The organism is Candidatus Beckwithbacteria bacterium (genome assembly GCA_026397255.1).
Taxonomy (GTDB): domain Bacteria; phylum Patescibacteriota; class Microgenomatia; order UBA1400; family CG1-02-47-37; genus JAPLVF01.
In genome coordinates, this window is the sequence record JAPLVF010000013.1 from 56,306 (window position 1) to 113,976 (window position 57,671).

The 57,671-nt window shown below is 41.0% G+C and carries 55 protein-coding genes and 1 tRNA gene (2 of these 56 running past the window's edge); 17 read left to right on the forward strand and 39 right to left on the reverse strand.

The genetic code is table 11. The features are described from left to right. The 24 genes in view from NTZ93_02755 to NTZ93_02870 are tightly spaced (at most 4 nt apart) and all read right to left on the reverse strand, a layout consistent with a single transcriptional unit that may run on beyond the window. On the reverse strand, nt 1–472 hold the start of the coding sequence (locus tag NTZ93_02755) for a hypothetical protein (protein ID MCX6816758.1). 683 nt of this gene lie to the left of the window's left edge; only the first 472 of its 1,155 coding nucleotides appear in the window; the start codon lies at nt 470–472; its stop codon lies off the left edge, out of view. After that, a complete protein-coding gene (locus tag NTZ93_02760) occupies nt 469–2,004 on the reverse strand; it encodes a glycosyltransferase family 39 protein (protein ID MCX6816759.1) in 1,536 nt (511 codons plus the stop codon). The genes NTZ93_02755 and NTZ93_02760 overlap by 4 nt, the downstream gene beginning before the upstream one ends. Nucleotide 2,005: 1 nt before the next feature. Further along, nucleotides 2,006–3,508 (reverse strand): glycosyltransferase family 39 protein, encoded by a 1,503-nt coding sequence (locus NTZ93_02765; protein ID MCX6816760.1) that lies wholly within the window; start codon nt 3,506–3,508, stop codon nt 2,006–2,008. A gap of 4 nt (nt 3,509–3,512) precedes the next feature. Further along, entirely contained in the window at nt 3,513–4,256 is a 744-nt protein-coding gene (locus NTZ93_02770; protein ID MCX6816761.1) for a glycosyltransferase, read from the reverse strand. Beyond that, nucleotides 4,237–4,956: an NDP-sugar synthase gene (locus tag NTZ93_02775; GenBank protein MCX6816762.1), complete on the reverse strand. Its 720-nt coding sequence runs from the start codon at nt 4,954–4,956 to the stop codon at nt 4,237–4,239. Before NTZ93_02775 ends, NTZ93_02770 begins: the two co-directional genes overlap by 20 nt. Then, entirely contained in the window at nt 4,953–6,569 is a 1,617-nt protein-coding gene (locus tag NTZ93_02780) for an HAD-IIIA family hydrolase (protein ID MCX6816763.1), read from the reverse strand. The genes NTZ93_02775 and NTZ93_02780 overlap by 4 nt, the downstream gene beginning before the upstream one ends. Beyond that, entirely contained in the window at nt 6,566–7,171 is a 606-nt protein-coding gene (locus NTZ93_02785; GenBank protein ID MCX6816764.1) for an SIS domain-containing protein, read from the reverse strand. Before NTZ93_02785 ends, NTZ93_02780 begins: the two co-directional genes overlap by 4 nt. Before the next feature lie 3 nt (nt 7,172–7,174). Beyond that, nucleotides 7,175–8,050, reverse strand: a complete 876-nt coding sequence (locus NTZ93_02790; GenBank protein ID MCX6816765.1) for a glycosyltransferase — start codon at nt 8,048–8,050, stop codon at nt 7,175–7,177. Then, entirely contained in the window at nt 8,047–9,144 is a 1,098-nt protein-coding gene (locus NTZ93_02795) for a glycosyltransferase (protein ID MCX6816766.1), read from the reverse strand. The genes NTZ93_02790 and NTZ93_02795 overlap by 4 nt, the downstream gene beginning before the upstream one ends. Next, the gene (locus NTZ93_02800) at nt 9,141–9,926 is read right to left on the reverse strand and encodes a methyltransferase domain-containing protein (protein MCX6816767.1); all 786 of its coding nucleotides are present in this window, start codon (nt 9,924–9,926) and stop codon (nt 9,141–9,143) included. The genes NTZ93_02795 and NTZ93_02800 overlap by 4 nt, the downstream gene beginning before the upstream one ends. Beyond that, nucleotides 9,916–10,701 carry a glycosyltransferase family 2 protein gene (locus NTZ93_02805; protein MCX6816768.1) on the reverse strand — a complete coding sequence of 262 codons (786 nt, stop codon included), beginning with the start codon at nt 10,699–10,701 and terminating at the stop codon, nt 9,916–9,918. Before NTZ93_02805 ends, NTZ93_02800 begins: the two co-directional genes overlap by 11 nt. Then, nucleotides 10,698–11,606 (reverse strand): glycosyltransferase family 2 protein, encoded by a 909-nt coding sequence (locus tag NTZ93_02810; GenBank protein MCX6816769.1) that lies wholly within the window; start codon nt 11,604–11,606, stop codon nt 10,698–10,700. Before NTZ93_02810 ends, NTZ93_02805 begins: the two co-directional genes overlap by 4 nt. Next, nucleotides 11,603–13,060 (reverse strand): lipopolysaccharide biosynthesis protein, encoded by a 1,458-nt coding sequence (locus tag NTZ93_02815; protein MCX6816770.1) that lies wholly within the window; start codon nt 13,058–13,060, stop codon nt 11,603–11,605. Before NTZ93_02815 ends, NTZ93_02810 begins: the two co-directional genes overlap by 4 nt. Next, nucleotides 13,041–14,492 carry a hypothetical protein gene (locus tag NTZ93_02820; GenBank protein MCX6816771.1) on the reverse strand — a complete coding sequence of 484 codons (1,452 nt, stop codon included), beginning with the start codon at nt 14,490–14,492 and terminating at the stop codon, nt 13,041–13,043. Before NTZ93_02820 ends, NTZ93_02815 begins: the two co-directional genes overlap by 20 nt. Further along, the gene (locus NTZ93_02825; GenBank protein ID MCX6816772.1) at nt 14,479–15,897 is read right to left on the reverse strand and encodes a glycosyltransferase family 39 protein; all 1,419 of its coding nucleotides are present in this window, start codon (nt 15,895–15,897) and stop codon (nt 14,479–14,481) included. Before NTZ93_02825 ends, NTZ93_02820 begins: the two co-directional genes overlap by 14 nt. A gap of 4 nt (nt 15,898–15,901) precedes the next feature. Further along, nucleotides 15,902–17,002 carry a hypothetical protein gene (locus tag NTZ93_02830; protein MCX6816773.1) on the reverse strand — a complete coding sequence of 367 codons (1,101 nt, stop codon included), beginning with the start codon at nt 17,000–17,002 and terminating at the stop codon, nt 15,902–15,904. Further along, nucleotides 16,995–17,717: a glycosyltransferase family 2 protein gene (locus NTZ93_02835; protein MCX6816774.1), complete on the reverse strand. Its 723-nt coding sequence runs from the start codon at nt 17,715–17,717 to the stop codon at nt 16,995–16,997. The genes NTZ93_02830 and NTZ93_02835 overlap by 8 nt, the downstream gene beginning before the upstream one ends. Then, nucleotides 17,714–19,177 (reverse strand): glycosyltransferase family 39 protein, encoded by a 1,464-nt coding sequence (locus NTZ93_02840; protein MCX6816775.1) that lies wholly within the window; start codon nt 19,175–19,177, stop codon nt 17,714–17,716. Before NTZ93_02840 ends, NTZ93_02835 begins: the two co-directional genes overlap by 4 nt. Beyond that, the gene (locus NTZ93_02845; protein MCX6816776.1) at nt 19,165–20,283 is read right to left on the reverse strand and encodes a glycosyltransferase family 2 protein; all 1,119 of its coding nucleotides are present in this window, start codon (nt 20,281–20,283) and stop codon (nt 19,165–19,167) included. Before NTZ93_02845 ends, NTZ93_02840 begins: the two co-directional genes overlap by 13 nt. After that, the gene (gene gmd, locus NTZ93_02850; GenBank protein ID MCX6816777.1) at nt 20,280–21,248 is read right to left on the reverse strand and encodes a GDP-mannose 4,6-dehydratase; all 969 of its coding nucleotides are present in this window, start codon (nt 21,246–21,248) and stop codon (nt 20,280–20,282) included. Before gmd ends, NTZ93_02845 begins: the two co-directional genes overlap by 4 nt. Then, entirely contained in the window at nt 21,238–22,215 is a 978-nt protein-coding gene (locus NTZ93_02855; protein ID MCX6816778.1) for a GDP-mannose 4,6-dehydratase, read from the reverse strand. Before NTZ93_02855 ends, gmd begins: the two co-directional genes overlap by 11 nt. Next, a complete protein-coding gene (locus NTZ93_02860) occupies nt 22,212–23,471 on the reverse strand; it encodes a UDP-glucose/GDP-mannose dehydrogenase family protein (protein ID MCX6816779.1) in 1,260 nt (419 codons plus the stop codon). The genes NTZ93_02855 and NTZ93_02860 overlap by 4 nt, the downstream gene beginning before the upstream one ends. Then, on the reverse strand, nt 23,468–24,340 hold the full coding sequence (gene idi, locus NTZ93_02865) for an isopentenyl-diphosphate delta-isomerase (GenBank protein ID MCX6816780.1): 873 nt from the start codon (nt 24,338–24,340) through the stop codon (nt 23,468–23,470). The genes NTZ93_02860 and idi overlap by 4 nt, the downstream gene beginning before the upstream one ends. Further along, nucleotides 24,337–25,239 (reverse strand): DMT family transporter, encoded by a 903-nt coding sequence (locus NTZ93_02870; protein MCX6816781.1) that lies wholly within the window; start codon nt 25,237–25,239, stop codon nt 24,337–24,339. Before NTZ93_02870 ends, idi begins: the two co-directional genes overlap by 4 nt. A gap of 42 nt (nt 25,240–25,281) precedes the next feature. On the opposite strand from NTZ93_02870, the gene trmD reads away from it, so the two are divergent. Next, nucleotides 25,282–25,953, forward strand: a complete 672-nt coding sequence (trmD, locus tag NTZ93_02875) for a tRNA (guanosine(37)-N1)-methyltransferase TrmD (GenBank protein ID MCX6816782.1) — start codon at nt 25,282–25,284, stop codon at nt 25,951–25,953. Here trmD and NTZ93_02880 read toward each other — a convergent pair. The 11 genes from NTZ93_02880 to NTZ93_02930 all read right to left on the reverse strand — a co-directional run bounded on the left by NTZ93_02880 (nt 25,922) and on the right by NTZ93_02930 (nt 38,691). Then, nucleotides 25,922–26,809 (reverse strand): NAD(P)-dependent oxidoreductase, encoded by an 888-nt coding sequence (locus NTZ93_02880; protein ID MCX6816783.1) that lies wholly within the window; start codon nt 26,807–26,809, stop codon nt 25,922–25,924. The two genes, trmD and NTZ93_02880, sit on opposite strands and share 32 nt — an antisense overlap. Further along, nucleotides 26,803–27,780, reverse strand: coding sequence for a dTDP-glucose 4,6-dehydratase (rfbB, locus tag NTZ93_02885; protein ID MCX6816784.1), 978 nt, complete (start codon nt 27,778–27,780; stop codon nt 26,803–26,805). The genes NTZ93_02880 and rfbB overlap by 7 nt, the downstream gene beginning before the upstream one ends. 29 nt (nt 27,781–27,809) lie before the next feature. Then, on the reverse strand, nt 27,810–28,295 hold the full coding sequence (locus NTZ93_02890) for a ribonuclease H-like YkuK family protein (protein MCX6816785.1): 486 nt from the start codon (nt 28,293–28,295) through the stop codon (nt 27,810–27,812). A gap of 15 nt (nt 28,296–28,310) precedes the next feature. Further along, nucleotides 28,311–29,471 (reverse strand): replication-associated recombination protein A, encoded by a 1,161-nt coding sequence (locus NTZ93_02895; GenBank protein MCX6816786.1) that lies wholly within the window; start codon nt 29,469–29,471, stop codon nt 28,311–28,313. A 31-nt stretch (nt 29,472–29,502) separates the two neighbouring features. Next, the gene (locus NTZ93_02900; GenBank protein MCX6816787.1) at nt 29,503–30,267 is read right to left on the reverse strand and encodes a sugar phosphate nucleotidyltransferase; all 765 of its coding nucleotides are present in this window, start codon (nt 30,265–30,267) and stop codon (nt 29,503–29,505) included. A gap of 11 nt (nt 30,268–30,278) precedes the next feature. Further along, nucleotides 30,279–30,506, reverse strand: a complete 228-nt coding sequence (locus NTZ93_02905; GenBank protein ID MCX6816788.1) for a hypothetical protein — start codon at nt 30,504–30,506, stop codon at nt 30,279–30,281. 1 nt (nt 30,507) lies between these two features. Next, nucleotides 30,508–31,344: a CAP domain-containing protein gene (locus NTZ93_02910; GenBank protein ID MCX6816789.1), complete on the reverse strand. Its 837-nt coding sequence runs from the start codon at nt 31,342–31,344 to the stop codon at nt 30,508–30,510. Nucleotides 31,345–31,399: 55 nt separating this feature from the next. Further along, nucleotides 31,400–36,199 carry a hypothetical protein gene (locus NTZ93_02915; GenBank protein ID MCX6816790.1) on the reverse strand — a complete coding sequence of 1,600 codons (4,800 nt, stop codon included), beginning with the start codon at nt 36,197–36,199 and terminating at the stop codon, nt 31,400–31,402. Nucleotides 36,200–36,319: 120 nt separating this feature from the next. Continuing rightward, the gene (locus NTZ93_02920; protein MCX6816791.1) at nt 36,320–37,558 is read right to left on the reverse strand and encodes a DNA polymerase IV; all 1,239 of its coding nucleotides are present in this window, start codon (nt 37,556–37,558) and stop codon (nt 36,320–36,322) included. A gap of 93 nt (nt 37,559–37,651) precedes the next feature. Continuing rightward, the gene (locus tag NTZ93_02925; GenBank protein ID MCX6816792.1) at nt 37,652–37,837 is read right to left on the reverse strand and encodes a hypothetical protein; all 186 of its coding nucleotides are present in this window, start codon (nt 37,835–37,837) and stop codon (nt 37,652–37,654) included. Nucleotides 37,838–37,887: 50 nt separating this feature from the next. Continuing rightward, a complete protein-coding gene (locus NTZ93_02930) occupies nt 37,888–38,691 on the reverse strand; it encodes a restriction endonuclease (GenBank protein ID MCX6816793.1) in 804 nt (267 codons plus the stop codon). Nucleotides 38,692–38,713: 22 nt separating this feature from the next. Between NTZ93_02930 and NTZ93_02935 the strand changes: the two genes are divergently transcribed. The 13 genes from NTZ93_02935 (at nt 38,714) to NTZ93_02995 (ending at nt 51,634) form a co-directional block, all read left to right on the forward strand. Then, nucleotides 38,714–39,331 (forward strand): glycosyltransferase family 2 protein, encoded by a 618-nt coding sequence (locus NTZ93_02935; protein MCX6816794.1) that lies wholly within the window; start codon nt 38,714–38,716, stop codon nt 39,329–39,331. Nucleotides 39,332–39,358: 27 nt separating this feature from the next. Further along, nucleotides 39,359–39,430: transfer RNA gene (locus NTZ93_02940), tRNA-Glu, on the forward strand. Nucleotides 39,431–39,521: 91 nt separating this feature from the next. Then, nucleotides 39,522–40,232 (forward strand): class I SAM-dependent methyltransferase, encoded by a 711-nt coding sequence (locus tag NTZ93_02945; protein ID MCX6816795.1) that lies wholly within the window; start codon nt 39,522–39,524, stop codon nt 40,230–40,232. Nucleotides 40,233–40,434: 202 nt separating this feature from the next. Then, nucleotides 40,435–40,896, forward strand: coding sequence for a transcription elongation factor GreA (gene greA, locus NTZ93_02950; GenBank protein ID MCX6816796.1), 462 nt, complete (start codon nt 40,435–40,437; stop codon nt 40,894–40,896). A 32-nt stretch (nt 40,897–40,928) separates the two neighbouring features. Continuing rightward, the gene (gene lysS / locus NTZ93_02955) at nt 40,929–43,115 is read left to right on the forward strand and encodes a lysine--tRNA ligase (GenBank protein ID MCX6816797.1); all 2,187 of its coding nucleotides are present in this window, start codon (nt 40,929–40,931) and stop codon (nt 43,113–43,115) included. Continuing rightward, on the forward strand, nt 43,099–43,875 hold the full coding sequence (locus NTZ93_02960) for a Nif3-like dinuclear metal center hexameric protein (protein MCX6816798.1): 777 nt from the start codon (nt 43,099–43,101) through the stop codon (nt 43,873–43,875). The genes lysS and NTZ93_02960 overlap by 17 nt, the downstream gene beginning before the upstream one ends. After that, nucleotides 43,872–44,444, forward strand: a complete 573-nt coding sequence (locus tag NTZ93_02965; GenBank protein MCX6816799.1) for an HD domain-containing protein — start codon at nt 43,872–43,874, stop codon at nt 44,442–44,444. Before NTZ93_02960 ends, NTZ93_02965 begins: the two co-directional genes overlap by 4 nt. A 7-nt stretch (nt 44,445–44,451) precedes the next feature. Continuing rightward, nucleotides 44,452–45,696 carry a serine--tRNA ligase gene (gene serS, locus NTZ93_02970; protein MCX6816800.1) on the forward strand — a complete coding sequence of 415 codons (1,245 nt, stop codon included), beginning with the start codon at nt 44,452–44,454 and terminating at the stop codon, nt 45,694–45,696. After that, entirely contained in the window at nt 45,683–46,336 is a 654-nt protein-coding gene (locus NTZ93_02975) for a hypothetical protein (GenBank protein ID MCX6816801.1), read from the forward strand. The genes serS and NTZ93_02975 overlap by 14 nt, the downstream gene beginning before the upstream one ends. A gap of 9 nt (nt 46,337–46,345) precedes the next feature. Further along, entirely contained in the window at nt 46,346–49,075 is a 2,730-nt protein-coding gene (gene secA / locus NTZ93_02980) for a preprotein translocase subunit SecA (protein MCX6816802.1), read from the forward strand. A gap of 49 nt (nt 49,076–49,124) precedes the next feature. After that, complete coding sequence (locus tag NTZ93_02985; protein MCX6816803.1) at nt 49,125–50,069, forward strand: Fic family protein; 945 nt, start codon at nt 49,125–49,127, stop codon at nt 50,067–50,069. Between the two features lie 21 nt (nt 50,070–50,090). Further along, nucleotides 50,091–50,885, forward strand: a complete 795-nt coding sequence (locus NTZ93_02990; GenBank protein MCX6816804.1) for an ATP-binding cassette domain-containing protein — start codon at nt 50,091–50,093, stop codon at nt 50,883–50,885. 2 nt (nt 50,886–50,887) lie between these two features. Then, entirely contained in the window at nt 50,888–51,634 is a 747-nt protein-coding gene (locus NTZ93_02995; protein ID MCX6816805.1) for an ABC transporter permease, read from the forward strand. Between the two features lies 1 nt (nt 51,635). On the opposite strand, the gene NTZ93_03000 is transcribed toward NTZ93_02995, so the two are convergent. Genes NTZ93_03000 through NTZ93_03010 form a run of 3 tightly spaced genes read right to left on the reverse strand, consistent with a single transcriptional unit; the run spans nt 51,636 to nt 54,559 of the window. Beyond that, nucleotides 51,636–52,571 (reverse strand): CapA family protein, encoded by a 936-nt coding sequence (locus NTZ93_03000; protein ID MCX6816806.1) that lies wholly within the window; start codon nt 52,569–52,571, stop codon nt 51,636–51,638. Nucleotides 52,572–52,573: 2 nt separating this feature from the next. Further along, nucleotides 52,574–53,350, reverse strand: coding sequence for a type I methionyl aminopeptidase (map, locus tag NTZ93_03005; GenBank protein MCX6816807.1), 777 nt, complete (start codon nt 53,348–53,350; stop codon nt 52,574–52,576). 3 nt (nt 53,351–53,353) lie between these two features. Next, nucleotides 53,354–54,559, reverse strand: a complete 1,206-nt coding sequence (locus tag NTZ93_03010) for an aminopeptidase (GenBank protein MCX6816808.1) — start codon at nt 54,557–54,559, stop codon at nt 53,354–53,356. Between the two features lie 45 nt (nt 54,560–54,604). Between NTZ93_03010 and NTZ93_03015 the strand changes: the two genes are divergently transcribed. Next, a complete protein-coding gene (locus tag NTZ93_03015) occupies nt 54,605–55,138 on the forward strand; it encodes a 2'-5' RNA ligase family protein (protein ID MCX6816809.1) in 534 nt (177 codons plus the stop codon). Here the strand turns inward: NTZ93_03015 and NTZ93_03020 are convergent. Next, nucleotides 55,128–55,532: a hypothetical protein gene (locus NTZ93_03020; protein ID MCX6816810.1), complete on the reverse strand. Its 405-nt coding sequence runs from the start codon at nt 55,530–55,532 to the stop codon at nt 55,128–55,130. The genes NTZ93_03015 and NTZ93_03020 overlap by 11 nt on opposite strands. Nucleotides 55,533–55,564: 32 nt before the next feature. Between NTZ93_03020 and NTZ93_03025 the strand changes: the two genes are divergently transcribed. Beyond that, the gene (locus tag NTZ93_03025) at nt 55,565–56,164 is read left to right on the forward strand and encodes a PsbP-related protein (protein MCX6816811.1); all 600 of its coding nucleotides are present in this window, start codon (nt 55,565–55,567) and stop codon (nt 56,162–56,164) included. Further along, a protein-coding gene (locus tag NTZ93_03030; GenBank protein ID MCX6816812.1) for an ATP-dependent Clp protease ATP-binding subunit crosses the window boundary here: on the forward strand, nt 56,157–57,671 show its 5' portion. The gene runs 684 nt beyond the window's last position; 1,515 of the gene's 2,199 nt are visible here — the first part of the coding sequence; the start codon lies at nt 56,157–56,159; its stop codon lies beyond the right edge, outside the window. The genes NTZ93_03025 and NTZ93_03030 overlap by 8 nt, the downstream gene beginning before the upstream one ends.

The following is a 57,671-nucleotide window of genomic DNA, read 5'->3' on the forward strand; positions in this document are numbered from 1 at the left end:
AAATCCAAAAGAGTAACCGTTTAGTCATAAAAATTATTGCCAAAGCTAAACTAGCCGTAAATACCCAGTCAATCCCTTCGTAAAAAAAGTCTTTGGCAATCATCGGCGCAATCAGATAAAAACCTATACTTAAGTATTTTGACAAAGGTTTTGTTTTAAGTTTCTGAATCGTTTTAAGAATAAAGAAAAATAAAACCGTATCGAAAAGAAAAATCTGCCAACGGTAATTTTGATAATAATGACCGATGTTTAAACGGTTTAAAATCTGAGGCACATAAAGTAAAGGAATTGTCGCCGGCGGATATTCATAAAGATGCTTGAAGTAAGGAATAATGCCGCTTTGCCACATTTCCGCATAGCGGCGGTAGTCATGAAAAACATCGGAGTAAAATGGCGGCGGAAATTTTAAAATATAAAGCCGGCTTAAAAAGAAAAGGATAAATGCCAAGATTAATAAACGATTTTGTTTCATAATGGCGTTTTAACAATCCGGAAGGCCGGTTGACCATCAGGGAAATTAATTACTTTAATTATACCAACGGCATCAGCGGGAATTTCCTCAGGAGAACCGATAATTAAAACGTTGCTTTTCTGGCTATCCTCTGGCCAATTAATGTTGCGAAAAAGATATTTGCTCATCGCTCCCCAGAAAACACTGGCGGCCTTTCTGTCTTGATAGAAATAGGTAAAAATATACGGTTGTCCATAAGTGCTGGTAATAATAATTTTATTAACCTGATTTTCTTGCTGGCGGGCAAAATCTGCTGCTAACTGATAGCCATATTGCCAAACCGGAGCAGAATAAACCGGATAAACGACAAAATAGTGATAAAGAAAATAAGCTAGATTAACGATAAATAAAATAACCACTAAGGTTCTTAATTGGGATTTTAACAAACGTAAAAAATAAACTAAACCAATAGCGGTAATGATAATTAATGCCGGTAAAACATTGTCAGAACGAAGCGGGTGAGGTACATCCCGACCAATCATGGCCGGAATCGGGCCGACAATTAACCACCAAAAAAGTAATTTTGACCAAGTTGCGGATCTTTTTTTCAGCAAATAAATTAATCCCATCAGTAAAAACGGCGCTTCAATTAATAACAGCGGGCCGACTGTTTTAAGTTGTAACTGAGGCATAAGGCTGCTGCCGGAAAAAAGATAGGCGGGAGAGTAATGAATAATATAGTTTTTAAAGGCTTGGTTAATTAAGGAAAATTTCAACGGTAACGGTTGATCTTTTTCGTAAAAAATCGAAGTACTCTCAAACCGATTGGCCCCTTTTTGGAAAACTATTTCCTTAATTAAGGGGATAAGTAACAATAATCCCAGGGTGACTGAACCAATCAGCCAATAACTATTTTTTTTGACAAAAATCTGCCGCCGGAAAATAAAAATTATTCCCAATAAAAATACCGGCACAAAAATTTTGGGACTGTGATAAGTATAGAAAGACAATACAAAACTTAAAACAGAAAACAGGTAATATTTAGGTTTGGTTAAAGACTTTAAAAACAGATAAGTTCCCGATAAAACAAACATTAAGGCTAAATTAGCTTCAAAGGCCGGCCGGGATAAAATTACCTGCCAGGGAGTAATCGCCATCAGTAAAGCTGCTAATGGTGCGGTGTACGGTGTACGGAGTCCGGAGTTTAACAATAATGCATTAGTAATCAAGTAAATCAAATAAACACTGGCAATGCCGGCGAGAACGGAAACCAGGCGGACAGAAATAGGGTTAGCTCCCAATAAACCAACAAAGGGGGCGGTTAAATAAATATAGACCGGCGCTTTATAATCACCGAAAGATTTAAAACTCCAGGGTAAATGAGTACCATATTCGTCCAGCCGCGTCTCCCAAATAGTTTTAGCATTCCAGCCAATCGCCGCTTCATCCCAGTTTAAAGAGGCTGGATCAGAGCCTAAATGATAAAACCGCAGAACCCCGGCTAATAAAATTATCAGCAGCAATAAAAAATTACGCTTGAATAAAAATCTCATATTAAAATTGGTATTTTTCAACTATGATTATGCCGAAATTAGTTTTATCAATTAATTTTTTCCCTTCAGTAAGAGGGCGATACCAATCTAAAAACCAAGGCTTGAGTTCAGCTTGATTATTTTTCATCCAGGTATCCGGCTCATAAATCACAAAATATTCCTGGGTAAATTCAGTGAAGCGCAAGTTTTTAATACCTTGTTTTTGCGCTTCCCTTTTTAATAAATATTCATAAGTGGCCGGGCGGCCATCCGGAGGCCTTGCCCAGATTGCCTGACCGTTATAATTTTTCAAAACATAGTTAACCGTTTTATTAAGCTGCATTAATGAATATCCGAGACTGTTTGGAAACAAAAATGTATCCGCCTGAGAAACATTGGAAAAAATTATTATTGATAAAACAGCAACTTTTAAAACACGGCCGTGTTTAATAAACTTTGTTAAAGAAACCAATGAATAACTGGCAAGAAGAAGCAAGGGTAAGAATTGAGAAACTATATAATAGTCGAAAAAGAAGCCAAAATTTCCGGTATAAAAAAGATAGCAAACGATCGGGAATAATAACCATAATAACAATAAAATTATTCCTTTTCTATCTTTGACTGAAACTTTTTTAAAGAAGTAAACAGGCAGAAAAATTATACCTAATAATAAGGCTGAGCTGACAAGAGGAAAAAACATTTTGTTTAAAATACTCGGAGTTAAAGAGTTAATAAACCATTGATTAAAAAAACCCGGCCGGGAGTGCCAAACAACTGCAAGGCTGGTTTTATTAACGTCACTGATAAAGTTTCCCAGCAAAGACTTTGAGAGAAGATGCTCATGACGAAAATTGAAAAGTAGCTGCGGGAAAAAGGTGCTTAAAAATAACCCCAGACCTAAGAATAAATTAATCAATCCGATTTTCTTCCAAGACGGCAGCAAATAAAGAAAAATCGCTAAGGTTAAAAAGAAAGCATTGGCTAACTGCGTTTGAAGACTGAGACCCATAACTAAACCTAAAAGCGGAAAGTATTTCTTGTTGTCTTGTTTGATTTTGTAGGCTAACCAAAACATTAATAAAGAAATAAACATCAGCGGGGAGGGATTTGACAACATTCTGGAAAAGTAAATGCCCTGACTGGAAAAACATAATAAAGCGGCAGCGAGTAAACCAACTTTTTTACCAAATAGGTCTTTCCCCAGTAAATAAATTAAATAAATACTTAATGTTCCCAATAAAACCATTTCTGTTGCCGGCCAAACAGGATTCCCCTGTCCTAAAAAATAAAAAGGTAAAATTAAATAATAAAAAAACGGCCCGAGAAAGACTCCTTCAATACCGGTAGTCGGGCCAATTAGTACGGGTTTATGATTTTTAATTATTGACTCAACTACCAGAGCATCACGACCTTGATCGTAACCAAAATGAAGATTTAGATGTAAATTCCAAATCCGCAAAAGAAAACCAATACTTAACAAAAATATTAAAATTGAATTTTTCTTTACGAAAATCTTAAAAGGCATAATACTAATTATATCTTCCTAAAGAAGATACCAATTTAAAACAAATAAAAACAGGCTCAAAAAAATCTGTCCAGGAAAGTTTAGACACACCTGCCCGGCGGTCTTTAAAAACAATCGGAATTTCTTTAACTTTATAACCATTTTTTAAAACCCGAAAGACCGCTTCCATAGAAATAGCCAGGCCTTTTCGGGAAAAAAGGCTAGCTGGGTTAATTGATTCCAGGGCTTTTCTCTTATATGCCTTAAAACCTGAACCCATGTCTGTTAAATGAATTCCCAAAATGAAGCGGAAAATAATTCCGGAAAGCCGACTAATTAAGGTGCGGAAAGGAGAACGATTGACCTCACTTCCACCTGGTAAAAACCGAGAACCCAAAACTACATCGATTTCTGGTTTTGATAGCTGCCGAAGCATTAGAGGAATATATTGCGGATCATGAGAAAAATCCGCATCCATTTCTATAATGGCATCTGCCTTTTGTTTTAAACAATACCTGAAGGCATCTTTGCCGGCCAAAGCCCGGCCACGCGGCGGTTGGCGGTGTAAAACACTAATTTCCTTGGGAAATTTGACGGTTAATTTATCGGCAATTTCTCCGGTTCTGTCAGTGGAATTATCATCGATAATCGCAATATGTAAATTGGGAATTTTAAGCTGAAGAATAGTGGCAACTAAATCGGCAAGATTCCCTTCTTCATTATGGCAGGGTAAAAACAACCAAATGTTTTTAAAAAGAAATTTTGCCATTTTGATAGTCCTTGGTAACTTGCGTTAATCTTTCCGGCGTACCCATATCCTTAGAATAACAGTCGGAATAATAGGCGTAAAGTCTTTGACCGCGGGCTAACAAACCGGGAATTAACTGCTCTTCTAAAGAAAATTCAGTTTTTCCGGGAATAAAGTCCAAAACTTGCGGTGTAAAGATATGAGTGCCGGTTTTAGCCAGCGGCTTAAATTTATCTCCCTGGTGGGGCCGGAAAAAACGTTTAATCAAAAAATTGTGATCAGACTCAACCAAATCTGAGTCAAACGGATGATCGGTCGGGTGCACTAAAAAAGTTCCCAAACCCGCCTTTAACTGATGAAATTTAGCCATAGCGGTTAAATCAACATTGGTCATGACGTCACCGTTAAGAACAAAAAAACTGTCGTTTTTCAATAATTTTTCCGCCAGTTTTAAGGCACCGGCGCCGCCCATGATTTGGTTAATTTCACGCGAGTAATTAATGTGAACACCAAACTTATTTCCATCTTGAAAATAATCAGTAATGACTTTTGGAAAATAATGAAGATTAATAATAATGTCTTTAAAGCCGTGAAAAGAACAAAGATTAATTAAGTGTTCGAGAATTGGTTTGTCTCCGATTTTAACCATTACCTTGGGCTGATGGTTAGTTAAGGGTTTTAATCTGGTCCCCAAGCCGGCGGCTAAAATAAAAACTTTCATTTATGTTTGAGAATAAACTTCACCGCCGCCAATAAATCCTGACAAGTTTCATCGGGGTGGCCGGGATAAAGAGGATCCTTGCCGGCATGACCGGTTTTAACTAAAATTGTAAAAACATTTTCTTTTTTACCCATGAGAATATCCCGGCCATTATCGCCGACCACATAAGATTTGTTTAAATCTAAATTAAACATTTCTGAAGCTCTGACAATCATACCCGAATCCGGCTTTCTCCAGGAGCATTGGCTGATGTAGTCGGGATTAAAGGCCGTCGGATGATGAGGGCAGTAAAAGAGGGCATCAATATAAGCGCTTTTTTCCCCGAGTTTTTCCAGCATATAACGATGCAGTTTCTGGACTTGGTCCTCATCACATAATCCCCGGGCAACAACAGAGGCGTTATGGTAAACAATCACCGGAATATCAGCCATGTTTAATAACTTAATTGCCTGGATTGAACCGGGAATAAACTCAAAATCTTTTAATTGGTAAAGTAAATGAGTTTCCTTATTAATCACTCCATCGCGATCCAAAAAAACAGCCCAATTTTTCTTGGGGGTAAATTTTTCTCTGATGAGAACCGGATGAAAATTATTTTCATGCTCAATTTTGGTGACCTGTAAACCTACTTCATCAAGATTAAAATTAATTATTTGAACCCCTTCGGCTTCCAGAGCGCTGATTAACTGCTTCTGTTTTTCCGGCGGGCAGAAAAAAAACATATGACCTTCACCGCCGGCGCCCATCACCTTGCCGCCGAGCGCCCCCTGTTGGCGGGCCAAATCATAAAGAGAGTCTAACCGGTTATTGGTCGCCGCCGGGTTGGAACGTTTTTTATTCTGCCAAGACTTATTTAAAATCCCACCCAGTTTCAGCCATTTTTTCTGGAGCAAAAAACGGTGAAATTCCGCAGTGGCTGATTTTAGGTCTAATAAGGCTTTAATTTTATTTTTTTCGGACATGCCTTTTTTCAGCTGTTTTTGCATTTCGCTGGAATGACGGGAACCGCCGGTAAAACAAAGCACTAACCAACGGTTTAGCTCGAGTTTGACTTGAGCGTTTAAGTTAATTCCCTTAACCGAAAAATTATTGTTTTTCCCGAAAGTCATCAGATTGACGCCCCCGAAAACAGCGGCAAGCTGATCTTGCTTGCCGGAAATCCATTTCAGCTCTTTTGTTTCCATTTCCCAGGCAAGAAGGGCAATTTCCTTTTTAGTTAAATTTAAAGCTAGCCATTGGTTAAAAGCACCGATAATGGCTACGGCAGCCGCTCCGGAGCTGCCTAAGCCGGCCGAATGGTTGCCCTCAAAACGGTCATAAAGATTAAAGCCGGTCGGGAGATGCTTTTTAAAATTATTTAAAATCGCATAAACTAAATCAAACTTTTTATCCTCGCCGTAACCGGGGAAAGGCTTATCAAGACTAAGTTGGCGGACTTCGCCTAAATTCTCAATAAAAATATTCCGGTCTTCCCGGGGAACTAAGGTTACCCGATGATACAAAGAAATCGCCAGGCTAATCACTTCCCCGCCATATTGGGAAGCAAAGGGATCAACATCGGTCCCTCCCCCGATTAGACCAATCCGGGTAGGGGCCTGGGAGATAATTTTCATAAATTTATTTTGGGAAAAATGGCCTGTTCAACTAAATCACAAATTATATGTAAAGCCAAAAGCTGGCCTTCTTGAATCCGCGGTGTATCCGAAGAAGGAATTTTGACAGCGGCATCGAGCAATGGTAAGGCAATTTTGGTTTTATCACTGACTAAGCCAATTGTTTTTAGGCCGATTTTTCTGGCTGATTCCAGGGCCAAACCTAAGTTTCTCGAGTGAAAATTAGCCTCATTCAGGGAAACATCGCTGGTAGTAATAATGATTAAAACATCACCTTTTTTCCCTAAGGCTTCAACTTGTTTAGAAAAAACATAGCTAAAACCAAAGTCATTGCTGATTGAAGTTAAGTTGGAGGTATCGGTGGTCAAGGCGATTGCCGCTAAAGGACTTCTGTCCAAACGGAATTTATTAATCATTTCCGCGGCAATGTGCTGCGCCTGGGAAGCACTGCCGCCATTACCGCAAAGCAATACTTTCCCGGCTTGCTTAAATGTTTTGATAATCATCTGCGCCGCTTGTAAAATGCCTGCTTGACAATTTTTAATCATGGCGGCGGAGACAACTGAAGCGGTTTGCAACTGATCAATTATTATTTTTGTCATAATTTATATTTTACCAAAAGGTTGGACCTTTTTGAATGATAACCACAAATAGATGGCTTGGAAAAAAGCAAGAATAAATAAGCCATGAGTTCTAATTGAGGTAAATATAAAATGGTATGGCAGCCAGAGGAAATGCTCCAAAAGCCGGCGGCCGTGAATGTTTTTCCAAACAAATAAAATCTGGTTACGTAAAGCCATCAACTCCATTTTTCTTTTGCCAAAGACACTGACATTAGTCGTTTCGTGATGGTGATAAACTACGGCTTTCGGTTCAAATAAAATTTTCCAGTGGAATTTTTCTCTGGCTGTCCAGGATAAATCAATATCTTCCCAATAGGCCGGTTTGTATAAAGGATCCATACCACCAATCTGTAAATATTTTTTGCGGTCAAAGGCGCTCGAGCCACCGGTGGCCCAGCAGTTAGTTACCTTCCTTTTCAAATTCCCGATGGGGACGGCTGAATGGACCAAAAATCCGCGCTGAAATCGGCATTGGTTCCGGCCGGAAAATGCCTCTTTATTCTCATGACTTTGAATTTCCAAACAGGAAACGGCAAAAACACTATCGTCACGGAAATGAGCCAGCAACGGCGCCAGAAAATTTGGTTTCGGAGCGACATCAGAGTTTAGCAATACCACAACGTCACCATGAGCGGCTTTAACGCCATTATTACAGGAAACGGCAAAACGCTGATTGATTTTATTAACCACCACTTTTACCTGAGGAAAATTTTGTTTTAGAAAATCTCTCGTGTCGTCCGGAGAAGCGTCGTCAACGACAATAATTTCTGCACCCGGGCAAGCCTTAATCACTAGCGGTAAGTATTTGATTAAGGGTAGTTTTTTCCAGTTGGGAATAACGACGGAAACTGTTTTCATAAGTTAAAAATTTTCCTGGTGGTTTGGCAAAACTTGATTAAAGAAAAATCTTTGGCCCGTTTTTGGGCTTGAGTCGATAATTTCTGCCATAGTTTTTGATCGTCAATCAATTCCCCGGTTTGCTGAATCAACTGCGGTTGTGTCTGCCAGAGAAGGCCGTCGACCGCGTGGTTAACGATTTCCGTTTGCCCGCCTTTTTTAATTACCACCGGTACGGCAGCGGCGGCCATGGCTTCAATCGTCGAGATGCCGAAATGCTCCGCCGCCTGCGGATTGGTTTGTTCATCAATCCTATAGCCGGTCGCGTGCCAATAGATTTTTGCTTGGCCGTAAGCCTGAAGCAAGGAATCAAAACTGGTCTTTGACGGTAAATCAATCGGATAACCCTGAGCCAAACTTTTAACGCGGTTAAAATAATTAAGATTGTCCTTACCTTTATCAACCGGGCCGATTAGTTTCAGGCGCCAACCAACTAAACCCTGATCGCACATTTTCCGGAAAGTTTTAACCAAAAAATCCTGGCGTTTGCAGTGTTTGTTAAGCGATGGTGAAAACCAGCGGCCGACGCTAACGATCAGATTCTGTTTTGGCTGCGGTACAAAAATTTCGGTATCAACCGCCCCCCAGTGAACAAAATTAATTTTAATTTTCCAGATTCGCTCCAGTGCCTGTTTACAAAAAAATGAGTGGGTGGTTTTGACCTGCCAGGTGTTTAATTTTAACCGCTGTATTAAACCGGGCGGCCGGTTAAAGGGAATCATAAAGTGAGCGATGTTTCTTTTGGCTCCGGAGACAAAAAAACTAGCATCGGTCATGTAGTAAAAAACATCATAACCACCGGTAAATTGCCACCGTCCCCAAGCGGAACTACCCGGACCGAACGGCCCGGGAATAACATTTAAACCATCAAGCTTTAAGTGAAAATTGTCAGTAAATTTTTGTTTCAAGCCGGAAATCAGTTTGATTTTATTCCGGGGAATAATTAAATCCACCCGGTGCTTTGGCAATAAACATTCAGCCACGGTTAATAAATAGCGTTCGCCGCCGCCGATGTTATCTGCCAAAAATGGACTATATAAACCGATCCGGCTCATTTTGGTTTTCTGGCAACGCAGACCACACAGGCGCTGTATAGCCAGTTTAAATGGAATAAATTATAAAATCTTTTAAGCCTCTGGCCAAAAATGGTCAAACGGAAATCCGGATTGTTAATCTCTTGTCTTAAACCAGGCCAATCAAGCCACAAGCCGATGCTTTTTTGGGGATTAAGGTCATCTTTAGGGAAAAACTTCGCTTCAACAAAACCGGCCTGCGTCATAAACTTTTTAAGTTCGTCTTTAGTGTAATGATATTCGTAAAATTCTCGGGCAAATTTTGCTGGCTTTCTTGGTTTTATAAAGCGTAACCAGCGGCGCGATCGTCTAATCAGGTTATCAAACGGCACTTCGACAATTGCCAGGCCGCCAGGCTTTAGCACCCGAAAAGCTGCAACCAGGACTGCTTGCGGCCCGTCAATAAAATGTTCGACTACGCCCAAAGAAAGGTAAACAGCAAAACTATTTGGCTTAAACGGCAGCTGACGGACATCGCCCAACTTAATCCGGGCCGCCGGATAATAACCGGTAAGTTTTTTTAAAGCTAAAAGGTTGTTGTCGACACCGACAATATTATAGCCTCTTTTGCCAAAATAAATTATCCACTTGCCGGCGCAGCAGCCGGCCTCAATGATGGCTGGTTTTTTAGTTAAATACTTTCTAAAAATCGGTAAGAGACCATCGCTTTGACACAATTCCATTTCCCGTTGGTAATTGGTTTTTTGCCAATAAGAATCCCATTGGGTGGCACTGGTTTTGGGAACAAAGACTTTATCGGCCATCGAGTTTTTGATATTTTTTCGCCATGGACTCCGACTGCTGTTTTTCCCAAAGTTTGGCGTAAGTGATAAACGTATCAAAGGTTTGGTACAAAACGGTAATAAACCCCTCCATGCCTTCAAATAAGCCGCCTTTGGCAATTCCCCGCTGCCAAAACTGCCTCATTGGCGCAGTCAGTGAATGCCACCAGCGGCAGCGGAAAGTGTGTGCCTCCGCCATCAGCTCGGCCACATGATCGGTGTAGTCAATAGTTTTCCTAAGATTCCAGTTTATCCCCCGGTGGGTCAGGTGAATAAACGGTTGATTAAGACGGCCTGTTTCCCCAGTCAGCTGCGGATACTCGTGGATCCGGCCCACCCATTTTTTAAATTTGGTTTTATTAATCAGCCGGGTCTGCCAATCGGGATACCAACCGCCTTTTTTCAGCCACTTACCCAAAATAAAGTTTTTCCGCTTAACTTGAAAGCCCGCCTCCGGCGATGAGGCAGACAAATGATTGATTTCCTGTTTTAATTCCTCGGTCATCCGCTCGTCGGCGTCCAAATAAAACATCCAGTCATTTAAAACCTTTTGCGCTCCTAAAGTCCGTTGCCGGCTAAAACCCAACCAGGGCTGGTTAAAAATCCGGCAGCCGAATTTTTTGGCAATCTCCAAAGTTTTATCAGTACTCCCGGCATCAACCACCACAATTTCTTTGGCCCAACCGCTGACTGATTCCAGACATTTAGCAATAAAGTCCTGATTATTCTGGGTTAAGATAATGACGCTGACTTTCATAGAACGCTACCTTTCCCTAAACGGTGTAAATAAAAATCAAGGACGCCTTTTTTTTCACCGGGCCGGCCGTTTAATAATTGTTTAAGACTTTGCCTAAGAAGGGCAAATTTTGTCCTTAAGCTGGCGTACTTAAAGCCGAACACCAGTCGATTCCGGGTAATGTAATAGTCGTGTAACTGTGAACCGGAGCCGGAACTGCCGGAGCTTTTGTGCCAAATCCGGCTTTGAGGGACAAATACTTGCCTGAAACCGGCAAGTTGCGCCCGGTGGGAAAAATCGGCATCCTCCCAATAAAGAAAGTAGGCCGGGTCGAGCAAGCCGATCTTAACAAACACCTCTTTTTTGATTAAGACACAGCAAAAATTAACAAAGTCGACTATTTTAGCTTGGTTATACTGGCCGGTATCGACTTTATCAACACCCAAATGACGGCCGAAAACTTCGTTCCAGTCAAATCGGCCGCCGGCATACCAAATTACTTTCCCCAGCTCATCCGGCTGATAACGGTCTTTATGATACTCATAACCTTTGGCAAAGTAGACTTTGGATACGGCTAAGTCTGCTCCGCCTTGGGCGGCTTTAAATAACTGAACCAGAAATTGCCGGTCAACAATAATATCGTTATTGATCAGTAAAAAGTATTTTGCCCCCCATTTTAGGCCGCGCTGGATACCAAGGTTATTGCCGTCGGCAAAGCCGGTGTTCTGTAAGGCAGTAATCAATTTAACGTCTTTATATTTTTTCAAGGCTTTTTTTAAGGAACCGTCGGGCACCGGACTGTTATCGACCACCACAATCAGTTGCTTAACGCTTTTGGGAAGAACCGCTTGCCTGAGCGAGTCGATCGTTTCCAAAGTCATCTGGGGATTCTGGTATTCCAAAATCACCGTGCAAAGTTTAGTCATGAATGCTTAATTATACTCCACAGCCAGTTAATATCGACGTTTAAGCGTCTCCTGTCAAAAGCAAATAAAAAGACTAAATAAATCAAGCCGCCAGAAATTCCCACCAGGAATAAACTGATTAAATTAGTGGCCAAAAAGCTTAGCTTAAACGCCAGCAGTCCGGCTATGGCGCTGGCTAAAAATGCCGGCCAAGAATGGCGGATTACTTCAACTTTGACGATTTTTCTGATGTAGTACCAAGTCAGCGGTAAAGAAACGTACAACACAATCACCGAGCCGATCATCGCTCCGTTAAAACCAAAAAGATAAACCAAGGGAATACTGGCGCCCCAATTAACCAAAGTATAAATAATTAACAGTTTGACGGCGATTTTGGTTCTGCCTAAAGCCCAGAAAGCATCCATAAAGGTATTGGTAATGCCGACGATAATAATCCCCAAAAGATGGATGTAAAATGCCGGCAGGGCCGGCAGCCACTTGTCAGTAAAAATAATCGTCACAATCGGCCGGGCCAAAGCCGCCAGTAAAAAGCTGGTCGGAAATAAAAATAAATTGGTAAAGCGGATGGTTTTTTCGATGGCTTTTTTTAACACTTCTTTGTTTCCCTGAATCCGTGAATAAGTGGGAAAAGTCACCCGGAAAATATCACTCATAAAAAGAATCGGCAGTTTGCTAAAAGTGAGCGCCCAGTTTAAGTAGCCGACAGCCGCCGCGCCGGAAACAGCGCCGACGAAAATCGGCATGACGGCATCTTTAATCGTGGCAATAAAACCGTTCAAGTTGTAAGGAATACCAAAACTAACCAAACGCCTGGCAATCGCTTTATCCCAGGCAAAACTGATCCGCCAAGGTGACAGCCAGAATAAAACGATTGCCCCCAAAAAACTTCTGACCAATAAGGCCAAAATAAAACTCCAAACACCTAAACCCATATAAGCCAGAGTGACGGCAATGATTTGAAACGAGATGACTTCGACTACTTCCGGCCAGATTAAGCGTTTAAATTGGAGTTTGCGTTCCAAGAGGATCGAGGGAATGGTTTTTAGGGAAGTCAAAAACAAGGACAGGGAAAACACCCGAAATAACCAAATTCCCTGCATCCCCAGCTGGTATTTATTGGCAAAAAACGGCGCCGTCAACCAAATTAAAGCAGTCACCGTCACTACCAGAATTTGCTGTAAAGTAAAAGTAACACTTAAGTCTTTCGGGCTTAACTTGTCTTTTTTTTGAATCAAGGCCGCACCCAAGCCCACGTCCGAGAAAAAACCAAAAAAAGTAATGATAAAACTGACGATGGCAAAAATGCCGAAAATCTCCGGCATTAAAAGCCGGGCCAAAATAATGCTGCCCAAATAGCTGATTGCTTTAAGCAAAAATTTTCTGATGGTCAGGACCATCACCCCGGAAACGGCGCGCTGACTGATTTCGTCTAAATTAAGGTCTGGTTCGAACATAAAAAATGAGTCCTATCCAACTTAATAAACTGATTATATCTGACCAGAACTGGAGGGGTGTTTTAGTTAGTTTAATTTCTGCTCCGGCGCCGGCGATCAGCCCGGTTTCTGCATCCAATTGGGCAGCAACCCATTGACCAGCCGTTTTCACTTGCCAACCGGGGAAGTAGAACTGATTGAAAGGACCATTAATATCCCGTGGCTGGGTTGGTTTTTTAGCGGTTTTAGGTAAATAATCGGCTAAAATGTCGCTCATTTGCAAAGCAATCAACTGCCGGTCGGTATAGTAATAGTCATTAACCGGAGAGAATTTTTCCGGCCGGAAATACTGCCAATTTAAGGCGATAATTAAGACAATCAACACCAGCGCGGCAAATTTATTTTTAATCCAGTAAAACAGGGAGCCGGAGAAAAACGCCACAAAAGTCGCGGCAAAAGCTAACAGCCGCCACGGGAATTGGGCCAGGGCCAAAATCGGCAGCCGATCCCAAATAAACTGGCTATGAAACGTCATCATAAAAACTGCCAGGCCCAAACCGACAAAAACGTAAAGCAAGCGGCGCCACAGAAACACGGCCGGTAAAATTAACAATAGCTGCGGCCAACCCAGCTGAAAAGAAATATTGTCTTCCAAACCAAAGATCGAGCCGCCATACCCCCAGGATCTCTCCCATAATTGCCTGAGATAAATAAAATGCAAAGAATAATGCGAATAACCGCCGGTCAGGCTGTTAACCACAGTTAAATCTTTTTCAAAAAAGGCCGGGATAATGAACCAGGCGGTTAAAACCAGGGTCAAACCAGAGACTATCAGCCAGCGGCGCCAGTATTTTAAATTAAACAGGAAATACAGCCCAAAAAAACCTAAAGAAAATAAGGCAATAACATTGTGAGATAAAAATATTGCCGACCAAGCTAACGACGCCAGCACGACTTTTTTCTTTTGGCTAGCATAAAAAAATAAAGGGATAAAGGTCATGGCCGTTAATTCTGCCAGCGAACCGCGGACATAAAACTGAACTGCCCGGTAGGGCAGATAAACAAAAGCGGCGGCGCTAACCAGACCACCCAGTTTTCCCCACCGGTCTTTGGCCCAAAGATACATAAAATAAAACCCCAATAGATAATTCAAGGCAAAAACAGCTTTAATCGCCCAAACTGCCGGCAGTTTAATTAAATAAAGTAATTCGGCTAAATAGTATGGTAAAGGGCCGTAAAAATGAAATAAAGGCATGCCGTAACCCCAACCGAAATCGATCGCCCAGCGGGACGGAAATTGGCCGGCTTTTAAAGCTAAGTCCAGTTCGACCAAGCGGGCCACGTGGGTAAAATCGTGCATCTGGAAAAAATCAGAACGGAATAACGGCCAAAGAGTCGGTAAAACCAAGATCAAGCCGATGAATAAAAGCCAATGATTTTTAATGAACTTCATAGAACATTAGTTTCTCTCCCCCTGGTCTTGGATATTCACTAATTAATTTCAGTCTTTGAATATCACTTAGATTATATCGGTGGAAATTAACTACAAGATAAACTTTTTTCCCGGCAGCTAAAGCTTGCTCCATTCCCGGACTGACGGTTTTACTAGGGAAACCGACCCCTAAAATCTGAACATTGGAAGAGTGATTAAAATATATTTCCAAACCGTTAGGCAAGGTGCCGAAAGAACCTTCGGTGGCGACAACGACAGATTGATCTTTAGGCAGATTATTTAAATAGTTTCTGATTTCTTTCAAACCATAACCCGATGACCATTCTTCTAAATATTGCCCTCTTTCCCAAGGATCAAGCGGCGCTTTAATCGGATTAGTTAATAATAACCAATCAAATCTTAACCAGTAAAAAAGAAATAGAATTCCTAACAGCCAAACAAATTTATTAAATTTAGTAATTCCCCAACTGCAGATAATTAAAAGAAACGGAACAATCGGCAGCAAATAACGGGGGTAAATAATTTTGCCGATACTAATTTGGACTAAAACCGGAAGCAGCGACCAAACAAATAGGATAACGGTTATTTTTGTTTTATTTTTGATCGCCAAAAGCAGACTAATAATTATCAAAACAAGGGCTGGCCAGGAGAAATAACTCACCAGCCAGGAGAAAAAAACCTGAGCCGTCGGTAAAAAATATTGAAATAAGTGCTGAAGAATCTCCTGACGGCTGCGTAAATAATCAGCGCTGCGGGAACTGATTAAAGGAAAGGAACCGGACAAACGGAGACAGTTGTATAAACCGAGAGAAATCAGAATAGCAAGGATACCCGGTTTAATAAACGATTTGATTTTTTTAAACGGGAAAAGCAGGACTAAAGCAACGTTGAGAAGCAAAAATAATAAACCGGAGGGTTTGGTTAATAAAACCATCCCGGCCAATAAACCCAAAATTGCTCCTAGTTTGAGCGAAGGCCGGTTAAATAACTGATAAGTAACATAAAACGACCAAAGCGTTAAAGCCGTTAATAAACTATCGGTCAGACTGATTCGGTCGTAAAAAAGCAAAAAGGGGCTAATAATTACCAGAAGACTGCTGATGACGGCGATTTTAAGGGAAAACAATTTTTTGGCTAAAAAATAAACGCCCAGTAAAGTGGCTAAACCGGAAGCAACGGACAGTAAACGGCCGGCGAGCAACGGATCTTTAATAACCCACAAAAGCGGCGCCAACAGCCACATAAATAAAGGGGTTTTGCCGTCGGAAAGCGGAACAAAAAGATGTCCTTGATTAATCAGCTGTGTCCACCGGATATAAATTGCCTCGTCGGCAAAGATGGGCAAAAGCGTTAAATTAACCAGCCGGCTAATCAAGAAAACAACAATCAGGATTCCTAAAGCCATTCTCTTATTTTACCATTTTCCGCTTGATGAATGGGGTAAAAAAGATTGAGCCAAGCCAAATCAGGTTTCTGAGTAAATATACCGGCGGATCCCAGTGGCCGAAATAAAGATAAGGAGCGTAGCGCAGGAGCGCACCGATGGTCAAAGCCGTAAAAATACTGATTACCCATTTGGATTTAGCGAGAACTGCAAAAGAAAAAGCCCAAATCAAATACCAGGAATGAAGCTGACCCGGCCGCGTCAGCATCACCCCGAGCAAGATTACAGAAAAAAGTGTTGGTAAATCAATCCGTTTTGCCTTCAAGGAGAGAACCTGTAGGTAATAAAACGGCAGCAGTAAAATCGTGACGTATTTTATCGAAGCGGAAAAAATTAACAATATAATTGATTTAAACTTGTTTGAGTTTAAGAAAAACCAGTAGCTTAACAAGGCCGAAAACATCATCACGACGTCATTATGTCCGACGATTAAAGTTTCGATTAAGACTAAGGGGCAGAAAGCAAATAAACTCCAACGCCATGGCTCATGAGGAAAAAGCCGATTGACTAATTTCTTTAAAATCCATAACTGCCCGAGCCAAAACAAAGCAACAAATAATTTCATTGTCCAAAAAGTCAAAGTAAAATTGTGGCTAAACCAAACTAGACCCGGCAAGAGGGAAATCCCCGTCCAGCCATAGGCATAAGGCGCCGGCGTCTGAACGTTGTGCATGAAGCGAAGCAGCGGATCAAAGGCAAATTCAATCGCAGTTTTAATATGAGGGTTAACATGATAAATAATCACCATTTTGGCATTAAAAAGATAATTGAAAACATCATAGGAAAAAAGCGGATAGGCTAAAACGCCAGAAAGAGTTAAAAATATTAAAACATTCCACTCCGGAGTGGAATGTTTTTTACGAATATAATTAAGATAAATAATAATTAACAATAGGCTTAAAACTAAAAAAATTACCGTGTTTAAAGGCCGTTGATAAAATCCTAAATGTTGTATCCAAATCCTAATCGGGTTCCACCAAGAAAAATTATAAAGCGTTAAATTTAAATCCTGCTGGCTGAAAGAAAACAAGCAAAGCAATATCCAAACAAACAAAAATTTAATCATATAATCTAATTTTTAAGACATGCCAAAACATTCTGATCGAATCACGGAAAGGACTGACTCTGGTAGTGGCGGCGTGTGTCCAAACAATCGGGACTTCGGCAATTTTAATACCACTTTTCCCGGCCAAATATAAAAGTTCGACATCAAAAGCACCGGTGAAAGCATATTTTTCCGGTTTAGGCCGGTAAACTTTTAAAGCCTGGAATAATTCTCTGGCCACATGGGTCGAAAAAATTTTAAAACCACATTGAGTATCATGAATCCCCTTGACGGCCACTAACTGAACCACAAAATTGAAAACTTTTCCCATGATGTGCCGATAAAAAGGTTCTTGCTGACGCCGGGCCCCTTTAATTTCCCGAGAACCGACAACAATTTGATAACCCTTGGATAAAAAAGGCAATAGTTTCTCGACTTCACTAAGCGGCGTTGCCTGATCAAAGTCAGTAAATAAAATATAAGGATTGGTTGCCGCCAACACCCCGGTCATCACACTGGCGGCTTTTCCCTGATGCGGGTTCTCAATAAAATACCAATTGTTTTTTCCGGCAAAAATTTTAATTTTTTTATCAGAACCGTCAGTCGACCCGTCATCAACAATAATTACTTCCCAATTCAAGTGATTGGTTTTGAGATAATCTCTAACTTGCTCCAAACATCCCCGATTAAAGTTGCGGCTTTCGTTATAGCTGGGAATCACTACAGAAAGTTTCATAGTCTTTCTATTTTATAGATATTTTCCGAAGCAGGAAACTGCCATTGAGCAGAAACAATCGCCGGCAAAAGTGAGGTAATTTCCCAAATTGGTTCGTTTAAAACATCAGTCTGCCTGTAAGGAGAAATTACATAAAGAACCTGGGCTTGAGGATAATCGGCAATTCCTAACGGTTGACCGCCAAACCTTTCGACAAAATAACGAAAAGCCATGGCTTTATAATCATGCGTATCGTCTAAAAGGGTTAAGTTATAGTTTTGATAATTATGGACCCCTACATCTTTAATAATAAACCTGCCGGTGGTTTCGGCAGATTTAAAATTGCCAGTGGACGTTAAGGTTTGATACAAAACCGGGGCGTTCAAGATAATAAATAAAATTACCAGCAGCCAGCGGAAGATCAGTAGCCGCTTGGCAAGCTTATTTAATAGCCAACCGCCTAAAATAAAGACGGCCGGGAAAAGAAAGGCTAAATAATAAGGCGGAATATTCTCTTTATAAAAAGCCACGGCGGCAATTGATAGTAAAAGCCAAAGGCTGACCAATTTAAATTCTTTAGTGGGTTTTTTAAACCAAGTGATGAAAATTCCCAGCAAAAATAGCCGTGACAACCAGGTTCGGAAAAAATTCGTCTGGCGGCCGAAACCTAAAAGCATACCGATTGCTTCTTCGCTCCGGCCTCGTAAATTATAAATATTTTGCGATAAATTTATTGACCCGTAGCGGTGTTGGGTTAAAAATTTATATAAACCCAGAGTGTTTAAAAAGTGATTTTTAATTTCAAATAAGATCAAGGGCAACATTAATAAAATAATCAGGCAAAACCAGGCAAGTAAAGCCCGGCGTAATCGGGGCTGTTTAAAGGCGAGGAATAACTGCCATAAAATAAACGGGGAGAGAAAAACAATCATGTAATGAAGTTGAAGGGCAATCCCTAAACTTAAAGCGGATAAGTACAGCCATTTAATTTGTTTGGTTTTTTGGGCTTGGTAAAAGCCATAAACGATGCCTAAGGCCGCCAAAGGCATCGGGTTAGGATTCCAGGCGCTTCGGGTTTCCGTGACTGGAATTGCTCCAAAGGTATATAAAAAAGCGGCAAGTTTAGCTACAGCAACGGAAAAAAGTTGCTTGGTAAAGAAAAAAAGCGCCGGGATGGTTAAAACGCCGATTAAGGCAGTCGCATAAGCCGGACCAATCGGACTATTCCCAAAAATCCAATAAAACGGGGCCATTAAGTAGTAATAAAGCGGCCCAAGGAAAAACCCTCCGACTGAAGTAATCGGGCCGATAAACGGCAAATCATGATCAAAGAGCATTTTTTTCCAGACTAAAGCATCCCGGCCCTGGTCACCTAAAAACTGTAAAGTGGCTTCAAGCCGGTAAAACCGCAGGAAGGCCCCGATTAAAGTAAGCAATAAAATAAAACGATGTTGGTAGAGAAAAATTTTTATTTTTTCCACACTACCCGCGTATACATTAAATAATTCCAGATTAAACCCAATAAAATTCCGGTTAAGACCAAACCGTTTTCAGCCAGAAAAGACCGGCCAAGTAATTTAATCCCCAAAAGCAAAACCAGATTTTGAATAATAATTGAGCCCAGAGATAAGATATTAAATTTAATAAAACCTACCAGTAATTTTTTAATTTCTTTAAGATTAAATTTATCTTCTTTAAATGTCCAGATATTATTTAAAATAAAGTTGGAAATTACCGCCATTTCTATCGCCAAATTTTGTGACAAACTAAGACTGATTTTTAAACGCAACAGATTAAAAAACAGGAGCTGAACAAGCGTGCCGATACCGCCGACAACCATGACTTTGATTAATTTCTGACTGTCCCGCAGACGCAGTTTAAAAACGACTTTTAAAGAATCAATAATATTATTGCGGGGAAATTTGCTTTTACCCTGGGAACGATCAATAAAGGTGATCGGATACTCGACAATCTTGGCGCCTAAACGATGCAGTTCATAGTAAAGCTGAATTTTGTAGGCAAATTGCTTAGAAAACAAATTATCTAAATCAAGCTGTTTCAACCATTTGGTTTTCGTTCCCCGATAACCGGTAGTCATATCCTTATATTGCGGGGTAAACAAGACAAAACGGGCGATAAAATTACCAAAATAGGATAAAAACTTGCGGTGCAACCCCCAATCAGCCGGCATGCTGCCGCCTTGAACATAGCGGGAACCAATAACCACATCCGCCCCTTCATCCAGAACTTTAATCATTCCGGGAATGTACTGCGGTTGATGCGAGCCGTCAGCATCATATTCAAAAACAACGTCGGCAGATAATTTTTCCATGGCATATTTAAAGGCTTTAATGTAAGCCGCACCCAGGCCTTTTTTTTCTTTATTCGGCAATAAGACAACATTGCCGTATTGGGCTTTCTTCTCACTAACAATTGCGGCGGTTCCGTCAGGTGAATGGTCATCAATGACTAAAATCTGCAGTTGGTGCCGGGGAGGAATTTTTTTAAAACTTTCCTCTAAGCCATCAATGGTTGAAGCAATATTATCTTTTTCGTTATAGGTGGGGATGCAAATAATAACTTTCATTGCCTGCTCTCTATTTTAATATCTGACTCGACCATGATTTTCATCATGGCACCAAACTCGGTTTTAGGCTGCCAACCTAAAATCCGCTGAGCTTTAGCCGCATCGGCGCATAAAACATCCACTTCGGCCGGACGAATTAAGGCTTTGTCTTTAATAACGTATTTTTCCCAATTAAGACCGACAACTTCAAAGGCAGCCTTAACACAATCTTTAACCGACCAAGTTTTTCCGGTGCCGACAACAAAATCCTGCGGGTTATCCTGCTGGAGCATCAGCCACATGGCTTCGACATAATCTGGGGCATAACCCCAGTCACGTTTAGACTCAAGATTGCCTAAAACCAATTTATCCTGCTTGCCTAATTTAATCCGGGCAACGGCGTGAGAAATTTTTCGGGTGACAAATTCCAAACCGCGGCGGGGAGATTCGTGGTTAAAGAGAATACCAGACACAGCATAAAGATGGTAAGATTCCCGATAATTAACGGTAATCCAATGACCATAAACCTTAGCCACGCCGTAAGGACTGCGGGGATAAAAAGGGGTGGTTTCTTTTTGCGGTGTTTCTAAAACTTTGCCGAACATTTCCGAAGAAGAAGCCTGATAAAACCGGGCGTCAGGCTTGGAATTACGAACCGCTTCCAGCATCCGGGTGACACCCAGGGCGGTAAATTCACCGGTCAAAACCGGCTGGCTCCAGGAAGTGGGGACAAAAGACTGAGAAGCCAAATTATAAATTTCGTCAGGTTGAGATTCTTTAATGGCGTTGGTTAAAGAATGTTCATCCAGTAAATCGCCGGAAAGTAAAGTAATTTTATCAACAATGCCCTGAATGCGGTCGTAATTGGAAGTACTGGTCCGCCGCGTTAAACCAAAAACGCGGTAATTTTTTGTCAATAAAAATTCGGCCAAATAAGAACCATCCTGACCGGTGATACCGGTAATTAGAGCGGTTTTAGTTTTCATATTTCCCTTCTTTTAATAATTTTAAATCATTTTCCACCATTTTAATAATCATGTCTTTAAAACCAACCCGGGGGCGCCAGCCTAAAATTTTCCGGGCTTTGGAAGAATCGCCCAATAACTCCCTGGCTTCCGCATGACGGATAATTTTCTTATCAATGACGATAAACTTATTAAAATCAAGGCCTAAATAGCCAAAAGCAATTTCGGCAACATCCCTGACGGAATGACTTTCTCCGGAGGCGATAATATAATCATCAGCTTTGTCTTGCTGCAGCATTAACCACATCGCCTCAACATAATCAGGGGCATAACCCCAATCCTGCCGGGCATCCAGGTTGCCCAGGGTTAAATTTTTTTCTAAATTAAGTTTAATTTTAGCGGCCGCCAGGGTAATTTTGCGGGTGACAAATTCCGGGCCGCGGCGTTCTGATTCATGATTATAAAGAATGCCTGAAACAGTAAAAAGTTTAAAGTGTTCCCGAAAATTTTTGACTAAGTAATGAGAGCAAGCCTTAGAAACACTATAAGGATCAACCGGCCTTAAAGGGGTTGCTTCTGTTTGCGGGACTTCTGCCGGCACGCCAAAAATTTTAGCGGAAGTTGCCTGGTAAAATCTGGTTTGAGGAGAAAAATCGCGGATGATTTCTAAAAGCCTGGTGACCCCCAAAGCATTAACATCCAAAGTTAAAGTAGCCTTGTCCCAAGAAGCGGGAAGAAAAGTAATGCCGCCCAGATTATATATTTCCTGGGGCTTAAACCGGGTAATAATCCGGTACAACGATTCATAATCCAACAAATCCCCTGTTTCCAGGGTTAAACTTGACTCGATTGACTTAATGTTCTGCTTTCCGATGTCGTTTTTCGGACTGACCATACCGACTACCTGATAATTTTTTTGTAACAGAAATTCGGCTAAATATGAGCCGTCCTGGCCGGTAATGCCGGTAATAAAAGCAATTGGTTTCATCTTCGACCTATCCCAATATATTGAAAACCGAATGAGGTTATTTTTTTAGGATCATAAAAATTGCGACCGTCAAAAACAAAGGGTTGATTCATTAACCTCTTTAATTTTTTAAAGTTTAATTCCTTAAAAGCTTGCCATTCCGTTACCAAAATCAAGCCATCGGCGCCAATAAGAGCCTGATAGGGATCGGAAAATTCAGTTTTAATCACCGGGTCATAGCGATGAATAATGACGCCTAATTTTTTTAAGCGGTTAATCAAAACCGTTGATCGGGCTTCACGAAGATCATCGGTATTGGGCTTAAAAGCTAGGCCTAAAACGGTTAAAATTTTCCCTTTTAAACCATCAGGGTAAGCGGTTTTGATTTTCCCAATAAAATAATCAATCTGGTCGTTGTTGACGGCATCAACCTGTTTTAAGAAATTAAAGTCGTAACCTAAAGACCTAGCAAAGGAAATTAACGCCCAGGTGTCTTTAGGAAAACAACTGCCGCCATAACCTAAACCGGCAGCCAGAAAACTTTGGCCGATGCGCGGGTCTAAACCTAAACCGGAAGCAACATCATTAATGTCGGCACCGACCTTATCACACAAAATTGCCATACTATTAATAAAAGAAATCCGGGTGGCTAACATAGCATTGGAAGCGTATTTAACCAGCTGGGCAGAAGCAGGAGTCATAACTAATACCGGGGCTTTAATTTTCTGATGAACCTGTCGGAGTATTTTTTCCGCCTTATCAGAATTAACGCCAAAAATAATGCGTGCGGGAGAAAGGGCATCATTGACAGCTGAGCCTTCGCGTAAAAATTCCGGGACAGAAGCCACATCAAAAGATTTCTTAGTATTTGTTTTAATAATTTTTTCCACGATTTGGGTAGTCGAAGGCGGAACGGTACTTTTGATAACAATCACGGCGTAATTGGTTAAATTCTGGGCAACTGATTCGGCGGCGCTAAAAACAAACCGGGAATCATAACTGCCGTCTTTTTTGGGCGGGGTGCCGACACAAATAAAAATCACTGCCTGATCTTTAATCGCCTCCCGGTAGTCAGTGGTAAAAGTTAAGCGACCACTGTCTAATCCTTGAGCAAATAAGGTTTCCAGACCCGACTCATAAATAGTAATTTCCCCTTTTTTTAATTTGGCGACTTTTTGCTCATCAATATCCAACCCGACAACTTGATGGCCAAGATGGCTAAAAACAGCGGCGGTAACCAAACCAACATAACCAGTGCCTAAAACACAGACTTTCATGAAACTACTATATCAGATGGCTTAAGTTTTTTCAGGATTAACTGAAACCAGGGAGTAAAATCTGCGCGCTTAGTTTTAGCAGCTGTTAGGCTGATAAATTGCCAGTCGGCAATTTCTAGCGGATTGGGCCTGGGGCGACCTCGGACTAAACCCAGAAAAACCTGATCCATTTCCCGTTCCGATCCGGCCTTTCCCCCTCTGGCCGAATAAGTGAATTTAAAAATTGGTTTTAATTGAGTGGTTAATCCAAATTCTTCTTTTAAGCGCCTTTGGGCCGCCTGCAAGTAAGTTTCATAAGGCCGAACGTCCGTACAAACCGTGTTGGCCCACTCGCCGGCAAAAAGTGATTTTGTCTTGGCCCGCTGCTGAATTAAAAGTTTCCCCTTTTGATTAAACAACTGCACGGAAATTGCCCGATGGAGTTTAGCGTGGCCTAAATGCGCCCTGATTTTGTCTTCAATTCCCAGTATTTGATCCTTACGGTTGACTAAGATTACCTGATCATTAAGATTGACTACATCCGCTTCCAATAATTTTTTTAACTCTATCAACTTTTTAACTGGTTTTGGCGGTCGCAGAAATTTTAATAATTTAACTTGGATCATCTTTTCGTAAATTTGCTGCCTAAAATTAAAAAGGTAGACTTCAAAACTATTTTGTTTATGACCAAAAATATACCGGGGGCCATAATAGGCTAGCCCCAAAAATGATTTTTTTGCCAGGCGACAGACGGCAACATAAACACCTGGGATTATTTTTGGTGATTGTTTAAGATTTAAATTGGCGGTGGGAAAACCGATTTTCCGGCCGATTTTTTCACCAGAAATAACGGTTCCGGATACCTGAATTGGTTTGATTAATCGCCTCATCGGGATGTTTTTATTAACGATAAAACTAGAATATCAATTAACAAAAATGCCCCGGCGAATAATTGAACCGCAGTTAAACGATCACCTAAATAAGCATAACCTATAATTGCTGCCGAGAGCGGCCAAGCCAATTCGGCCAAAGTGGCCATTTTGGCTTCGGTATACTGTAACCCCTTGTAATAAACCACGAAAGAAACGGCGCCGGAAAAAAAAGCAATCAATAAAAGATTGAGCCATTGTGATGAGGTCATCGCCGCCAATGGGTAAGTTTGGCCGGTGACTAAAGCCATAATTAAGGCAATCGGAATAACAATAGCGAAGCGCAAAATCACTGTCGCCATATAACTTAAACGGGTTAAGATAAGCTTACTTAAGATCGTGCCTAATCCCCAGAAAAAAGAGGCACCAGCGGCGAGTAAAACCGCAATTAATTCCTGTTGACTATGTAAAAACTGCGGCCGGCAATGAGGAAAGGCCAGGAAGTAAGCGGCAATAATGGCTAAAGAGCCTAAAATTAAATAGCGCCGAGTCAATCTTTCTTTCAAGATTAAGACTGCCAGTAAAATCGTAAAAATCGGCTGAGTCTGCTGCAATAAACCGACGACGGAATAAGAAATAAATTGGACTTTGGCCAACGCGGCAGTATAGAGAGTGGTGGCAAGAGCACCACTGATGAGACCGATGGCAATCATGATTAACCAGTCTCTTAATTTCATCCGGCGATACTCTTTAAGAAAACGCGAGGCAAAGGGTAATAGCAGGCTAAACCTAAAAATATGTTCCAAAAACACTACCCAAACGGCCGGCAGCTGATAAAGCTGGCGCCGGAGCAAACCGTCCACACTCCATAAAACCGCCGCTAAGATAATTAAGAAGATGTAGCTTCGTTTTACGCGCATAATTTGCTAAACTTACAACTAAGCATTTATTTTAACATGTTTATGCAAGTTGAGATTTTAACAATTTTCCCGGAAATATTTCCAACATGGTTAACGACCAGTATTATTGGCCGGGCGCAAAAAAAGAAACTAGTGAAAATTAATGTCCATAACCTGAGAGATTGGGCAACAGACAAGCATAAATCAGTTGACGACAAACCATTTGGCGGCGGACCGGGAATGGTCATGCGCGTCGATGTTGTCGAGCGCGCCATCTCAGAATTCAGATTTCAGAATTCAGATTTCAGAACTATTTTATTAACGCCCCAGGGGAAAAAGTTTAATCAGAGGCTCGCACAAAAACTGGCTAAACAAAAACAGTTAATTTTAATCTGCGGCCATTACGAGGGTTTTGATGAACGCATTCGCCGGCTGGCGAACGAAGAAATTTCCATCGGTGATTATGTTTTAACCGGCGGAGAGATACCAGCAATGGCGTTAATTGACGCTGTTGTCCGTTTGATCCCCGGCGTGGTCGGCAATGATGAATCAACAAAAGATGAATCTTTTTCTCAAAATTTACTCGAGTATCCCCAATATACCCGGCCGGAAATTTATAAAAAGATGACCGTGCCCAAAATTCTTCTCTCCGGTAACCACGCCGAAATTAAAAAATGGCGGAAAAAAGAAGCGGAAAAACGGACTAAACAACGGCGACCTGATCTTTTAAAGTAAGGAGGGCTTCGTCGATCGTTTTCATTTCTATGCCGAAATCGGCTTTGAGTTTGGCGTTAGAAAGACGTAAATACTGCTGGCGGGGACGGGGGTCGGTTTTCAAACAATCTTTAAAACTGCCGGGTTTAATCTCAGTCTGAAGATTAAAAACTGTGGCAATTTTTAAAGCTAAATCGTAGGGAGTTAAGGAAGTGCTGCCGACGACATGATAAATTCCCTCTGGTTTTTCTTTGATAAAGACTGGCAAAACCTGGCAAATATCATCAATAAAGGTCGGAGTGATAATTTGATCAGTAAACATGGGGTGAAGCTGGCCATTTTTTAACTGCTCCAAAATTTTACGGACTAAATCCGCTTTTGGCTCAAACTTGGCCCGGAAAGGAAAAGCTAATCGGGCAATTACCGACTGACAGCCGGAATTGATGACTGCTTCCTCTGCCCAAAGTTTGGTTTGACCATACCATTCAAGCGGGTGAGGTTTATCGATTTCGGTGTAGCCAGAAGTCGGCGGAGTTTTGCCGTCGAAAACAAAGTCAGTGGAAATATGAATCAGGTAATGGTTATATTGGGCACAAGCCTCGGCAATGTTTTTTGTCCCCAAAACATTGACTTTGTAGACTAAACCGTCTTTATTGTCTTTTTCCTCATAGGCTTTGGAAACATCGGTAAAAGCGGCTAAATGAAGCACGGTTGTCGGCGGACAATCCAAAGCTTTGGTCACCTGAACCGGATCAGTAATATCCGTACCGGTGGCTAAGTCTAAATTAGTAAAATTAGACTCGCTTAAAAGCTCAGTCAGCCTAGAACCGATCATCCCGGATAAACCGGTTCCGATAATGGTTGGTTTACTTACCATGTATGTTTTAGCGGCTCCCACCACTGACGGTGATTGACATACCACTCTATGGTTTTTTCCAGATAAGTGTCAAAATCATGCTCCGGTTTAAAACCGAGTTCTGTTTTAGCCTTCGTCCAATCAAGGGCATAACGCCGGTCATGGCCGGGCCGGTCTTTAACGAACTCGATTTGCTTTTCCGATTTCCCCATGATTTTGATAATTTTTTTAACGATTTCCAGATTAGAAATATCTTCAGTCAGGCCACCGATACAGTAAGTTTCCCCGACCTTACCTTTTTGTAAAACCAGATCGATTGCCCGGCAATGATCATCAACATACAGCCAGTCGCGGACGTTTAAACCATCGCCGTAAACCGGGATGGTTTTCCCTTCAAGTAAATTGGTAATCGTTAAGGGAATCAGTTTTTCCGGAAATTGGTAAGGACCAAAATTATTGGAAGTATTAGTGATCGTTACCGCTAGGCTATAGGTTTTAAAGTAGGCGCGAACCAAATGGTCGGAGCCGGCCTTGGAGGCAGAATAAGGACTATTGGGTTGAAAGTTGGTTTTCTCAGAAAATTTTCCTTTGGAATTTAATTCCAAAGAGCCAAAAACTTCATCAGTAGAAATGTGGTGAAAGCGCTTAATTTGATGTTTTAAGGCCGCATCCAGCAAGACTTGGGTGCCAACCACATTGGTCATCACAAATACGGCCGGACCGGTAATGGAGCGGTCTACGTGCGACTCAGCAGCAAAATGAACAATAATGTCTACGCCGGACATAGCTAGATCAACGGCTTTTTGATCACAAATATCCGCTTTAACAAAACTGTAATGAGGATTATTTTGGATATCCTTAAGATTGGCCAGATTTCCGGCATAAGTCAGTTTGTCCAAGTTAATAATTTGATCGTCAGGATGATTCGTTAACCAATAATGAATAAAATTCGACCCGATAAAGCCTGCGCCACCGGTAACTAATAGTTTCATATAATTTTCATATGAGTAATTTTTGTACTCTAAGTATGCTTATCAGCTATTTTTGACGCGCCGTAGGAATCAGGCTTAGTAACGGCAGTGTAACCGTTACCGGTAACCATTCCGACGACTTCTTTAATCATATCACGAGTGTCACCTATCTGACCAACATCAATATGAATTTCCAAAGAGTAATGACTATTACCATTGAGGCGACGGTTAATTTTAGGCAAATAACTTTTGGCGATTTCTAAAGAAGCAAGAGTTTCGGAATAGATTTTATCTCTTATTGAATGAGGACTATTTAAGCGCTGGCTCTGCCAAAAATACTTGCCGCCCCAACCGACCCGATGAACCACAATCGCCGTTACCAATTTAAGACTACTCTGGCCATTACTCCCATGAACATGAGAGTCAGAACCAATAATTAAATGGTAATTGGCCTGAGGGTCGGCTTCAACAAACCGGGCAATATCTTCGATTAACTCCGGACTTGTCCGTTTGCCGTACGTCGGACTGGTAAACATGAAGATTATTATACCTCAACGGGGATAATATTTTTTGTTTTTTAATTTATCGGGGAGAAAGCTGATTTTGGGATATTTTTCGTAGCCGGCGCCGTAGCCAATATCTTTCATCAGTTTAGTAACCGGGTTACGGATTTCTAAAGGAATTGCCAGATTACCGTATTTTTTTACATCATCCAGAGCTTTCATGTAGGCATCATAGGCGGAACGGTTTTTTTTGGCCAAACTCAGGTACACTACCCCATGGGCCAGGTTTTCCTGACATTCAGGCAGGCCAATAGTCTCGCAGGCGCGGAAAACATCATTAGCCACCACTAGGGCCGTTGGTTGGGCCATACCGATGTCTTCGCTGGCAAAGACAACCATTCGACGGGCAATAAACAACGGGTCTTCGCCGCTATCGACCATCCGGGCAAGATAATACAAAGCGGCGTCAACATCACTGGCCCGCATAGATTTAATAAAAGCGGAAATGGTGTTGAAATGTTCTTCACCGGCCCGGTCGTAACGCAAAAACTTACTCTGCAGAGCGTTTTTAATATTGGCAACAGTAATCCGGTGATAGAGTGTATGGGTGGCTTCCAAAAGATTCAAGAGTTGGCGGCAGTCGCCGTTGGCAAACTCCAAAATAAATTCTTCGGCCTCCCGGGCAAGATTCTTAATTTTTAGCTCTTTTAACCCGCGTTTTAAAACTTTTTTTAAATCCGTTTTGGCGACTGACTCTAAAACAAATACCTGACAGCGGGATAAAAGCGGACTGATAACCGTAAAGCTGGGATTTTCAGTCGTGGCGCCGATTAGAGTCAGGGTGCCGTCTTCCACAAACGGCAGTAAATAATCCTGCTGGAGTTTGTTAAAACGGTGAATTTCATCTAAAAATAAAATTGTCTGCTGCCGGAATAAGGTCGCCTTAGCCTCAACCACCACTTTTTTAATATCGGCCTTACCGCAGGAAGCAGCGGATAACCCGACAAAATTTGCCTCCATTTCTTTGGCAATCAGACGCGCCAAAGTAGTCTTGCCGCACCCGGGCGGACCCCAGAAAATCATTGAATGTAAAGTTTTCTTTTGAATGGTTAACAAAAGAGGCTTATTCAAGCCGACTAAATGCTTTTGACCGACAAACTCTTTCAAATTTTTAGGGCGTAATCGGTCAGCCAACGGAGCTTCAACCATAATACCAAACTAAACCCAAAGATGAAGATTGTCAACCAATGTCTTTGCCTTTGATAACGGCCGTATATTTATCGCCCAACTTTTTCTTTGCCCAATAACGGTTGGAGCGAAAAAGCGAGTAAAAAGTGCCGGAATCAGACCAAAAACCGGTTAGTTCCTGCCAATGAAGCTGGCCCTGCTTTAAATAAGCATTATTAATATCAGTAACTTCCAGCTCTCCCCGGCCAGATGGTCTTAATTTTTTGATCATTTTAAAAACTTCATGATCGTAAATATACAAACCAGTGACGGCATAGGGCGAGCTGGGACTGGTTGGTTTTTCAACAATATCAATAATTTTTTGCGGATCGGTTTTGGCAAAAACCGGGTTGCCAAAACGCTCCGGATCAGGAACTTTTTTCAAAAAAATGGTGGCGCCGGATTTAAAATTTTTAACGGCCGGAGAAATATCCTCATCAGTGGTATTATCACCTAAAATTACGGTGATCGCGTCGCCGTCAGCAAAATCTTCAGCATATTGAAGCGCATCGGCAATCCCTTTAGACCCGCCTTCCTGATAGGCGTATTCCAAATGAGTAATGCCAAATTCTTTACCGTTTTTCAAAACCTGCATAAATTGTCCGGCATGGATATCCCCCGTAACGATTAAAATATTCTTAATCCCGGCGTTAACTAAAGTCTGGATGGGGTAATAAATCATCGGCTGGTCATAAATAGGCAGTAAATGCTTGTTGGTAGGATAAGTTAAGGGGTACAATCTTGTTCCCTTGCCGCCGGCTAAAATAACACCTTTCATAAAAAACTCCTTTAGGCCCGCAAACTAATAAAAATTAATACAATCGCACCCAATAAACTAATGGCTAAATATTCCAAGACTACCGGTAAAAATAAAGTTTTATCCCGTTTATGAATAAACATTCCCCAGAGAAAATAACTGATTCCCATAACAACAGAAACAGGCAGGCGATATTGAGGCACTTTTAAATAGATTAACCCTAAAATTATCAGCCAAGTCAACAAATTTAAATATGGCATATTAAAGGATTAAGCCTGGCTGGATTCCCACCAGCAAGATTAATAGTATACCTAAAAATATCAAGTGAGCCAAGCTGGAACCGGAAAGCCGGATAATTTTCTTTTTGGTCACAATCGCCGAATCGATTAAAATTACGGCTATAAGAATAATCGTTAAGCTGATAGAAATCGCTTTAGTTAAGTGAAAAGAGCTGATTAAGGGACTCGTTTTGATCTCTGCCAGAACGGCTTCGGCGTTGGCATTGATTTCTCCGGTTTTAACCGGCAGTGCCGAACTGACCTGCGTACCGAATAATTGAACGATTAAAGTAGTCGGCTGACCCTGAAAAGTATCCTGGATGACGGCAATACCGATTTCCCGGTAACGGCCGGAGAGAAGATTATCCCGGTGTGTCGGCGAGTTCATCCAAGCGGTAATAACCGACGGAGAATCCTGAAAATCCCTGGCTAAATTCTCGCCGGCATAAAGATATTGATAATGAACATTTTTAAAAAAATCCCAAGGAGTGGTTCCGTCCGGCGACGCATGCGCCCAATAATTTTTGGCAATCATGTCCGCTCCTTTTTCCTGGGCAGCTTCGGATAAAAGCGGGCTAATCGTTAAGACCGGCAGGCCATTTTCCTCCCGGGTTTTATTAGTCAGATTGACAATTTCGTCGGCAGTAATCGAAGAATTAATCCCTAAAACACCGGGCATCCTTGCCCCTAAGAAACTAAAACAAACCTGGGTAAAAATTACTAAGACCAGCAAAACACTGAGCGAAGAAGCGTGAAGGGTTTTAGCTTTGTAGTTATTGGATTCCTGGGGGGTGAATAAATGGGACAGTAAATGAATCATTGATTCATTTTACTCAAGTTCAGCAGTAACAATCAAGCGCTTCAAGAAGTCTTGTTTACTTAATCTTCCGACGGCGATAGTAACGGATTAAAAACCAAGCCGGAAATAATGTTAATAACCAGGGCCACCAACCGAAATAATGTTCACCCAACACAGTTCCTGGAGATTCTACGCCAGAAGCAGGAGGGGTAGCTTCTTCTTCAACTCCAAGAACTTCCGGCGCCGGTAAAAATCCGGTTGCCGGTCCGATGGCTCCCGGAATGCCAGCTATGGTGGTAGCTGTATTAACTTCATTGGAATATGTGCCACGATTACCAACAGTGTCGTAAGCCGCGACGACGACATAATAAAGACCGGTTCCTAAGCCTTGAATTGTGTATGAGGTAACGTTACCTACGTGTGCAGCATAATCATAAACGCCTGTTGCCGTACCGTACCACACAGAATAGTCAGTGGCATCAGAAATTGCATTCCAAGCCAAGCTGACAGAACCAGTTCCTGTGCCAACCATAGATAATATAGGAGCGATTGGTCCGGTCAAATCAACAGTGGCGGTTGTTGAAGTATCTGCTGTGAAACCGGCTTGATCATAGGCAGTTACTTTTATTGTCCAATCACCTTCACTTAAATTATCGGTGATAGTATATTCAAAAGTTGCTTCAGATACATCTGCGCCTTTTTCATCTACGCCGTCTTTCTTCCAGGTGACTCGGTAATGATTGATGCCAACGTTATCTTGAGCTGCTTCCCATGTTACTTTAACGTTATTTCCGTTAGAGGGATTTGGTGATACAGAAAGGTTTTGTGGTCCTTTATCCAGCGTTGTTTCGTCCCATGAAATATTTTTAATACCAACTTCTGAATAATTGTCTGCCAAATCATGTGCTCGGTAGTATAAAATGTGAGCGCCTTCGCTTCCTGGTTTAAATGGGGCTGAATACGTAGTCCAAGAACCAGTCTGGGAATCCCATTGATATTCAATCTTGTCAATATTTGTATCTGTTGCCGTAAGAGTCACTTCCGGCTGAGTTTTATACCAGCCATTACTCCCATCAGCTGTTAGAGGGTTGATTGATAAAGCTACTTCCGGGATTGTTTTATCTAAGATAATAGTTAAAGTATAGGTATCTTCTATATTACCGGCATTATCAGTGGCATGAGATTTTATGGTGTAGGTACCTTGAGCAGGTGAAGTAAGGCCAGCATATTCCCAATTCCCTGTTGCATAAGATGTATTAAGTAGGATTTCTGTCCCGCTGACTACAAATGATGTGCCATCGAAGTATTGAGTCAAGTCTTTTTGAATTGAAATTTGTACACCGTTCACGTGACTAAGAGTGTCTGTGGCGGCTCCCTTAATAGATCCGTTCCAACTATTCGTGATTATTGTACTATCAGTTCCCGAGTTTAATGGGTCAGTAATCGTACTATCTGGGTCGGTAAAATCAATATCAGCTCCATTTGAAGTAACAGTGGTTGTATTACAGTTTCCCGCGGCGTCACAGACATTAGGAGTAATTGAGCAGGTTTGATTTGTCCCCTGAGTGGTTATGTCACAGGTTGGATTATTACCTGAGGCTACTCCATTTGTATCTGCGTAAGTAAAGGTGGATGTTCTGTTTGTGTTATACCATCCGGAAAACGTTGTTTTGGAAGCCAAAGCCGGAGCTGTGGCATCGTAATAGTAATGCACCGGAGTGCTCCAACCACTTTCGTTACCAGCGTTGTCGATAGCTTGTACCCAAATGGTTACACCATCTTGTTCGTTAAGGCCTGGTGTGTGGTTGCGTGAGGTTCCGGAAACTGTACGTATAATGGTATCTTGTCTGCCGGCGAGGTGGTGGTCATAAGTATATTTGATTTGATATTCTTTGATGCCACTACCGCCGGTGTCGCTCGATACGGACCATTGATTTAGAATGGGAATTGTTTTGAAATATTGTTCAGCAGTTGGTGAGGTTATAGTTGGTTTTCCCGGCGCTGTTTTGTCAATATTAGTTATTGTTACTGTTTTAGTGGTAATATTTCCCGCAGTATCAGTGGCGACAAAATCAAATGAACCGTTTGTTGTAAATTGGTGAGATGTAGTATTTAATATTCCTTCATTTGTCGAAGCAGTCACAGTGATATTTTGATTAGTCCAACTCGTATTGTAAGGATCAACTGTTATAACCGGTGCGGTTGTATCATAGGTGATTGCACATAAAGATGTCCAAGTACCTTTATTACCAAGGGCATCATAAGCGCGAATTCTGGTCCAATATGTATTTCCATTGGTTGCCCCACCACCATTTACATAATTTGTAGACAAGGAGTGACTTACAAGCAACGTTGTTGAATTTGGTGAATAAACTTCCCTATCGTAACCGGCTACTCCAGCGTTTGCATCCGTAGAAGGACCCCAAAGGTTTGTCAGTGGTAAATAGTTCAAACTTTGTCCACATGTTTTGTAATTATTAAAGTCAGCGCCACTTGCATAATCGCTGCCAACTGGCGGATTTTCGCTAGACCAACCAATTTGTCCTGGAGTTGTAGGACCAGTTTTATCGATACCCGCTATTGCGTCAGACATTAGATACGTTGTATTAGTGGCAGCATCAACTGCCCTGTAGCAAACTTTTTTGCCATTATCGGATTCAGAAGTAAATGTCTGACTGGCATAAGACACAAAGGTTAAAGTGCCGTCACAAACCGAACCAGTAGTATTACTCATTTCTAAAGTGCCTTCGGAAGTACTAGCCGTAATCGTTTTACTCAGCGCTGGATTTGTGTTGGGATTATTAATGGTGATTGTTGGAGCGGTGGTATCCCAAACCAAATTAAACTCATCAAATGAAGAATTGCCGGCATTATCGGTAGCCGTCAATCTTAAAACATAAGTTCCATCAACAGTCGCAGAAACGGTTGTTGAGGTTAAACTGGCAGTACCAAAAGATATCGTTCCCGGACCTGATTCTTTTGTCCAGAGAACACTGGCAATCCCGGAGATTAAATCGGTTGCCGAACCAATTTGGGTAAATAAGGCATTTTTGGATTGATCAGCACCGGCGTTAACTGAGGGGGCAGTTTTATCAATATTGGCACCATTAGAAGTCACCGGAGCGGTACTGCAATTGCCAGCGTTGTCACAAACATTTGGCGTGACCGAGCAAGTTTGATTGGCCCCTTCAGTGCTGATAGTGCAGGAAGCCGGATTACCGGAATTTATGCCGCTCCTTGAATCTGTGTAATTAAAATAAGATGTTTTACTTATCTTATACCAATCCCAACCAGAAAAGGTTGTTTTCGATGAAAAAACAGGGGCTGTTTTATCTAATTTAATAGTGACTGAATTAGAACTGTTACCACCTGTGCTAGTGGCCGAACAGGTAATGGTTTGACCGGAGGTCTCAGTGTTTATGGTTTGTGTATTACAACCGGTTTGAGAAGTGATTGTGGACTCGGGATCAGTAACGCTCCATGTCACAGTTGGGTTAGAATTATTCCAGCCGGCGGCATTTGGCGCTGGGCTGACATTGTAGGTAATTACTGGAGGAGTGGGATCGCTGTTAACAGTAAAAGTAGAGGTCCCCTTATCTGCCCAAGACCAACAAGTAAAAAGCCAAAAACTACAGTTTTGGACATTTGCGTACCAAGTTCCAAGAGCGGCGTTGCTTGGTAATGCATATGAACAAGTTACTTCTTTACTTCCCCCGCCGTTATCACAACTGGCGATAGAACTGTTGCTTGGATTTTTGATATTTAGACGCAAAAGTTCGGTCTTAGTGGAAGTTGCTTTAGCAAAAACTGTTTGTCCGCGCACGTATGAAGTTTTCGGAGTTGAGTAACTATTAGACGAATAGGTTGATACAGAATACACCGCATCTGTAAATGTTGTTTCAGCAACTATTTTATTCTCGTCTTTAACTTCAACTTTATAATTCGGCCGATAGTTGCCGTCGAGTTGGTAGGCATAAGTAAATTCGCCTAGATCGTTGGTGGTAATGGAAGTCTCGAAATTAACCGTTGGCTCATCGGTGGAAGAAATAATTAAAGCATAATCTTTATTGGGAGCAAAGGAGGTGCCGGAAATAATGACGATTTCGGTCGGGGCATAATCGGGTTTATCGGTAGACAGTTGGGCGCTGGAAACATTGGCTGAGTCAAGATCAAAGACGGGAAGGCTAGTTTCAGAATTAACAATCACGGCAGATAGTTGGCCGGTTTCTTCAGGTTGAGTGGAGCCTAAAACTTCCGGGCTAGGCTGAATGTCCTCCTTCGCTGAAGCTTCGGCGGACGAAGGCGGACCGGTTTCTTTAGGCGGATCAGATGGTTGAACGGACGGACTGGGAAGGGATAACGGGGCCGGACTGACTGATGGTGTTGGGCTGGGAGTAATCACCGGCGACGGACTGACTAGCGGTTGATTAGGATTTTCCAGCCAACTATTTTCGTCTGCGGAAAGATTAAGTGATGTATCAGCGGCTTCGGATACTATTTCCAATTGCTGACTAGTAATAGTAAACCTAGTCACATTGACGACGGATGCGCCGTCAATCTGGGTTTTAAGAATACCGCGGACAACCTGGTGTTTAACGCAGTTGCCATTTTCAGAACACGTGCCGGCATAAATTTCTTTGGTAAAAGTTCCGCTGTCAACTTTATCTTGACCACTAACGGCTTCGGTTTTATCATCGACTGTCCGATAGGCTAAAAGATAGCTAACTTCTTTATCAGTATCGACGGTAAAAGAAAAAGAGTTTTTAGCTGAATCGAAAGTAATTGGAGTTGTTTTGACAACGGTTGAAACCAAATCTTCTTCAGCATAAACAGGCTTTATTAAAACTGAAGCGATCGGCAATAATTGATTAGCCAATAAAGCCCAGGCCGAAATAACAGAAAGCAGTTTTCTGGAAAAACTTTTTTTCATTCGCCTTATTATACCCTTGCTTGTCAAGTGAACAAATGACTCAATCCGAATCTTATTATACCTAATCTATATCTGCCAAGAAGTTTTTAGCTGAAATTGTTTGTCGCCTAAGTAGCCGTTGATTTCCGGCCGAATTATAGTTTGATTAAGCAAGGCTGCCGGATAAATCGTATACTCGCCGTAACTTTGATTAATTAAATCAACTGTTTTTAAAATTTTATCTTGCTTTTGATCAGCAATAAATAACGGTTGAGGCAGTAAGTTCTTTTTAGTCAAAAGAGAAATCCAAACGCCGGCGAAACGAATGGGGCGGTGAATTTGCCAGCGATTATATATAGTATAAAGTTGCCGGAAAACTTCCCGACCGGAATCAGTAAAAATTTGTCTGGTAACGTGCTTTAATTGATTAAAGTGGTCCCCACGGACAGCCAAACCAAACTGCCGGCCGACTAAGCCCATCTGCCGTAATTTCCAGACAGCTTCTTCCACTAAATTTCTGATTAAAGCTTTAATGACAGCTTGATTGGTGGTGGTGGCAAATAAAGTATAGGTGCGGGAAACAGACTTGGCTGGCTGTATCTCTTTCACTGTCACTAAAGAATGGTTGTCTTCCCCTTGACTGAAACGGGTTAATTCTTTGGCCCAAAACTGACCGAATTCGGCTTGAAGAATCGATTGGGGCACAAGTTTAACTTGGCTTAAAGACGTAATCCCCAGGTTGTTTAATCGTTGACTCAAATGGCGACCAATGCCGCAAACGTCGGCAAATTTAGCCTCTTTTAAAACTTGGTTTTGATTCTGATCGTTAATCACAAAAAAGCCTTTTTTCTGGGCTAAGCTGGAAGCCAGTTTGGCTAAAAATTTATTTTTAGCAATGCCGATGGAAACGCCTAAACATTCCCCTAATTCTGACTGAATTTTGGTTTGGATTTTTTGAGCTAATTTGACTGAACCGCCGAAAAAGATTTGAGTATAGGTGACGTCTAAAAAAACTTCATCCAGCGAGAAAACTTCCACGACGTCGCTAAAATTATTCATCAGCTGAATAAACTGTTGGGTGACGGCGGCATAGCGAGTAAAATTGGCGGGAACTAAGATAATTTTAGGACAAAGGGTTTTAACTTCTCCTAAACTCATGCCGGTTTTAATCCCAAAGGTTTTGGCTTGGTTAGAACAGGCAATGACGCAAGTGCGGCCTAGGGCTTTTAAGATACCGACTGGTTTTCCCCGTAAAGACGGATTAAACTGTTGTTCGACTGAGGCAAAAAAACTATTTAAGTCAACGTGGAAAATTAGCCGATCCATTAATTCTAGTAAAGCCGAATAAAAGACGAATGTAAAGAGGGAAAAACCCCGTCCCGACATAATATCGGGGCGGGGCAAAAATAAATTTATTTTTTACATCTTAGGTTCTTCAGTTACTGGTGCGGCCGGCCCGCCTGGAGTCGAGACAGGTTCCGGAGTCGGAGCCGCCGGAGTATCACCGGGCAAAGGTATATCCGTGGGTGTAGGGGTAGGTGTAGGCGTGGGTGTAGGAGCCGCCGGAGTATCACCGGGCATTACAGGATTTTGTGTATCATCCATAAATCACTCACCCCCCTTCTTTTTGCTATTATCTATTATAAATCACTATATTATGAAAAGTGGATTGAACGCAAGTCAGATAAAGTCTTGGAGCTTAAACCAAGGCCGGATAATTTTTTGGCAGGAGCCTTAAGGACATCGCTGCATAACACTAAATTATTCTGAATTAAAATTTCCAGTTGGTGTTTTTCTAAAAAAGCAAAGCAAGTAACCGGATACAACTGATAGGTTTCAATTAATTGTTCCAGACTGTCTTTTGTAGGATAACGCCAAGCCAGCAATTTCATTCCCCGACACTCACCATACTTAACGGCATTTTGAGTTAATTTGGTATTAGTGACCAACCACACTCCATGATAATCATTAACCGCGGTCACATCTTCAAAACGGCCTTCGGTATAAAGGACATCTTTAGAATGGGATTTGGTGCCGGGCCGGTTATGAAATTTACACTCGATTAAAAATTTAAGATTATCTTTTTCGGCCACCACATCAATTTCATGATCAATACAGCGGCCTTTAACGATCACTTGAGTTTGGGTGTGGAAACCCAGAGAGTTTAAAAGCCGGGCAACAAATTTTTCAAACGGATAGCCGGACGGGCCTAAGGCCATCAAGGCTTCTTTTAAAGTGTAACGATAGCTATCACCGAATTGATATTGATTTAAAAGCGCAAAAACTTTGGTATAAATTTCTTTGGTGGTAATGCCGTCGTAAAGCTGACCGATTAAGTTCACTAATATTTTATCGATAATGGCGGCTTTAACGCCGGCGCGCTGTAAAGACTGACGAACTTTACTTTCTAAAAAAACTTCTTTTTCTCCGGAAGCTTTAATAATATTAATGGCGGACATACCCTTATGATAAACTAAAGCTATGAAAATTTCTGCAATAGTGCCGGTTTTTAACGAAGAAAAAACCGTTAGCCGAATAATTAAAACTTTGCTGAAAAATAAATTCATCAACGAAGTTATTGTTGTCAATGACGGATCGAGCGATTCGAGTCTAAAAATTCTTAAAAGTTTTAAGAAGAGAATTAAATTAATCGATTTAAAGAAAAATCACGGCAAGGGCAGGGCGATCGCCGAAGGCATTAAAAAAGCCCATGGGGAAATTGTGGTTTTTTTTGACGCGGACCTGACTAACTTAAACAATCAATACGTCAACCAATTAATTAAACCGCTGATTAATAAAAAGTTCCGCGGGACTATCGGGATTTTAACCACCAAAAGTTACCTGCCCATCATTTTCCCGCCGCTGGCCGGGCTCAGAGCTTATTTTAGAAAAGATCTAATTGATCATTTTAAAGCAATCAGAAACAGCAAATATGGTGTCGAAGCTTTTTTCAATAAGTTATTCAAGGGGAAAGAGGTAAAAAAAGTCAGTTTAAGAGGTTTAAAATATTTGCGCAAAAATGAAAAACGCAGCAATAAAGAAGCGTTTAAAGAATACATCAAAATGTATAAGGAAATCGCTAAAGAAATGGTAAAATAGAGGGGCTTGCCCTGAACATCAGCGAAGGGCCCCATCGTCTAACGGTTAGGACAGCAGATTCTCAATCTGTAAATTCGGGTTCGATTCCCGGTGGGGCCACAGTTTTAAATAAGGTTAGGTCATCTTTTATTCTCAATACTCTTCCCGAATTTTGGTCTAATGTATAATTAATCTGTTTAAACTCACGAATATGAGAAGATTATTAAAATTCATTGCTCCAAAAAGTTTTAACGATGGTCTCTCAAAATGTAATAATCTAGGAAAAAATCTAATAATAAAAAACAAAGTAAATAGATTTTTAGATCTTGGTTGTGCTGACGGTGAATTTACCCTAAAGTTCGCAAAAGTTTTACGGCCAGAAGAAATATATGGCGTAGAGATTGTTGATAAATATTGCAATGAGGCTAAAAGGAAAGGAGTAAAGTGTGTAAAATTTGACTTAAATTCTAAATGGAAATTTGATAATAATTATTTTGATTTTATTTTATCCAGCCAAAACATTGAACATTTGCATAACACTAGACTTTACATGGAAGAATGCTATCGGTGCTTAAAAAAAGGAGGGCAATTATTAATACTAACTGAAAATTTAGCATCTTGGATTAATATTTGGTCGTTAATTTTTGGCTGGCAACCATTTTCAACAACTTTAATTAATGGTTGGAGTATTGGCAATCCATGTATTTGGCATTCTCAAAAACCTTCTAATAATACTGGCAAAACTAGCCACGTAAGAGTATTAGCCTTTAAGGGCTTAAAAGATATAATGCAACATATTGGTTTGAAAGATGTTCAAGTTTACTCCAGGGGTTATCTTCCATTCTGGGGAAAGCTATCAGATATTCTTTGTAGAGTTGATAAAAAACATGGACATTTTTTAATCGGAACAGGAATAAAGTAATATTATTCCTGATATATCCTTTTAAAATACTCTACCGAGGAGTTAGATATTCGCCCCTCCGGGCCACAAAATTATATTTATTAAATGTGTATTGATTTTGGATTTCATAAGTATATAATTCACCTTTGTAACTTCAGTTTGCCCGGTGAGGTAAAACTTTAATAATCTCCTGAAACAGGGTGAAGTGAAGTTTTCTTTTTTTATGCCGCAACAGGATTTTTATTTAACACCCGAAGGCTTAAAAGAGCTCAAAGAAGAGCTCAAGGTTTTAGTGGAAGAAAAAAAGCCGGCCCTACTGGAAAGAGTGGCGACCGCCAGGTCCCATGGTGATTTATCAGAAAACAGCGAATATGCTGCGGCCAGAGAAGATTTGGCGTTTGTGGAAGGCAGAATTGAAGAAATTGAAACTTTGGTCGTTAAAGCCAAAATAATTAAAAGTAAAAAAACTGACGAAGTTAAATTGGGCAGTCTGGTGACAGTGAAAACCAATGGATCAACTCAGACTTTTGAGCTGGTGGGCGAATGGGAAGCCGACCCATTGAAGCAGAAAATTTCCCACACTTCGCCTTTAGGCCAAGCGCTTTTAGGCAAGAAAAAAGGCGATAAAGTGGAAATTAAAGCCCCGGCCGGAAAAGTTATTTACCAAATTCACAAAATCGAATAACTCCTCAAGGTTTTTGTTATATACTTAAAGATATGTTTTGGGCAGATGAATTGGCTGACGAAATCATTAAATCAGGGAAATATAAACCTTATCATGTTGATGACATGAAAACGCCTTCGGGCAAAATTCATGTCGGTGCCTTAAGAGGGGTAGTGGTCCACGACTTAATTTACCAAGCTTTGCTCAAACGAAAAGTTAAAGCCAGCTATAGCTGGGTATTTAACGACATGGATCCAATGGATGCTTTCCCTTATTACTTAGCACCGGAATTTAAACAACAGATGGGAAAACCCTTATGTCAAATCCCCTCGCCGGAACCAGGATATCAGTCTTTGGCAGAAGGTTATGCCAAACAGTTTATTAAAGTCTTTAATGATTTGGGGGTGAAGCCGGAAATTATCTGGTCAAGCCAGTTTTACCGGCAGGGGAAATTTAATGAGATTATCCGGCAGGCTTTGGATAAGGTCGAAAAAATCAGACAGCTTTATCACGAAATTTCCGGCTACGACAAACCGAAAAATTGGTACCCTTACCAAGTAATTTGCCCTAAATGCGGCAAAATCGGGTCAACGATGGTGACTGACTGGGACGGCAAAATGGTCAGTTTTGAGTGTAAAAAGGATTTGGTCACCTGGGCAACTGGCTGCGGCTTTAAAGGCAAAATTGAACCGATTAATGCCAACGGCAAACTGATGTGGAAAGTGGATTGGGCCGCCCACTGGAAAGTGATCGGGGTGACGATTGAGGGCGCCGGTAAAGATCATATGAGTAAAGGCGGTTCGCACGATTTATCCTCAGTCATCTGTGAACAGGTATTTAACTATCCCTCTCCGTTTGCTTTTAGCTATGAATGGTTTTTGGCTAAGGGCGGAGCAAAAATGTCGTCTTCCAAGGGTGTGGGGGTGTCGGCGGTAGAAATCAGCCAAACACTGCCGCCGGAAATTTTAAAATTTTTAATGGTAAAAACCAATTACCGGCGGGCAATTATTTTTGATCCGGCAAATAATGAAACAATTTTAAAATTGTTTGATGATTATGATGCCACCTTACCTCACAAAAATTTGCCCAGATTCAGAGATGTGGTTCAATATCTGCAGGACCCAAAAATTGATTTGAAAAAACAGTTTGCAAAAGCCAACAAAAAAGAATTGGAAAAACGAATTAAATATGGCAAAATCTGGCTGGATAAATATGCACCCGAAGAACAAGTTTTTCAAACAACTAAAGAAATTCCTGAATTTGTCGGGACTTTTACAAATACACAGCGTGAGATATTAACCAAAGCACATATTATCGCAATAGAAGCTAAATCACCTGAGGAGATTCAGCAAAAAATTTATGAGGAAGCTAAAACAATTGGGTTATCAACCAGTAAAGCGTTTGGAACAATTTACCAAGCAACAATAGGAAAAGATTATGGACCAAAAGCCGGATGGTTACTTTTTAACAATCAGCAAGCAATTAAAAGATTGGATGAAGCGGCTAAATTTAAACCAGCAGAAATCAAGTCAACAAAAACTGATTTAATTAAATTAAGTCCGGAGTTTGTGAAAAAATACCCTTCGGCCAGTGTTGGGTTTGCTTTAATTAAGGGTGTTAAAATCGGGAAAATAAATACTGAGCTGGAAAAAGAAAAACAAGACTTTTTAAAAACAGTCAACGGCTTAACCACGGAGGCCTTGAATCAATCTCCGGAAATCCTGAGTTATCGAAAAATGTATAAACAAATGGGGGTAGATTGGCACTCAAAACGGCCCAGCCCGGAAGCACTTTTAAGACGAATTGCCACCGGTAAAGGCTTATATAACCCGATTAATGTCATTGTCGATGCCTATAATTTGATCGTTATGAAAAATAAAGTTTCCTGCGGGGCTTTTGATAGCGATAAAATTAAATTTCCCAGTGTGGTTCAAATAGCTCAGGGAGGGGAAACAGCTTTATTTCTCGGAGATAATCAACCAACGGTTTTAAAACCCGGCGAAGTTTGTTATTTTGACCAATTAGGGCCTTATAACATGGATTATAATTATCGGGATGCTACCAGAGCGTTAGCCACGGAAAAAACCAAAAATGTTTGGGTTAACGTTGACGGCATATATGAAATTACACCGGATAAAGTTCAAAAAACAGTGGAAGAAACAATCGCAATTATTATTAAATACTGCGGAGGCCAGGTGCTAGAAAAAGGCATCCTGGTGGCTAATGATCAAACGCGATGAATTAATTAAATTTGTTTATCAAACGATTGGCGAAGAACTAATCCAAAAAGCGCTGATTAAAGACGAGGTGGCCAACGGCGTGCAGTTTTTGGGCAGTGAAGAAATAAATAAAGTGGCTTTAGGGGTCAGCTGCAATGAAGAGTTTTTGCTAGGGGCGGTAAAAGCCGGAGCGAATTTCTGTATTTTCCACCACGGGCTGGATACCCGAGTTTGGAAATCCCGTTTTCCTTTGTTTGCTCAAAAAAGATTAAAAGTTGTTATCGAAAATAAACTAACAATAATGGGGTTACATTACTCTTTAGACAGCCATCCGAAAATCGGCAATAATGCCACTATAATTCGTTTGCTGGGGGCAGAAATTAAAGAAACTTTATTTGAAGAATGGGGCTATACAGCCACTTTTAATCAACCACAAGACATTAAAGGATTGTTGGATAAATGCCAAAAATTATTTAATCATAAGGTTTTTAGCGTCCTGGCCGGGCCAAGCAAAGTGACAACAATAGGCGTAGTTTCCGGGGCCGGAAAACCAGATATGGCAGAGTTGGCAGAAATAGAAAGTAAAGGGGTCCAATTATATATTTCCGGAGAAACCAGCGAGTGGATTGTTCATCAAATAAAAGAGTCGGAAATCAATTATTTTTGCGGCGGACATTACGCGACCGAAGTTTTCGGGGTAAAAGAACTAGCTAAAAAAATTAAAGAAAATTACCAAAATAAACTGGAAGTGGAATTTATCGACATTCCTAATGAAATATGATTTCCAGAGAAGAAGTTTTAGTTTTAATCAGAAAATACATTAAGACAGAAAATACAATCAAGCACATGTTGGCCACGGAAGCGATTATGCGGGCGTTGGCGAGAAAATTTGAGCCGGAAAAAGAAGATATTTGGGGAATGGCTGGTTTAATCCATGATTTGGATTACGAAGTGATTAAGGATAAGGAAAAAGAGCACGGCAAAAAAACCGTGGAGATTTTAAAACAGGAGAAAGTGGATTTACCGGAAGAAGTCTACGCGACAATTTTAGCCCATTGCTGTAATCTTTATCCGGAATATCAGCCGAAAAATAAAATGGAGTGGAGTTTATTCATCAGCGATTCTTTAACCGGTTTAATCACCGCCACAACTTTAGTCCGGCCTGACCGAAAACTAGCCAGTGTAGAAGTAAAATCAGTCATGAAAAAGTTTAAACAAGCGGCATTTGCTGCCGGAACCAGAAGAGAAGAAATTGCTCTCTGTGAAGAAAAATTAGGCATTCCCCTGGCCGAATTTGTCGAGTTAAGCCTTAAAGCCATGCAGGCAATTAGCAATGATTTAGGGTTATAATTTCACTATGTTAGATATTCAATTCATTAGAGACCATCCGGATAAAGTTAAAGAGTCGACGACAAATAAAAACTACGACCCGAAAATCGTGGATGAAGTGTTGAAAGTAGATAAAACCAGGCGGGAGTGGCTGCAAAAAATTGAAAGCTTAAGAGCTGAGCGTAATCAATTGACCAAGGAAGGAAAACCCCACTCCGCCAAGGCTACGCGGGGCAAGGAGATTAAAAAAGAACTAAAAAAGCTTGAGCCAGAATTAAAAGAAGCCGAAATAAAATTTAAAGATAAATTAAATCAAATCCCTAATTTATGTTCGGCTAAAGCGCCGGTCGGCAAAAGCGAAAAAGACAATAAAGAGGTAAAAAAGTGGGGTGAAGTGAAAAAATTCAATTTTCCAGTAAAGGATCATTTGGAGTTAGGGAAAAATTTAGGAATTTTGGATTTTGAGACCGGGGCAAAAGTGGCCGGTTCACAATTTTATTTTCTTTATGGAGACGGAGCAAGATTGGAGCTAGCTTTGATTCAATATGCTTTTGATTTACTGTCCAAAGAAGGGTTTTTACCGGTTATTACCCCAGACTTGGCCAAAAGCAGATATTATTTAGGCACAGGCTATATCCCCAAAGGCAAAGAGGCACAAACCTATGAAATAAAAGACCAAGATTTAGGGTTAATTGCTACGGCTGAAGTCACTTTAGCCGGAAAACACAGCGATGAGGTGATTTTGGAAAATAAACTGCCTTTAAAATATATCGGTTATTCGCATTGTTTTAGGCAGGAACAAGGTGCTTACGGCAAATACTCTAAAGGCCTTTACCGCGTCCACCAGTTTACTAAAGCGGAAATGTTTATTTACTGTAAACCGGAAGATTCGGATAAATACCATGAATATTTGCTGACAATGGAGGAAAAAATCTACCAGGGATTAGGGCTACCCTACCGAATAGTGGAAATGTGCACCGGCGACTTGGGGGCAATGGCTGCAAGAAAACTGGACATTGAAGCTTGGATGCCCAGCCGCAATGAATACGGCGAAGTCACTTCCACCTCCAACTGCACTGATTATCAAGCCCGCAACTTAAATATTAAGTTTAAAGGTAAAGAAAAAAATGAATATGTCCATATGTTAAACGGAACGGCGATCGCTACCTCCAGAACGCCGTTGGCAATTTTGGAAAACTACCAAACGAAAGCTGGATACGTGGAAATACCTAAAGTTTTACAAAAATATATGGGTAAAAATGAAATTTCTTAAAAATTTATTCCCCCATTTAATTAAAGACTATCACTTGCCGATTAACGGATTAATTGAAGTGGTGATGGCTCTAAACAGGCCAAGGTTAATGATCGGCGGCATGATCCAATCCGGCGGATTAGTCCGGGCGATTTGGGAAAAAGCCCTAAAAAATCTAAAAAATATCCAAAAGAAAATTGATAATGTTTTAATCATTGGTTTGGGTTGCGGCGATTGCGCTTTTGAGGTGCAAAAATATTATCCGGAGGCCCAGATGAAAGGCTTAGAAATTGACGATAAAGTCGTCGAAGCGGCCCAATGTTATTTTAATCTAGCCACTGTCAAAAATCTAAAAATTAGCATTGAAGATGGAGCCAAATATTTAACTAAAATCGTCAAACAAAAAAATAAAATTAAGTTCGATTTGGTCATCATTGATGCTTACTTAGGGAAAACCATGCCGAAAAATTTCAGAACCAAGATATTTTTTACCCAACTCAAGAAAATATTAGCCACTAACGGGGTAGTAATTTATAATCATTTGTTTTTTGGAGAACATAAAAATCAGGCGAAAATTTTTATCAAAGAACTAGAAAATATTTTCCGCAAGATTACTTTACTAAGGACCGCTAGCAACCTGTTGATTTTCGGCTGGCAATAAACATAAAGAATGTTTAAATTTTTAAGCAAGCTTTTTGATACCAATAAAAAGGAGTTAAAAAAACTTAGAGTTTTGGTGGAAAAAATCAATAACTTATCCAGCCAAGTTCAAAAGTATAAATTAACGGAATTTAAACAAAAAACAACGGAGTTAAAAAAAAGACTGGCCAAGGGAGAAACCCTAGACAGTTTGATGCCGGAAGCTTTTGCTCTGGCCCGGGAAGCGGCAGACAGAACCATAAATTTAAGGCCATTTGACGAACAATTGATGGCGGCAATTTGTTTTCACGAGGGTAAAATTGCGGAACAAAAAACCGGAGAAGGCAAGACTCTATCGGCCGTTCCGGCTTTGTATTTAAACGCCTTAACCCAAAAAAGTTGTCACTTAGTCACGGTCAACGATTATTTAGCCCGCCGCGACGCCGGCTGGAATGGACCGGTTTTTAACCTTTTAGGAGTATCGGTGGGAGTAATTATTCACGAAAAAGCGTTCATTTTTGATCCGGATTTTACCGACGATTCCGTAGATGATCTTAAATTAAAACATTTAAAAGAAGTCAGCCGCCAAGATGCTTATAAGGCGGATATTACTTACGGCACCAATAATGAATTTGGTTTTGATTATTTAAAAGACAACATGGTGCAAAGCCTGGACCAAATGGCCCAGCGCGGACACTATTTTGCCATTGTTGACGAAGTGGATTCAATTTTAATTGATGAAGCCAGAACGCCGTTAATTATTTCGGCGCCGGATACCGAACCGACGCAGAAATACTACCAATTTAGCGCTTTAGTAGCGAGCTTATCGAAAGACATGGATTATGAAAGTGACGAAAAACACAAAACCGTTAATTTAACCGAGCATGGGATTAAAAAAATCGAGAAAAAACTGGGAGTGGAAAATTTGTATGAAAAAGATTTTGAAACCATTCATCATCTGGAACAAGCTTTAAAAGCCCGCGAACATTTCCAACGGGATAAAGATTATGTGGTCAAAGACGACGAAGTAATTATTGTGGATGAGTTTACCGGCAGATTGATGTTCGGCCGGAGATTTTCCGAAGGATTACATCAGGCAATCGAGGCCAAAGAAAATGTCACCATTAAGCAAGAATCAAAAACCCTGGCAACGATTTCATTCCAAAATTATTTTAGGATGTACGAAAAATTGGCCGGCATGACCGGAACGGCGGCAACCGAGGCGGAAGAATTTAAAAAAATTTACAATCTGGAAACGGTGGTGATTCCGACGCACATGCTGATGATAAGGAAAGATTTTCCGGACATGGTGTATAAAACTACCAGAGCAAAATACGCAGCAATCGTGGCCGAGATTAACGAACGGCACGCCAAAGGCCAACCGATATTAATCGGGACAACTTCGATTGAAAAAAATCAAATTATTGATGAATTTTTAAAACGTAAAAAAATCCCCCACCAGATTTTAAACGCCAAAAATCATGAAAAAGAAGCCAGTATTATTGCCCAAGCCGGTAGTGTCGGGGTAGTAACGGTAGCCACCAATATGGCCGGCCGGGGCGTGGATATTGTTCTGGGCGGCGACCCCAGCGGCCATAAAGATAAAAAGGCGTGGCAGAAGGCTCATAATGAAGTGGTTAAATTTGGCGGTTTACACGTTATCGGCGTGGAGCGGCATGAATCACGACGGATCGATAATCAGCTTAGGGGTCGGTCAGGCCGGCAAGGCGATCCTGGGTCTTCCAGGTTTTATGTGTCTTTGGAAGATGATATTATGCGGATTTTCGGCGGCGAACAAATTTCTAGGTTGATGACGACTTTAAAAATGCCGGAAGACGTTCCCCTGGAGCACCCGATGGTATCCAAAGCGATTGAACAAGCTCAGGTCAAAGTAGAAAGTTTTTACTTTGACTCAAGAAAAAATCTGGTCGAATACGACGACGTGATGAATAAACAGAGAGAAATTATCTATAAAAAACGAAAACAAATTATCGAGGAAGAAAATTTAAAAGAAAAAATGATCGGTCTTGTCAATAAAGAAGTTGACGATTTGGTAGTAAAAAATACGAACCCTGTAACTCGCGAATTAGACACAGAGAACTTGGCTAAAGATTTAGTTCTAATTATCCCCTTTGACCCAGATTCGCAAAAACGAATCCAAAAACAACTGGAAAAACAGCCGGAAGATTTAAAACAAATTGTTGCCAAAACCTATGAACAAAGAGAGACGCAGTTAACTCCTTCATTAATGAGGCAAGTGGAAAAATTAATGATGCTGAATACCATCGATCACCTGTGGATTGACCACCTGGACGCCATTGACGATTTACGGGAAGGGATTGGCTTGCGGGGTTACGGCCAAAGAGATCCGCTGGTGGAGTACAAAGGCGAAGCATTTACGATGTTTGAGCGGTTGGTTAAAACGATTGATTTTGAAGTGGCTAGGCGCATTTTTAGAGTTCAAGTCATGGAGCAACCCCGGCCACAACCGATGACTCAAGCCCAAGAAACAAAACCGGATTTACCTAAACCGTCTGCTCCAATAACCCCAACTTCGGCTTTTGCGAGCGCCTTTGCCAAAGCCGGCCAAAATTCACCTGCAAGGAGAGAACCTGTAGGTACGAATCCCCCTTCGCCAGAGGCTTCGGAGGGACGCAAGCGAAAATTGGGCCGGAATGATCCCTGCTGGTGCGGTAAAATTGACGCCAACGGCAAACCGGTCAAGTGGAAGAAGTGCCATTATCCCCAACAAGCACAGTAATATTTTCTAATATCTTCCAATATCTTCTAAAATCTTCTAAAATAATCCAATGAAGCAATTATTGCAGGAATTGGAAGCTTTACGTTTCGCTTTTAAATTAATTAAACCACCGGCGGTCGTGGTAGAAAATATCCGCCGGGAATCACTGTTAAAAAGTTCTCTTTATTCAGCGAAAATCGAAGGTAACCAATTGTCTTACGAGACAATTAAAACCAATCTGAATAATAAAACTAAAGCTAAACTGGAAGTATTTAATTTATTGACTGCTTATAAATATGTTTATTCTAAAAAGGCCCAAAAAAAAATTTCTTTATCTTTAATAAAAGATCTTCATTTAAAAACGATGAAGAATTTAATGCCTCATCCTGGAGAATTCCGTCATGAAGCCAGTGCGATTTTTAATCAAGCCGGGGTGGCAATTTATTTGACACCGCCGCCAACGGAAATTATTGACCGACTTAACCGGTTAATCAAACAGCTAAATCAATCCCCTGAACAGACACTAATAAAAGCAGTCATGACCCATTTTTGGTTTGAAAAAATCCATCCTTTTATTGATGGCAACGGCCGGGTCGGCAGATTATTGACTGCCGCAATTATGAACCAAGGGGGATTTGGATTTAACGGTTTAGTATCAATTGAAGAAGCGATAAATGATAAAAAGGACGTTTATTACCAAGCCTTAAATGAAACAAAAAATTACCAACACTTAACTGAGTTTTTACTAAATCTTTACCTTGAACAGGGTAAAAAAGTTTTTACTAAATTAACCCAACCGCAAACAGAAGAAGAATCGACATTGCCGTTGAGGCGTCAGGAAATATTAAATATTCTTAAAGATCACCCCTATGCCAGCTTTGATTTTATTCAGCGGCGGTTTTTGTCAATCAATCCGAAAACCCTCCATTATGATTTAAAAAAACTCCAAGAGCAAAAGTTAGTAATAAAAATCGGTTCTACCCGTGGCGCAGTCTATCAGCTGATTTTCAGGTAAACCTACTAATATTCTGATATTATGTTAAACATGATTGAAGTGAAAAACTTAGTAAAAAAATTCGGCAAATTCACAGCGGTTGATAAAATTTCTTTTGCGGTGAAAGCCGGAGAAATATTTGCGTTTTTAGGGCCAAACGGCGCCGGGAAAACCACCACGATTAAAATGCTGACAACGATGTTGAAACCAACAGCAGGACAGATCAGCGTTAATGGTTTTGATCCAATCACTCAGCAAGACAGTGTCCGCCATTCTTTCGGCATCGTTTTCCAAGACCAAAGCTTGGATGACGAATTGACGGCAAGGGAAAATTTAAGTTTCCACGGCGTGTTATATAAAGTGCCGAAAGATCTAAGAGAAAAAAGAATTAAAGAGTTGTTACAAATCGTGGAATTGTATGACCGAAGAAACGCGCTGGTAAAAACTTTTTCCGGCGGAATGAAACGACGTTTGGAAATCGCCCGAGGCTTACTCCATCACCCAAAAATATTTTTCCTGGATGAACCAACTATCGGCTTGGACCCGCAAACCCGAAAGCATATTTGGGACTATATCTTAACTTTAAATAAAAAAGAGGGAATTACCATCTTTTTTACCACCCAATATATTGAAGAGGCAGAAAAAATCGCCCAAGAGGTGGCAATCATTGACAATGGAAAAATTGTCGGTCAGGGAACAGTGGAGGAACTGAAGCAAAAAACGAAAACGAAAACTTTAGAAGAAGCTTTTCTAAATATAACCGGGCACGAAATCCGAACCGAAGAAGCCAGCGGTCTAGAACATATGCGGATGAACCGCAGGATGTGGAGGCACTAAATATGAGCACAATTTATATTCTGTGGTTAAGACAACTAAAAAGATATTTAAGATCAAAGTCAAGAATTTTCGGCTCGCTGGGCCAACCGCTCTTGTTTTTAGTAGCATTAGGGTTTGGCTTAGGCCCGGTGTTCCAAAAAGCCGGCCAGGGCAATTACATCCACTTTTTGGCGCCGGGAATTATCGCCATGAGCGTTTTATTCACTTCAATATTTTCCGGAATCGAAATTATCTGGGACCGGCAGTTCGGTTTTTTGAAAGAAACTTTGGTAGCGCCGGTATCCAGATTAAATATTATGATCGGTCGGACTTTGGGCGGGGCGACAATTGCTGTTGGCCAGGGGTTAATAATTTTTTTAATTTCTTTATTAATCGGTTTTAAGCCGCAAAGTCTGACTGGAGTAATAATGGGCTTGTTAATTATGCTGATTACGGCAATTTTATTTACGGCCTTAGGCACAGCGATTGCCAGTAAAATGGAGGATATTCACGGTTTTCAGCTAATTATGAATTTTTTAATTATGCCGCTCTTTTTCCTCTCGGGAGCTTTATTCCCCTTGCAGGATTTACCTAGAGTTTTAAGCATTATTACCAGGATCGATCCTTTGTCTTACGCTATCGACGGCATGCGGGCGGCATTCTTGGGAACGTCACAGTTTAGTTTAGGATTCAATTTAGGTATTCTGACTGGTTTGGCCTTGTTGTTATTAGCTATCGGCGGCTATTTCTTTTCGAAAATAGAAATCTAAATCATTGAGTGGCAGACAAAATCGTTTGGCCGCTGGGAAGAAGATCAACATAATCCTCTTGAGTGGAAGTAGATATTAAATTTTCCGGGTCAGTAGTAACGCTAACTAACATTCCTTTTCGGGTTTGCGGACTGAAATACTGGTCGTAAACAAAGTTACCTAAAGAATAATAAATCGGCTGCCCCTGATAAATTTCCGATTGCTGAATCACGTGCGGATGGGTACCGATAACCAAGTCAGCGCCGTTGTCGATGAATTGATGAGCCATGGCCTGGATTGTGGGGCTAGCAATCGGCTGATATTCTTCCCCCCAATGACAAAAAACAATTAAAACATCAACCCGGGGCCGAAGGGTTTGTAAATCTTCCAGAGCCGCTGACAGAGAGTCGCTGGCAAACTGATTGTAATTAACAAAACCAAAGTTTAACTGGTTAATTTGTTTAACGGCAGACCGGGCGGAATCCGATGCCTGGCCAGTATTACCGAAAAAATCAACTCCGGCAGCAGTTAAATATCCTTTGGTTTGCTTTAAACCGTCGAGACCAAAATTTAAAGTATGATTATTGCCTAGATTAACTAATTTAATGTTATGGCGGGCTAAGACGGCGGCAGTTTCCGGGGCAGAAGTAAACCGGTAATTTTGCGGCGAACCGATAACTGATCCGACACTCACAGAGGGATTATCAGTAATCGGAGTTTCCAGATTAACGATAACTAAATCGGCGCTGAAAAATAAATCTTTAAGCGGGACCAAAATAAAATCATAGCTGTTTTGATCAGCCATTTGACGGATATGGCGGTCAAAGGATAAATCACCGGCAAAAATCAAGTTGACCGGACGGGGCGGAGACGGCATATCCGGAGACGGAATATCCAAGGGCTTTGGCTGAAATAGTCCGACAAACAGTGCAATTATTATCGCCAAAATTTTTTGCATACCTAAATTACCAACGGCCAGTCAAAGGTAGGAGTTAGGACTTCAGGTTGATCTTTCACCACGACCATATATTCAAACATGCCAACTAAACCGCCATCCGTAGTTTTAACTGACCAGCCGTCGTCAGCCTGATAAACCTGATCGCTTTTCTCCACCACTTGATTTTCCAGACAAACTACCATGTTGGGGAGAAAAACTTCCCCCTGATGCGGCTGGCCATGAGCCGGAATTACCGGTTTATCATGCAGGGTGTGACCAATACCGTGACCGGTATATTGTTTTAAAACATCAAAACCGGCCTCTCGGGCAACCTGATGCATATTGTGACCAACGTCACCGGTAGTATTGCCGGGAATAGCTAAAGCAATGCTGGACTGGACTGATTTTTTAGCTGTTTGAAGCAGTTTTTCCTGCTGGGGAGAGATTGATTTAACCCCAACAGTCACACAAAAATCCGTATAATAATTTTGATAAATTAAGCCAAAGTCAATTTTAACCAGGTCGCCGATTTTTAACGGTTCGGTGGGGCTGGGAATACCATGAACAGCAGTATCGTTAACAGAAATACAGGTAGCATACTGATAAGGATTGTCCGGGCGGCCGACCCCTAAAAAAGCCGGCCGGACATGAGCTTCGTGACAAAATTTCTTGGTCAAATCGTCTAATTTCAAGGGTAAAATTCCCGGCTTAACCGATTCCACAATATTCTTGAGAATTTTTAAGGAAATTTTGGCGGCCCGGCGGTAGGTAGTGAAATCCTGGTCGGTTTTAAGGATCATAAATTAAATGACAAATTGACCTTCTTTATATATTACTCTTTTTTGGCCATTGGTTAATTCGGCAGTCACCGTCCTATCAGTGGTAGAAATCATGTCCGTATGCTCGGCCGAATCGTTAAAACCAAGTTTGGCCCAATCTGTGGCGGTTAAATCTGGCGCTTTACCCTTAAAACAATCTTTGTAAGCCATCCCGATGGCTACATGAGTATTGCCAAAAGGGCCGCCGATGTTTTCATCAAATAAAGTCTCGGCCATGACGTGAGTAATCCGGGACAGGCGTTTATCGGTCAGAGAAAATTCACCTAATTTATCAGCGTTGGTACTTTTAAGCATTGCCTGAAGTAACCGATTGCCCTCAACGGCAGAAGCCTTGACAACTAAGCCGCGCTTAAATTCCAGATAAATATTTTTAACAATGTGGCCGTAGCGGTAGAGCGGTTGGTTAAACTTCATCCAGCCTTTTGTCCCGCGCCAATCAGGCGAGGTAAAAATCTCAAAGCTGGGAATGTTGCGGCCGGAACCACCAACCCATTGCCTATTGGCCCCAATTTGAATAATTAAATCAACGTCTTCACCTTTAATATGGACACTTTGAATATTTAAAGTGTTAAGTTTAGTTAAAATTTTTTGCTGTAAGCGACTAACTTTTTTCCAGGCACTGATTGGGTTGGCTTTATCCAAAAAGCAGGCCTGAATAATTTGCTGCCAATAAGCTTTCAGGTTTAAACCGACCAATCTGGCCTTAGCCGGAGTGGCCCAAAGACCTATGGTCCAGGTAAATTTACCCTTGATTTCCTTCTCGTTTAACCAGTCGCGGTAAGGTTTTTGCGAGTCGCGATTTAAAATAATTTTTTTTGGGTTAATTGATTGCAACTCCCGAGGATCAACATCAGCGATAACCCCAAGACTATGATCAATTAAATCGGTCTGGGCCTGAAGGTATTTTTGCGGGAAGTAAGTCAATTGAGTAGGGTTGGCTAAAGAAAGAAAATCCTTGGTAAAACCGGTAGGAATCAAACGCATAATCGGGTGAGCACCGGCTTTTAAGATTGTGTTTTGCAGCTCCCTGGCTAAGGGTTTAGCCACATCCGGAATTGCACACAAAACCACTTCCCCGGCTTTTACGCCCTGGCCGGAGTTTAAGGCATAGTTAACTAAAACTTGAGCATAGCGGCGCAGAATATTGACGGAAGGTTGATAATTTGACATATTGAGGTAGATTTTAACATAAATCAAAAAGATGTTAATGAAAATATGAAGAGATTTAGCTTCTGGCTTTTACCAGACAAAGAAATTCAGGCAGTGTACCAACCAATTATTGACCTGTGGAGCCGCAAACTAAAAACACCGAACTTTGAACCGCATATCACGATTACCACTAATGCGATGTTGAAAGGTGAAGAAAAATCAGTCATGCAAGTAGTGGGGTCAGTAATTAAAAACTTGCAGCCGATTCCAATTGAATTTAGCGAAGTCAGCGTCAGCACCACTTGGGCTCAATGCGTTTTTGCTAGAGTGAAACCAAACTATGAATTATTATTGGCAAACCAATATATTAAAAGTGCGGCTGGGCATCCGGACCCGAGCATGTATACCCCGCACATGAGCTTGGTATATGGTAATTTAGATTTAAAACAAAGGTTGGAGATTGCCGAGAATATAACATTGCCGTTAACTAAATTTGTGGCTCGCAAAATTTGCATTGTCCCGGCCGATGTCAGGAACCCGAAAACCTGGAAACACCTGGCCGAATTTGAATTAAAAAAGAAAGCAATAATTAGGGTTTAATCTGATATTTCTGAACCAGGGTTTTGCCGCTTTTTAGGGCGGTTTTGACTTCCAAAATCATGTCGGTAATATTTTTATGGTAAGTGCAGACGTCTTTGGAACAAGTACCGAAGACCAACTCTTTTTGAGTGTTGCCCTGAGTGGCAGCGTAAGTCCCCTGCACCCCCTGACTGACATTATCAGCCACATAAGTCAGGTTATAAGTAACCGAAGTGGCTTTAGTCATATCATCTAAAACCAATAAAAGCGCCTGGCGGTCAGCCCGAAGTTTGTGCTTGGCAGCGGAAGTAACGGTTGATTGAGGCAGACGGACTAATTTTTTCTTTGCCAAAACCATTGAAGCGGAAAATAAACTTAAAAAAATAATAACAATAACTATCAGTCTCAACTTCATGTCAACCTCATGATATACTGGAAAAAGCGGATATGTCAAAAACAAAGATATTAATCATTGTTTTAATGCTAATTTTGGTCGCGGGAACAATCATTTGGTTGGTAAAACCGAAAACTAAAGAAAATTTTGTCGAACAGGAAATCAGCATTAAACAGACAGAACCGGTGGAAGTGAAAACGGTAACTTATCAAGACAGCAGCGGATTTTCTTTTGAGCATCCGTCAGATTTAAAAATTCAGGAAGTAGAATTGGATGATAAAACCGTGTTTTCTTCTTTAGAAATTACCGGCAACCAACCCGGTAAGTTAAGTTTAAAGATCAGTGACACTAATTTTAAGACCTTAAAAGACTGGCAAAAAGAGTTCGAGCAGAAAAATATTATCATGGATGTACGGGGAATCAGTTTTGACGATATAACCGGCGTTGAATTCACTTACACAGCGCCGAAATTAAGAAAAGCTGTCGCTATCGATAACGCTATAATTTATAGTTTAGAAGCGCCGGCTGACGATGGTTATTGGGATAAAATTCAGGAAGGAATTCTGAATAGTTTTAAGTTTGCTCTGCCAGCTGGCGGAGCAACGGCCACTAATTCCGGGGAAATTACTTTGATCGAAGAGAAGTATGAATAGGTACAAACGACTGGTTAAAAATTTATTGATTTTCCTAGACAACCGCTTGGCTTTGAGTTTAATGCTGCAAATGTTGTTTGTGCCTTTATTCCATGATGTGTCTTTTTTAGGCAGAGTGTTAAGTTTTATTTATCGGGTGGTAAGAATTGTTATTGGCAGTATCGTGATGAGTTTAAGTATTATCGCGATAGGTTTTTGGTTAATTATCTGGCTAATATTATCTCCGATAATTAGCACGATTTCGTGGCTAATAAACTCTGTCAAGAAAAACATAAAAATAGAATCGTCATTAATTAAAGATCCGACGGTTAAAGAAATATTAAAACGCTTGGAAATTGCCGAAACGACGATCAATAATATAGCGCCGGAAATCACCTTTGATGCCAGGAAAATAAAACCGGAACAGTTATTATTAACGATTTTGAAACAAGAAAATTGGCGATATAAAGAAGCACAAGAAACAGTTAAGTGGCTTCAGAAAGAGAAAAGCTGGGGAAGAACCCCATTTATTTGGGATAAAGATTATGAAGCCAGACCGATTGGCGGCATTGACCGGGGTTTAATCGGCATCCCGACGCCGACTTTGGATAAATACAGCGTGGATTTAACCAAATTGGCCCAAAAAAGACAGCTAGCGGAAATGTTCTGTAAAGCCGAAGCCGTAACGCAAATTACCGAAATTTTATCCCGCAGGGAAAAAAATAATGTTTTAGTGGTCGGGGCCCCGGGAAGCGGTAAAACAACTTTGGTAAAAAGTATTGCCCAGGAAATTGTCCGGGGAGTCAAGGCAAAAAGCTTAAAGTTTAAGCGGTTAATTTCGTTAGATGTCAGCCGCTTGGCGGCCGGAGCCGGCAGTGGCGAATTGAACCAAAGAATGACGAAAATTATTGAAGAAATAACCACAGCCGGCAATATTATTCTGTTTGTGGACGAAGTTCATAATTTAGCCTCGATTAACCAAGATTCACCGGAGACCAGTAAAGTCTTTATTGCTTTAGAACCGGCCTTATCTGAAGGCGTCTTCCAGTTTATCGGGGCAACCACAACCGCCAATTATAAAAAAGCGCTGGAACCAAATGAGGCTTTTGCCAGGTTATTTGAGTTGGTAGAACTAAAAGAAGCCGATAATGAACAAACTTTAGCGGTCTTAGAATATCTGGCTTGGGAAAGAGAACAAAAAGAAAAAATAACGGTTTCTTTCCTCGCTCTAAAAAAAATAATTGAGTTGGCGGCTAAGTTAATCCATGACCGGGTTTTTCCGGACAAGGCAGTAAATCTTTTGGATGAGGTGGTGGCCGTGGCCAAAAATCAGGAAAAAACTTTAGTCATTGTTCCGGATGTCGAAAAATTGATTACCCAAAAAACTAAAGTTCCGGTAACACAATTAACTAAAGAGGAAACGGCACTACTTCTTAATTTGGAGAAAAAACTGCACCAGCGGGTCATCGGACAAGATAAGGCGATTAAAGCGGTGGCCGACGCCATCCGGCGGGCAAGAACGGGCCTA

Coding starts and splice junctions, on each gene's coding strand:
- NTZ93_02780 (MCX6816763.1), bottom strand. CDS start 6,569: ATGAAAATTATCTCCCAGGCCCCTACCCGGATTGGTCTAATCGGGGGA.
- NTZ93_02855 (MCX6816778.1), bottom strand. CDS start 22,215: ATGAAACCAATTGCTTTTATTACCGGCATTACCGGCCAGGACGGCTCA.
- NTZ93_02860 (MCX6816779.1), bottom strand. CDS start 23,471: ATGAAAGTCTGTGTTTTAGGCACTGGTTATGTTGGTTTGGTTACCGCC.
- NTZ93_03000 (MCX6816806.1), bottom strand. CDS start 52,571: ATGCAAAAAATTTTGGCGATAATAATTGCACTGTTTGTCGGACTATTT.
- rfbB (MCX6816784.1), bottom strand. CDS start 27,780: ATGAAACTATTAGTTACCGGTGGCGCAGGCTTTATCGGGTCGAATTTT.
- lysS (MCX6816797.1), top strand. CDS start 40,929: ATGTTTTGGGCAGATGAATTGGCTGACGAAATCATTAAATCAGGGAAA.
- NTZ93_02815 (MCX6816770.1), bottom strand. CDS start 13,060: ATGTTCGAACCAGACCTTAATTTAGACGAAATCAGTCAGCGCGCCGTT.
- NTZ93_03015 (MCX6816809.1), top strand. CDS start 54,605: ATGAAGAGATTTAGCTTCTGGCTTTTACCAGACAAAGAAATTCAGGCA.
- idi (MCX6816780.1), bottom strand. CDS start 24,340: ATGAGGCGATTAATCAAACCAATTCAGGTATCCGGAACCGTTATTTCT.
- NTZ93_02790 (MCX6816765.1), bottom strand. CDS start 8,050: ATGAAAACAGTTTCCGTCGTTATTCCCAACTGGAAAAAACTACCCTTA.
- NTZ93_02775 (MCX6816762.1), bottom strand. CDS start 4,956: ATGAAAGTTTTTATTTTAGCCGCCGGCTTGGGGACCAGATTAAAACCC.
- trmD (MCX6816782.1), top strand. CDS start 25,282: ATGCAAGTTGAGATTTTAACAATTTTCCCGGAAATATTTCCAACATGG.
- NTZ93_02930 (MCX6816793.1), bottom strand. CDS start 38,691: ATGTCCGCCATTAATATTATTAAAGCTTCCGGAGAAAAAGAAGTTTTT.
- NTZ93_02820 (MCX6816771.1), bottom strand. CDS start 14,492: ATGAAGTTCATTAAAAATCATTGGCTTTTATTCATCGGCTTGATCTTG.
- NTZ93_02895 (MCX6816786.1), bottom strand. CDS start 29,471: ATGGTTGAAGCTCCGTTGGCTGACCGATTACGCCCTAAAAATTTGAAA.
- NTZ93_02880 (MCX6816783.1), bottom strand. CDS start 26,809: ATGGTAAGTAAACCAACCATTATCGGAACCGGTTTATCCGGGATGATC.
- NTZ93_02760 (MCX6816759.1), bottom strand. CDS start 2,004: ATGAGATTTTTATTCAAGCGTAATTTTTTATTGCTGCTGATAATTTTA.
- NTZ93_02925 (MCX6816792.1), bottom strand. CDS start 37,837: ATGGATGATACACAAAATCCTGTAATGCCCGGTGATACTCCGGCGGCT.
- NTZ93_02920 (MCX6816791.1), bottom strand. CDS start 37,558: ATGGATCGGCTAATTTTCCACGTTGACTTAAATAGTTTTTTTGCCTCA.
- NTZ93_02810 (MCX6816769.1), bottom strand. CDS start 11,606: ATGACTAAACTTTGCACGGTGATTTTGGAATACCAGAATCCCCAGATG.
- NTZ93_02905 (MCX6816788.1), bottom strand. CDS start 30,506: ATGCCATATTTAAATTTGTTGACTTGGCTGATAATTTTAGGGTTAATC.
- NTZ93_03020 (MCX6816810.1), bottom strand. CDS start 55,532: ATGAAGTTGAGACTGATAGTTATTGTTATTATTTTTTTAAGTTTATTT.
- NTZ93_02975 (MCX6816801.1), top strand. CDS start 45,683: ATGAAATTTCTTAAAAATTTATTCCCCCATTTAATTAAAGACTATCAC.
- NTZ93_02870 (MCX6816781.1), bottom strand. CDS start 25,239: ATGCGCGTAAAACGAAGCTACATCTTCTTAATTATCTTAGCGGCGGTT.
- NTZ93_02845 (MCX6816776.1), bottom strand. CDS start 20,283: ATGAAAGTTATTATTTGCATCCCCACCTATAACGAAAAAGATAATATT.
- NTZ93_02965 (MCX6816799.1), top strand. CDS start 43,872: ATGATTTCCAGAGAAGAAGTTTTAGTTTTAATCAGAAAATACATTAAG.
- NTZ93_02835 (MCX6816774.1), bottom strand. CDS start 17,717: ATGAAACTTTCTGTAGTGATTCCCAGCTATAACGAAAGCCGCAACTTT.
- NTZ93_02995 (MCX6816805.1), top strand. CDS start 50,888: ATGAGCACAATTTATATTCTGTGGTTAAGACAACTAAAAAGATATTTA.
- NTZ93_02990 (MCX6816804.1), top strand. CDS start 50,091: ATGTTAAACATGATTGAAGTGAAAAACTTAGTAAAAAAATTCGGCAAA.
- NTZ93_02795 (MCX6816766.1), bottom strand. CDS start 9,144: ATGAGCCGGATCGGTTTATATAGTCCATTTTTGGCAGATAACATCGGC.
- NTZ93_02935 (MCX6816794.1), top strand. CDS start 38,714: ATGAAAATTTCTGCAATAGTGCCGGTTTTTAACGAAGAAAAAACCGTT.
- NTZ93_02770 (MCX6816761.1), bottom strand. CDS start 4,256: ATGGCAAAATTTCTTTTTAAAAACATTTGGTTGTTTTTACCCTGCCAT.
- secA (MCX6816802.1), top strand. CDS start 46,346: ATGTTTAAATTTTTAAGCAAGCTTTTTGATACCAATAAAAAGGAGTTA.
- NTZ93_03025 (MCX6816811.1), top strand. CDS start 55,565: ATGTCAAAAACAAAGATATTAATCATTGTTTTAATGCTAATTTTGGTC.
- gmd (MCX6816777.1), bottom strand. CDS start 21,248: ATGAAAACTAAAACCGCTCTAATTACCGGTATCACCGGTCAGGATGGT.
- NTZ93_02785 (MCX6816764.1), bottom strand. CDS start 7,171: ATGACAAAAATAATAATTGATCAGTTGCAAACCGCTTCAGTTGTCTCC.
- NTZ93_02945 (MCX6816795.1), top strand. CDS start 39,522: ATGAGAAGATTATTAAAATTCATTGCTCCAAAAAGTTTTAACGATGGT.
- NTZ93_02900 (MCX6816787.1), bottom strand. CDS start 30,267: ATGAAAGGTGTTATTTTAGCCGGCGGCAAGGGAACAAGATTGTACCCC.
- NTZ93_02805 (MCX6816768.1), bottom strand. CDS start 10,701: ATGAAAGTCAGCGTCATTATCTTAACCCAGAATAATCAGGACTTTATT.
- NTZ93_02825 (MCX6816772.1), bottom strand. CDS start 15,897: ATGGCTTTAGGAATCCTGATTGTTGTTTTCTTGATTAGCCGGCTGGTT.
- greA (MCX6816796.1), top strand. CDS start 40,435: ATGCCGCAACAGGATTTTTATTTAACACCCGAAGGCTTAAAAGAGCTC.
- NTZ93_02830 (MCX6816773.1), bottom strand. CDS start 17,002: ATGATTAAATTTTTGTTTGTTTGGATATTGCTTTGCTTGTTTTCTTTC.
- map (MCX6816807.1), bottom strand. CDS start 53,350: ATGATCCTTAAAACCGACCAGGATTTCACTACCTACCGCCGGGCCGCC.
- NTZ93_02765 (MCX6816760.1), bottom strand. CDS start 3,508: ATGCCTTTTAAGATTTTCGTAAAGAAAAATTCAATTTTAATATTTTTG.
- NTZ93_02985 (MCX6816803.1), top strand. CDS start 49,125: ATGAAGCAATTATTGCAGGAATTGGAAGCTTTACGTTTCGCTTTTAAA.
- serS (MCX6816800.1), top strand. CDS start 44,452: ATGTTAGATATTCAATTCATTAGAGACCATCCGGATAAAGTTAAAGAG.
- NTZ93_02800 (MCX6816767.1), bottom strand. CDS start 9,926: ATGGCCGATAAAGTCTTTGTTCCCAAAACCAGTGCCACCCAATGGGAT.
- NTZ93_02890 (MCX6816785.1), bottom strand. CDS start 28,295: ATGTTTACCAGTCCGACGTACGGCAAACGGACAAGTCCGGAGTTAATC.
- NTZ93_02960 (MCX6816798.1), top strand. CDS start 43,099: ATGATCAAACGCGATGAATTAATTAAATTTGTTTATCAAACGATTGGC.
- NTZ93_02910 (MCX6816789.1), bottom strand. CDS start 31,344: ATGATTCATTTACTGTCCCATTTATTCACCCCCCAGGAATCCAATAAC.
- NTZ93_03010 (MCX6816808.1), bottom strand. CDS start 54,559: ATGTCAAATTATCAACCTTCCGTCAATATTCTGCGCCGCTATGCTCAA.